This window comes from Pseudonocardia sp. TMWB2A, assembly GCF_017312135.1.
In genome coordinates this window covers 1,091,307-1,148,977 of record NZ_QKQY01000001.1, presented here as the reverse complement: position 1 = coordinate 1,148,977, position 57,671 = coordinate 1,091,307, and the positions used below count along the sequence as shown (strand labels likewise).

General features: G+C 58.3%; 52 protein-coding genes, 1 tRNA gene and 1 other RNA gene (2 of these 54 cut by a window edge). 26 read left to right on the top strand and 28 right to left on the bottom strand.

The genetic code is table 11. The features are described from left to right. The 3 genes in view from trpS to secB are tightly spaced (at most 43 nt apart) and all read right to left on the bottom strand, a layout consistent with a single transcriptional unit that may run on beyond the window. Positions 1-897, bottom strand: partial view of a tryptophan--tRNA ligase gene (gene trpS, locus DMP17_RS05320; protein ID WP_337828021.1) — the 5' portion only. The gene continues 111 nt to the left of window position 1, outside the view; 897 of the gene's 1,008 nt are visible here — the first part of the coding sequence; it begins with the start codon at positions 895-897; its stop codon lies beyond the left edge, outside the window. Between the two features lie 8 nt (positions 898-905). Beyond that, positions 906-2,534 (bottom strand): murein biosynthesis integral membrane protein MurJ, encoded by a 1,629-nt coding sequence (gene murJ, locus DMP17_RS05315; RefSeq protein ID WP_337828020.1) that lies wholly within the window; start codon positions 2,532-2,534, stop codon positions 906-908. A gap of 43 nt (positions 2,535-2,577) precedes the next feature. Further along, entirely contained in the window at positions 2,578-3,090 is a 513-nt protein-coding gene (gene secB / locus DMP17_RS05310; protein WP_337828019.1) for a protein-export chaperone SecB, read from the bottom strand. 399 nt (positions 3,091-3,489) lie between these two features. Here secB and DMP17_RS05305 point away from each other — a divergent pair, with 399 nt between their 5' ends. The 3 genes from DMP17_RS05305 (at position 3,490) to DMP17_RS05295 (ending at position 6,204) form a co-directional block, all read left to right on the top strand. After that, entirely contained in the window at positions 3,490-4,164 is a 675-nt protein-coding gene (locus DMP17_RS05305) for a Tim44/TimA family putative adaptor protein (RefSeq protein ID WP_337828018.1), read from the top strand. Between the two features lie 56 nt (positions 4,165-4,220). Further along, entirely contained in the window at positions 4,221-5,477 is a 1,257-nt protein-coding gene (gene mltA, locus DMP17_RS05300; protein ID WP_337828017.1) for a murein transglycosylase A, read from the top strand. A gap of 220 nt (positions 5,478-5,697) precedes the next feature. Then, positions 5,698-6,204: a Smr/MutS family protein gene (locus DMP17_RS05295; RefSeq protein ID WP_337828016.1), complete on the top strand. Its 507-nt coding sequence runs from the start codon at positions 5,698-5,700 to the stop codon at positions 6,202-6,204. Between the two features lie 7 nt (positions 6,205-6,211). On the opposite strand, the gene dapE is transcribed toward DMP17_RS05295, so the two are convergent. Together dapE and DMP17_RS05285 are read right to left on the bottom strand one after the other, a co-directional pair. Then, on the bottom strand, positions 6,212-7,363 hold the full coding sequence (gene dapE / locus DMP17_RS05290; RefSeq protein ID WP_337829760.1) for a succinyl-diaminopimelate desuccinylase: 1,152 nt from the start codon (positions 7,361-7,363) through the stop codon (positions 6,212-6,214). Positions 7,364-7,580: 217 nt separating this feature from the next. Then, a complete protein-coding gene (locus DMP17_RS05285; protein WP_337828015.1) occupies positions 7,581-8,246 on the bottom strand; it encodes a glutathione S-transferase family protein in 666 nt (221 codons plus the stop codon). A 71-nt stretch (positions 8,247-8,317) separates the two neighbouring features. On the opposite strand from DMP17_RS05285, the gene DMP17_RS05280 reads away from it, so the two are divergent. Then, positions 8,318-8,755: a hypothetical protein gene (locus DMP17_RS05280; RefSeq protein WP_337828014.1), complete on the top strand. Its 438-nt coding sequence runs from the start codon at positions 8,318-8,320 to the stop codon at positions 8,753-8,755. Between the two features lie 192 nt (positions 8,756-8,947). Here DMP17_RS05280 and yihA read toward each other — a convergent pair whose 3' ends face one another. The 7 genes from yihA to DMP17_RS05245 all read right to left on the bottom strand — a co-directional run bounded on the left by yihA (position 8,948) and on the right by DMP17_RS05245 (position 13,314). Next, the gene (gene yihA, locus DMP17_RS05275; RefSeq protein WP_337828013.1) at positions 8,948-9,598 is read right to left on the bottom strand and encodes a ribosome biogenesis GTP-binding protein YihA/YsxC; all 651 of its coding nucleotides are present in this window, start codon (positions 9,596-9,598) and stop codon (positions 8,948-8,950) included. Next, positions 9,595-11,367, bottom strand: a complete 1,773-nt coding sequence (gene yidC, locus DMP17_RS05270; protein ID WP_337828012.1) for a membrane protein insertase YidC — start codon at positions 11,365-11,367, stop codon at positions 9,595-9,597. Before yidC ends, yihA begins: the two co-directional genes overlap by 4 nt. A 92-nt stretch (positions 11,368-11,459) precedes the next feature. Further along, on the bottom strand, positions 11,460-11,654 hold the full coding sequence (yidD, locus tag DMP17_RS05265; protein WP_337829759.1) for a membrane protein insertion efficiency factor YidD: 195 nt from the start codon (positions 11,652-11,654) through the stop codon (positions 11,460-11,462). Between the two features lie 26 nt (positions 11,655-11,680). Then, a complete protein-coding gene (rnpA, locus tag DMP17_RS05260; RefSeq protein WP_337828011.1) occupies positions 11,681-12,094 on the bottom strand; it encodes a ribonuclease P protein component in 414 nt (137 codons plus the stop codon). A gap of 41 nt (positions 12,095-12,135) precedes the next feature. Further along, positions 12,136-12,270 (bottom strand): 50S ribosomal protein L34, encoded by a 135-nt coding sequence (gene rpmH, locus DMP17_RS05255; RefSeq protein WP_337828010.1) that lies wholly within the window; start codon positions 12,268-12,270, stop codon positions 12,136-12,138. Positions 12,271-12,536: 266 nt separating this feature from the next. Then, positions 12,537-12,902 carry an endonuclease domain-containing protein gene (locus tag DMP17_RS05250; RefSeq protein WP_337828009.1) on the bottom strand — a complete coding sequence of 122 codons (366 nt, stop codon included), beginning with the start codon at positions 12,900-12,902 and terminating at the stop codon, positions 12,537-12,539. A gap of 112 nt (positions 12,903-13,014) precedes the next feature. Then, positions 13,015-13,314, bottom strand: a complete 300-nt coding sequence (locus DMP17_RS05245; RefSeq protein WP_337828008.1) for a hypothetical protein — start codon at positions 13,312-13,314, stop codon at positions 13,015-13,017. Between the two features lie 133 nt (positions 13,315-13,447). Between DMP17_RS05245 and DMP17_RS05240 the strand changes: the two genes are divergently transcribed. Beyond that, a complete protein-coding gene (locus tag DMP17_RS05240) occupies positions 13,448-14,977 on the top strand; it encodes a YifB family Mg chelatase-like AAA ATPase (RefSeq protein WP_337828007.1) in 1,530 nt (509 codons plus the stop codon). 392 nt (positions 14,978-15,369) lie between these two features. Here DMP17_RS05240 and DMP17_RS05235 read toward each other — a convergent pair whose 3' ends face one another. Together DMP17_RS05235 and DMP17_RS05230 are read right to left on the bottom strand one after the other, a co-directional pair. Continuing rightward, entirely contained in the window at positions 15,370-15,753 is a 384-nt protein-coding gene (locus DMP17_RS05235) for a bactofilin family protein (RefSeq protein ID WP_337828006.1), read from the bottom strand. A gap of 1 nt (position 15,754) precedes the next feature. Continuing rightward, a complete protein-coding gene (locus DMP17_RS05230) occupies positions 15,755-16,924 on the bottom strand; it encodes a M23 family metallopeptidase (RefSeq protein WP_337828005.1) in 1,170 nt (389 codons plus the stop codon). Positions 16,925-17,173: 249 nt separating this feature from the next. Here DMP17_RS05230 and DMP17_RS05225 point away from each other — a divergent pair, with 249 nt between their 5' ends. Beyond that, positions 17,174-18,619: a methyltransferase family protein gene (locus tag DMP17_RS05225; protein ID WP_337828004.1), complete on the top strand. Its 1,446-nt coding sequence runs from the start codon at positions 17,174-17,176 to the stop codon at positions 18,617-18,619. Positions 18,620-18,815: 196 nt separating this feature from the next. On the opposite strand, the gene DMP17_RS05220 is transcribed toward DMP17_RS05225, so the two are convergent. The 5 genes from DMP17_RS05220 to DMP17_RS05200 all read right to left on the bottom strand — a co-directional run bounded on the left by DMP17_RS05220 (position 18,816) and on the right by DMP17_RS05200 (position 28,458). Further along, the gene (locus DMP17_RS05220) at positions 18,816-20,189 is read right to left on the bottom strand and encodes a glutamate--cysteine ligase (protein WP_337828003.1); all 1,374 of its coding nucleotides are present in this window, start codon (positions 20,187-20,189) and stop codon (positions 18,816-18,818) included. A 62-nt stretch (positions 20,190-20,251) separates the two neighbouring features. Continuing rightward, positions 20,252-21,202 carry a proprotein convertase P-domain-containing protein gene (locus DMP17_RS05215; RefSeq protein ID WP_337828002.1) on the bottom strand — a complete coding sequence of 317 codons (951 nt, stop codon included), beginning with the start codon at positions 21,200-21,202 and terminating at the stop codon, positions 20,252-20,254. Positions 21,203-21,292: 90 nt separating this feature from the next. Continuing rightward, positions 21,293-24,268, bottom strand: coding sequence for a prealbumin-like fold domain-containing protein (locus tag DMP17_RS05210; protein WP_337828001.1), 2,976 nt, complete (start codon positions 24,266-24,268; stop codon positions 21,293-21,295). Positions 24,269-24,500: 232 nt separating this feature from the next. Beyond that, positions 24,501-27,470, bottom strand: a complete 2,970-nt coding sequence (locus tag DMP17_RS05205; RefSeq protein WP_337828000.1) for a GEVED domain-containing protein — start codon at positions 27,468-27,470, stop codon at positions 24,501-24,503. A gap of 235 nt (positions 27,471-27,705) precedes the next feature. Continuing rightward, positions 27,706-28,458, bottom strand: coding sequence for a 16S rRNA (uracil(1498)-N(3))-methyltransferase (locus DMP17_RS05200; protein WP_337827999.1), 753 nt, complete (start codon positions 28,456-28,458; stop codon positions 27,706-27,708). Between the two features lie 12 nt (positions 28,459-28,470). On the opposite strand from DMP17_RS05200, the gene ubiA reads away from it, so the two are divergent. Further along, on the top strand, positions 28,471-29,418 hold the full coding sequence (gene ubiA / locus DMP17_RS05195; protein ID WP_337827998.1) for a 4-hydroxybenzoate octaprenyltransferase: 948 nt from the start codon (positions 28,471-28,473) through the stop codon (positions 29,416-29,418). Between the two features lie 261 nt (positions 29,419-29,679). Further along, the gene (gene yghU / locus DMP17_RS05190; protein WP_337827997.1) at positions 29,680-30,552 is read left to right on the top strand and encodes a glutathione-dependent disulfide-bond oxidoreductase; all 873 of its coding nucleotides are present in this window, start codon (positions 29,680-29,682) and stop codon (positions 30,550-30,552) included. Between the two features lie 42 nt (positions 30,553-30,594). Here yghU and DMP17_RS05185 read toward each other — a convergent pair whose 3' ends face one another. The 4 genes from DMP17_RS05185 to DMP17_RS05170 all read right to left on the bottom strand — a co-directional run bounded on the left by DMP17_RS05185 (position 30,595) and on the right by DMP17_RS05170 (position 34,986). Next, complete coding sequence (locus DMP17_RS05185; RefSeq protein WP_337827996.1) at positions 30,595-31,806, bottom strand: dihydroorotase; 1,212 nt, start codon at positions 31,804-31,806, stop codon at positions 30,595-30,597. Beyond that, the gene (locus DMP17_RS05180; RefSeq protein WP_443217872.1) at positions 31,803-32,798 is read right to left on the bottom strand and encodes an aspartate carbamoyltransferase catalytic subunit; all 996 of its coding nucleotides are present in this window, start codon (positions 32,796-32,798) and stop codon (positions 31,803-31,805) included. Before DMP17_RS05180 ends, DMP17_RS05185 begins: the two co-directional genes overlap by 4 nt. A 414-nt stretch (positions 32,799-33,212) precedes the next feature. Continuing rightward, entirely contained in the window at positions 33,213-33,677 is a 465-nt protein-coding gene (ruvX, locus tag DMP17_RS05175; RefSeq protein ID WP_337827994.1) for a Holliday junction resolvase RuvX, read from the bottom strand. Between the two features lie 13 nt (positions 33,678-33,690). Further along, the gene (locus DMP17_RS05170; protein WP_337827993.1) at positions 33,691-34,986 is read right to left on the bottom strand and encodes a DUF3089 domain-containing protein; all 1,296 of its coding nucleotides are present in this window, start codon (positions 34,984-34,986) and stop codon (positions 33,691-33,693) included. A gap of 119 nt (positions 34,987-35,105) precedes the next feature. Between DMP17_RS05170 and DMP17_RS05165 the strand changes: the two genes are divergently transcribed. The 5 genes from DMP17_RS05165 to gatB all read left to right on the top strand — a co-directional run bounded on the left by DMP17_RS05165 (position 35,106) and on the right by gatB (position 40,768). Next, a complete protein-coding gene (locus DMP17_RS05165) occupies positions 35,106-36,974 on the top strand; it encodes a DUF4153 domain-containing protein (RefSeq protein ID WP_337827992.1) in 1,869 nt (622 codons plus the stop codon). 112 nt (positions 36,975-37,086) lie between these two features. Further along, on the top strand, positions 37,087-37,389 hold the full coding sequence (gene gatC, locus DMP17_RS05160; protein ID WP_337827991.1) for an Asp-tRNA(Asn)/Glu-tRNA(Gln) amidotransferase subunit GatC: 303 nt from the start codon (positions 37,087-37,089) through the stop codon (positions 37,387-37,389). A 97-nt stretch (positions 37,390-37,486) separates the two neighbouring features. After that, on the top strand, positions 37,487-38,968 hold the full coding sequence (gene gatA, locus DMP17_RS05155; RefSeq protein ID WP_337827990.1) for an Asp-tRNA(Asn)/Glu-tRNA(Gln) amidotransferase subunit GatA: 1,482 nt from the start codon (positions 37,487-37,489) through the stop codon (positions 38,966-38,968). Further along, positions 38,965-39,117 (top strand): hypothetical protein, encoded by a 153-nt coding sequence (locus tag DMP17_RS05150; protein ID WP_337827989.1) that lies wholly within the window; start codon positions 38,965-38,967, stop codon positions 39,115-39,117. The genes gatA and DMP17_RS05150 overlap by 4 nt, the downstream gene beginning before the upstream one ends. A 178-nt stretch (positions 39,118-39,295) precedes the next feature. Continuing rightward, positions 39,296-40,768, top strand: coding sequence for an Asp-tRNA(Asn)/Glu-tRNA(Gln) amidotransferase subunit GatB (gatB, locus tag DMP17_RS05145; protein WP_337827988.1), 1,473 nt, complete (start codon positions 39,296-39,298; stop codon positions 40,766-40,768). Between the two features lie 83 nt (positions 40,769-40,851). On the opposite strand, the gene DMP17_RS05140 is transcribed toward gatB, so the two are convergent. Beyond that, positions 40,852-41,199 (bottom strand): DUF3060 domain-containing protein, encoded by a 348-nt coding sequence (locus tag DMP17_RS05140; RefSeq protein WP_337827987.1) that lies wholly within the window; start codon positions 41,197-41,199, stop codon positions 40,852-40,854. Positions 41,200-41,507: 308 nt separating this feature from the next. On the opposite strand from DMP17_RS05140, the gene DMP17_RS05135 reads away from it, so the two are divergent. Further along, complete coding sequence (locus DMP17_RS05135) at positions 41,508-41,948, top strand: hypothetical protein (protein WP_337827986.1); 441 nt, start codon at positions 41,508-41,510, stop codon at positions 41,946-41,948. Further along, positions 41,945-42,760 (top strand): hypothetical protein, encoded by an 816-nt coding sequence (locus tag DMP17_RS05130; protein WP_337827985.1) that lies wholly within the window; start codon positions 41,945-41,947, stop codon positions 42,758-42,760. Before DMP17_RS05135 ends, DMP17_RS05130 begins: the two co-directional genes overlap by 4 nt. A 186-nt stretch (positions 42,761-42,946) precedes the next feature. Here the strand turns inward: DMP17_RS05130 and DMP17_RS05125 are convergent, their stop codons facing one another. Continuing rightward, a complete protein-coding gene (locus DMP17_RS05125; RefSeq protein ID WP_337827984.1) occupies positions 42,947-43,141 on the bottom strand; it encodes a hypothetical protein in 195 nt (64 codons plus the stop codon). A gap of 208 nt (positions 43,142-43,349) precedes the next feature. On the opposite strand from DMP17_RS05125, the gene DMP17_RS05120 reads away from it, so the two are divergent. The 6 genes from DMP17_RS05120 (at position 43,350) to DMP17_RS05095 (ending at position 51,572) form a co-directional block, all read left to right on the top strand. Beyond that, a tRNA-Leu gene (locus tag DMP17_RS05120) sits at positions 43,350-43,434 on the top strand. A 34-nt stretch (positions 43,435-43,468) separates the two neighbouring features. Further along, positions 43,469-45,106, top strand: a complete 1,638-nt coding sequence (tig, locus tag DMP17_RS05115) for a trigger factor (protein ID WP_337827983.1) — start codon at positions 43,469-43,471, stop codon at positions 45,104-45,106. 283 nt (positions 45,107-45,389) lie between these two features. Beyond that, the gene (locus tag DMP17_RS05110) at positions 45,390-46,082 is read left to right on the top strand and encodes an ATP-dependent Clp protease proteolytic subunit (RefSeq protein WP_337827982.1); all 693 of its coding nucleotides are present in this window, start codon (positions 45,390-45,392) and stop codon (positions 46,080-46,082) included. Between the two features lie 45 nt (positions 46,083-46,127). After that, on the top strand, positions 46,128-46,457 hold the full coding sequence (locus DMP17_RS05105) for a ribosomal protein L7/L12 (RefSeq protein ID WP_337827981.1): 330 nt from the start codon (positions 46,128-46,130) through the stop codon (positions 46,455-46,457). A gap of 203 nt (positions 46,458-46,660) precedes the next feature. Then, positions 46,661-47,944, top strand: coding sequence for an ATP-dependent Clp protease ATP-binding subunit ClpX (gene clpX, locus DMP17_RS05100; protein WP_337827980.1), 1,284 nt, complete (start codon positions 46,661-46,663; stop codon positions 47,942-47,944). A 460-nt stretch (positions 47,945-48,404) separates the two neighbouring features. Next, positions 48,405-51,572, top strand: a complete 3,168-nt coding sequence (locus DMP17_RS05095) for a TonB-dependent receptor (RefSeq protein ID WP_337827979.1) — start codon at positions 48,405-48,407, stop codon at positions 51,570-51,572. A 269-nt stretch (positions 51,573-51,841) separates the two neighbouring features. Here DMP17_RS05095 and mtgA read toward each other — a convergent pair whose 3' ends face one another. From mtgA to DMP17_RS05080, 3 genes are all read right to left on the bottom strand, one after another. After that, complete coding sequence (gene mtgA, locus DMP17_RS05090; RefSeq protein WP_337829758.1) at positions 51,842-52,714, bottom strand: monofunctional biosynthetic peptidoglycan transglycosylase; 873 nt, start codon at positions 52,712-52,714, stop codon at positions 51,842-51,844. Positions 52,715-52,778: 64 nt separating this feature from the next. Then, entirely contained in the window at positions 52,779-53,702 is a 924-nt protein-coding gene (gene rpoH / locus DMP17_RS05085; RefSeq protein ID WP_337827978.1) for an RNA polymerase sigma factor RpoH, read from the bottom strand. 77 nt (positions 53,703-53,779) lie between these two features. Further along, complete coding sequence (locus DMP17_RS05080) at positions 53,780-54,736, bottom strand: RluA family pseudouridine synthase (RefSeq protein WP_337827977.1); 957 nt, start codon at positions 54,734-54,736, stop codon at positions 53,780-53,782. 10 nt (positions 54,737-54,746) lie between these two features. Here DMP17_RS05080 and DMP17_RS05075 point away from each other — a divergent pair, with 10 nt between their 5' ends. The 5 genes from DMP17_RS05075 to DMP17_RS05055 all read left to right on the top strand — a co-directional run. Then, on the top strand, positions 54,747-55,160 hold the full coding sequence (locus DMP17_RS05075; RefSeq protein ID WP_337827976.1) for a M67 family metallopeptidase: 414 nt from the start codon (positions 54,747-54,749) through the stop codon (positions 55,158-55,160). Positions 55,161-55,244: 84 nt separating this feature from the next. Next, a complete protein-coding gene (locus tag DMP17_RS05070) occupies positions 55,245-55,877 on the top strand; it encodes a histidine phosphotransferase family protein (protein WP_337827975.1) in 633 nt (210 codons plus the stop codon). 113 nt (positions 55,878-55,990) lie between these two features. After that, positions 55,991-56,680 carry an N-acetylmuramoyl-L-alanine amidase gene (locus tag DMP17_RS05065; RefSeq protein ID WP_337827974.1) on the top strand — a complete coding sequence of 230 codons (690 nt, stop codon included), beginning with the start codon at positions 55,991-55,993 and terminating at the stop codon, positions 56,678-56,680. A gap of 34 nt (positions 56,681-56,714) precedes the next feature. After that, an RNA gene (gene rnpB, locus DMP17_RS05060) (RNase P RNA component class A) lies at positions 56,715-57,134 on the top strand. Between the two features lie 139 nt (positions 57,135-57,273). Further along, positions 57,274-57,671 carry the 5' portion of a J domain-containing protein gene (locus DMP17_RS05055; RefSeq protein WP_337827973.1) on the top strand. The gene runs 181 nt beyond the window's last position, so 398 of the gene's 579 nt are visible here — the first part of the coding sequence; it begins with the start codon at positions 57,274-57,276; its stop codon lies beyond the right edge, outside the window.

Here is a 57,671-nt window from a genome sequence, read left to right as displayed (position 1 = left end):
ACGCAACGCATTGTAGCGGTCACGGATCGGGCGCAGGCTTTCGACCAGCACTTCGGCGAGCGCGGGCTTGAACGCGCCAAAGCCTTGGCCTGCAAAGCGCGCGCATACCGCATCGGGGTTTTCGTCGGTAAGGGCTGCATAAATGCCGACCAGATTGCGCGCTTCGGGACGTGCGGCCAGTTCCGCATAGGTGGCGGGCAGCAATTCGGCGTCGCTTTTCGCCTTCTTCACCTTTTGCGCAATTGTGTCATCATCGTCCGACAGGTTGATGCGCGCCATGTCGCTGGGGTCCGATTTGGACATTTTCGCGGTGCCATCGCGCAGCGACATAACCCGCGCGGCGGTCGCGCCGATTTTGGGTTCGGGCAAAGTGAACAGCTCGACGCCGAAATCCTGATTGAATTTGGCCGCAATATCGCGCGCCAGTTCCAGATGCTGTTTCTGGTCCTCGCCGACCGGCACATGGGTCGCATTATAGAGCAGCACGTCGGCGGCCATCAGCACCGGATAAGTATAAAGTCCGGCGGACGCGCCTTCGCGATTCTTGCCCGATTTTTCCTTGAACTGCGTCATGCGGTTGAGCCAGCCGATGCGCGCAACGCACATCAAAAGCCATGTCAGCTCGGTCGTTTCGGGAACGCGGGTCTGGTTGAACAGGATCGACTTGGCCGGATCAATCCCCGCCGCCATCAACGCAGCCGCCATGCCGCGCACATTGTCGCGCATTTCCTGCGGCGTCTGGAACAGGGTGATGGCGTGGAGGTCGGCCAGAAAAAACAGACATTCCGCGCCTTGGTCAGCGGCTTCGTTCTGCATCGCGACCCATTGCCGGATCGCACCCAGATAATTGCCGAGGTGGAGATTGCCGGTGGGTTGGATGCCGGAAACGATACGCATGGGAAATGTCAGCTTTCTGATGGGGTGGACGGGGTTTCAGCGGGGGCCGCTGCAACGGGCTTGCGCCTGAACGTGGCTTTAAGCTCGCCGGGCGTATAAGCGCGGAAAAGGAAAGTCGCTAGAGCATAAACCAGCGCCCCGCCGCCGCACAATAAGGCGAGGACCGCGACCCGCTGCATCAGGCTGCCGCTCACATAGGGAATGAACCACGGATTCATGAACCAAAGCGCCGCGCCCATCGCGGTGGCCGCGAGCAGAATGCGCCAGGCTTTGCCGGTAAAACGCGCGTCGAAGCGGAATTGCCCGCGCTTATGGAGGACCGCATAAAGCAGCAGCACATTGACCCAAGCAGCAATGGCGGTCGAAATCGCAATGCTGACCACGCCCTGCTCCAGATAGAGGATGAAGAACAGGTTGAGGCCAAGATTGACGAGCATCGAGGCGACCGCGAGCCGCACCGGCGTCTTGGTATCCTGCCGCGCATAAAAGCCCGGCGTCAGCACTTTTATCAGCACATAGGCCGGAACGCCGAACGAGAAAGCCGACAGCACTGCGGCGGTGCCTCTTGTGTCTTTCGCCAAAAATTCGCCATGTTCAAACACGCCGCGCACAATCGGGAAGGCCGAAATGACGAGCGCGACGGCGGCGGGCAGCGCGAGAAATAGCGCGAGTTCCATCGCGCGGTTTTGCGTGTGGGTGGCGACTTCTTCATTGCCCGACCCGATTTGCCGCGACAAAGTAGGAAGGATGGCGGTGCCGACACCGATTCCGATCAGCCCCAGCGGCAACTGGTTCAGCCGGTCGGCATAATAAAGATAGCTGATCGCGCCTTCCTGCAAATAGCGCGCGGCAAGCGCGGTCGAGATGAACAGGTTGAACTGGATCGCACCTTGGCCGACCGCTGCCGGGCCGATGAGCCATAACATCTGTTTGACCTTGGGCGTCAGGCGCGGCAACCGCAGGCGGATTTTGACCCCCGCCTTGCGGCACGACCACCACAGCCAAGCAAGCTGTAGCACGCCCGACACGGTAACGGCAATCGCTTGCGTGCGCGCGGTTTCGGCCTGGCTATCGCCCCGGAAAAAAACGAGTGCGATTATCATACAGATATTGAGCAGGATGGGCGCAGCGGCATTGACCCAGAAGCGGTTCAAACTGTTCAAAATCCCGCCCAGCAAACTCACCACCGATATGAGCGCGAGATAGGGGAAGGTAATCATCGTATATTGGGTCGCGAGCGCGAATTTTTCGGGGCCGCCATCGGGAAAGCCGCCGGTCATCGCCCACACAATCTGCCCTGCGAAAATAATCATGATCGCGGTGAACAGGATGAGGAAGGGGAGCAGCGCGGACAGGACTTGTCCGGCAAAGTCGATCGCTTTGGCAAGGCCGCTATCGGCCTCTTCGGCATCGCCTTCGCTGATCGTGCGGTTGAACATCGGCACGAACACGGCGGCAAATGCCCCTTCCGCGAACAGAGCGCGGAAGAGGTTGGGGAGGCGCCACGCAATCTGGAACGCATCGGACGCCATGCCTGCGCCGACATAGGTTGCCATCAACATATCGCGGGCAAGCCCCGCAAAGCGGCTGACCAAGGTCAGCCCGCCGATGGTTCCGGTTGCTTTGAGCAGATTCATGCGCGCCCCCGCTTAATTATAAAAGAGGGGGATGCGCCGCCAATCAGGCGTCGCCAGCCGGTGCTTCTTCACCCGCCGCTTGTCCTGCCTGCATCTGTTCCTGCTGCTGCACATACATGCTGGCAAAGTCGATGGGTTCAAGGAGCAAGGGCGCAAAGCCGCCATCACGCACGGCATCGGCAATCACGCGGCGCGCGAACGGGAAGAGGATGCGCGGCGCTTCGGCCAGCATGAACGCCTGGATCTGGTCTTCGGGCACATTGCGCACCGCGAACAGGCCCGCATAGGACAGGTCGACGATGAACGCTTTGCCTTCGTCATGCGACGAGCTGATGTCGATTTTGAGGATCGATTCATGCACATCTTCGCCGACTTGCTGCGTGCCGATGTTGAACTGGATGTCGATTTGCGGCTGGCTGGTCCATTGATAAGTGACCGGCGCGTTCGGATTTTCGAACGACAAATCCTTCACATATTGCGAAATCAGGCCGATTTGCGGCGCAGTATCTTCGCCATTAGCCAGCGGAGCGTTGGTGTCGGGGAGTTCGTCGGCCATGATGCTATAACGTCTTTCTTCATCAAAATGGGCAGGTCAGAGCAATAGATTGCGATAGACTGATGGGGCGATTATCAGGGGCAACCGGCTTGCACAATGAAAATGGCACCCGAACAGCGTAAAAAGAGATTATTAGCAGACCGAAGCGGCATGGTCACCTTTTGCCCGCTTGTGGCTTACTATACAGCCGGCCTGTGGCTTACTATCCACAAGGTAGAAAATATTCACCGCGCAACAGCCGCTTTATGCCGAACTCGGTTTGAAACATTGCAACGCTTATCCTATGTAGGCGTTTAGACCAAAGCTTATGGTGCGCGCCGCGCGGTGTTGCGCTATGATGCGAAAAGACCCCAAGCGGCACTTTCCTTTTGCCGCTGACGAACGGACATAGTGATGGAAATGAACGGGACGATCATCATCTTGGCAGCGATTGCCGCGTTTTTGGGCTTCCGCCTTTATACGCTGTTGGGCAAGCGCACCGGCCATGAGCAGGAGCCGATGATGCCGCGCAGCGAACCGCGCCCCGAAAGCCGGACGGTGCCGCCGGTGTTGCGCCCCAATATCGAAGAAGAACTGCAATCGCCCAATAGCGGCTATATTCCGGCGGAACTTCTGTTCGAACCGCGCGCCGAAAAGGGCTTGCGCGAAATCATGCTCGCCGACCGCGATTTCAATGTCGGGCCGTTTATCGACGGCGCGAAGGCGGCCTATCGCATGATTTTGGAAGCCTATTGGTCGGGCGACCGCGCGACGCTGCGCAGCCTTACCGATGACGATACTTATGCCGCCTTTGTCGAAGCGATTGAAGATCGCGAAGCGCGCGGCGAAACGCTCGACAACCGCTTGGTCACGATTGACCATGTGATTCTCAAGGATGCGGATTTGCATCGCGGCCTTGCGCGCCTCACTGTGCGGATTGATGCCGATATTGCTGCGGTGACGCGCGATGCGGACGGCAATGTGCTGGCCGGATCGCTCACCGATGCGGTGGAAACCCACGATGTGTGGACCTTCTCGCGCAATCTTTCGAGCCACGATCCCAACTGGAAGCTTGACGAAACCGACGAGGCCTGATTCAGATTGTCGCCGGGCCGGCTGTGCAAGCCGGACGCGATGGAAAGGCGACGATGATGAGCGACGGGCTTTGGGTAAAGGGCGGCAAGCAGCATAAAGTTGCGCGCGATTATCGTGCACGCATGGGCGCAGGGCTTGCGACCATTTTCCTGCTCGCTTCGTGTAGCACGGTCGTGCCGCCAGCAGGGCCGCAACAGCCCAAGCCGCCGACCGCTCCGCTCCCGCTCACCGCGCGCGATGCCGGGGTATTCCGTGCGCAAAGTTTTGACGATCTCGGCATTTCGGCGCCCAGCGCCAATGCCGCGCTCAAAGCCTTCATCACCAGCTGCCTCGCCTTGCTCAGCCGCACCGATACCAGCGGGTTGACCGTCCAGAGCGACTGGAGCGCTTCTTGCGCCGCCGCGCGCAGTTTCACCGGTTCCGACGCGCGCACCTTCTTCCGCGACCAGATGACGCCGGTGCGTATCGGCGACGGCAAGGCGTTCGCCACCGGCTATTATATCCCCGAAATCAAAGGCTCGCGCACGCGCCAGCCGGGCTATGAAACGCCCATCTATAAACTCCCGCCCGATCTTGTCCCCAAAGACACCGCCGCTGCGCGCGCGGAAGGCATTGACCTTACGCCATTCGGCTCGTCCGCGACCGGTACAAAATTGCGCGGGCGCTATGTCGATGGCCAATATCGGCCTTATTATACGCGCGGCGAAATTGTGAACGGGGCGCTGGCGAATAAGGGGCTGGAACTGGCTTGGGCCGCCGATCCGGTCGAGCTGTTTTTCCTCCATGTCCAAGGTTCCGGCAATCTGCGCCTGCCGGACGGGAGCGTGATGCGCATCGGCTATAATGGCGGCAACGGCCAACCTTATGTCGGCATCGGCAAGCTGCTCAAAGATCGCGGCGCATTGGGGCCGGGGCAGACGTCGATGCAGGGCATTATGGATTATCTGCGCGCCGACCCTGCGCGCGGCGCTGCGGTGATGGACGAAAATCCCAGCTATATTTTCTTCCGCGAATTGGCGGGCGGCGCGGTCGGTGCGATCAATACCGAAGTGATCGGACGGGTGACAGTTGCCGCCGACCCCAAATTCATTCCCTTGGGCGCGCCGGTATGGCTCGACCTTGACCGCAACGAAGCCGATGGCTTGTGGGTTGCGCAAGATACGGGCGGCGCGATCAAGGGCGCAAACCGCGTCGATACTTTCTGGGGCGCTGGCGAAGACGCGCGGCGGATTGCGGGCGGTATGTCGGGGCGCGGGTCGGGACTGATTTTGTTGCCCAAGCCGGTCGCCGCCCGGCTTATCGCGGGCCGGTAGGGCGCGAAGTTGCGCGTCGATGAAACCGCCCGCCAAGCCACCGTCCAAGTCCCCTATCACAGCGGGCCGCCGCCTCCAGCCTGACGAAAGGGCGTTGTGGAACCGCGTTGCGCAAACGGTGACGCCGCTCCCCAAGCGCGCGCCTACAGTCGGGGCAATCCAGCCCGCGCTCGCGCCGCCCCCTAAAGCCTCGCCGCTCCAGCCGCGCCGTATCGAGTCGATGACGCCGGAGGAATGGACGATTGGCAGCGCGCTAACGGGCGGCAAAAGCCGCAGTGCAAGCGGGCTGGTGTCGACCAGCCGAGCTCAAGCCCAGATCCAGGCCAACCGCTTGGCACCGGGAGGGGCCACACTGGATGGCGGCTGGGATAAAGGCTTCCGGCGCGGCGCAATCCGCCCGGACCGCAGCATCGACTTGCACGGCTATACGGTCGATCAGGCCCATGCGCTGCTCGAGCGCGCGATTGCCGCCGCCTTGGCCGATGATGTGCGCGTGCTGCTGGTGGTGACGGGCAAGGAGCCCAAAGGCCAGCCGCGCCACGATCCCGCCTATCATCAGCCCGCCTATCTTCCGGACGCGCCGCGCCGCCGCGGCATCATCCGCGCCTCGATCGCCGACTGGCTCGCCCATAGCCGACACGCGCCGATGATCGCCGCCGTCCGCAACGCACATCCCAGGGATGGCGGGGCAGGGGCGTTGTATGTGGTGCTGCGAAGGAAAAGGTGAGGGGAGATTACCCCAACGCCGCCACCACCACCCGCCGGTAAATCTCAACCAACTCATGCAAATCCGCGACCGCGACCGCTTCGTCGAGCTTGTGCATCGTGGCATTGATTAGCCCGAACTCCACCACCGGCACAATTTTGGTCAAAAAGCGCGCGTCGGATGTGCCGCCGCTGGTGGATAATTCCGGCTCTACGCCCGTCACTTCACGAATGGCGTCCGCGATCATCGCGGAAAAATCGCCGGGCGGGGTGAGGAAGGCTTCGCCCGAAATTTTGGCGATAATTTCGGCGCGCGGTTCTTCGTCATGGACGATGGCGGTCACCATCGCCGCCAACGCCTCGCCGGAATGGAGGTCGTTGAAGCGGATCGACAGCCGCGCCTGTGCCGACGAAGGGATCACATTGGTCGCCTGATTGCCGACTGCCATATCGGTGATTTCGATGTTCGACGGCTGGAACCAGTCGGTGCCTTCATCAAGGCAAATCCCGTCAATCCGCGCCAATATCCGCACCAATTTGGGGATCGGATTGTCGGCAAGATGCGGGTAGGCGACATGGCCTTGCACCCCCGGCACGGTGATCCAGATATTAACCGACCCGCGCCGTCCGATTTTCATCATATCGCCCAAGCGGTTGACCGAGGTGGGCTCGCCGACTAGGCAGAGGTCGGGTTTGATGCCCGCCTTTGCCATATGCTCCATGATCGCGACGGTACCGTGGACGGCGGGGCCTTCTTCGTCGCCGGTGATGATGAGGCTGAGCGTGCCTGCCTCGCGCGGAATATCGGCTATCGCGGCAACAAAAGCGGCAATCGCGCCCTTCATATCGACCGCGCCGCGTCCGTAGAGCAGGTCGCCCTTGCGCGTCGCGGTGAACGCATCTTGCGACCAGCCTTCGCCGGGCGGGACAACATCGAGATGACCTGCAAAGGCGAAATGGCGGCTGCCTTCGGGGCCGCGCCGTATGGCCAGCAGATTTTCGACCGGCCCGTCCGGTTCCTCCCCGTCAATGGTGCGCAGCACCTCGAACCCCATCGGGAGCAGCATATCTTCAAGCACATCAAACACGCCCCCGCGCGCAGGCGTCACGCTTTTCGCCTCGATAAGCGCGGCGGTGAGGGCGACAGGGTCAAGCGTGGCGGCGGCGTTGGGTGCGGTCATGGCGACGGGACTAAAGGCCGCGACGGAAATTGCAATGGGGATGGGGGGAGGGAAAGATTGCACCCCAAATCTCGTCATTCCCGCGAAAGCGGGAATCCATCTCCTGACCTCGAAATTATTATGCCTTCCGCGGCACCGTTTATCAAATGGCCAGGAGATGGATCCCCGGTCAAGCCGGGGATGACGAGACGGCAATGGCGGGCGTTATCCGCGCCCCTCACTCCGCCTGTTTTTCAAACTGTTCTATGACCCAATCTTCTTCCTGTGCGGCAGCAATCCAGTCCTGCATCCACGGATGCTGGACCACTGCCTGCATATAGGCCGCGGCAAAGGCCGGAACGGGGATCGAATAGGTGATGAAGCGGGTCACGACGGGGGCATACATGATGTCCACCGCGCCGAACGGGCCGAACAGATATTCGCCTTCGCCTTCGTGGCGCGCGCGGGCTTGCGCCCAAAGCTGGAGGATGCGGTTAATGTCCGCGACCACTTCGTCGCTGATCGGGGCAGGGGGATAAATCTGGCGGATATTCATGCCGCAATCGCGGCGCAGCGCGGCAAAGCCCGAATGCATTTCCGCCGCCATAGAACGCGCCATTGCGCGCGCTGGTCTCGCTTCGGGCCAGAATTTGTCCTCGCCCGATTTCTCGTCGAGATATTCGATGATCGCAAGGCTGTCCCACACAACCGTATCGTCGCCGTCCCACAGGATCGGCACCTTGCCGCGCGAGGGCGCAAATTCATCGCCTTCCCGCCGCTTTTCCCATTCCGCATCATAAAGCGGAACTACGACTTCCTCGAACGGAACGCCGGACAATTTACACGCAAGCCAACCGCGCAGCGACCAGCTTGAATAGGCTTTGTTGCCGATAAAAAGTTTCATGGTAGATATGTTTAGGAAAGGATGCGGCTAGGGTCACCCCCTTTTTGCCGCTTATTATGTAGTTTGTGTGATTGAATATTATGAAAAGATCAAAATCAGATAGGTCTGAACGCTTGTATGAGGCGGCAATTTTGACCCGCGAGCAAGTGGGTGGCGCACGGGGTTTTTGGCAACCTCTCATGCGGTCACTCGCGCTCCATGGTCATACCGATGCGATGATAGTAATAGCAGACTTGCTAACTGAAACAGGCTCGATTGTGCCGATGGAAGCCTTCGCCCTCTATTATCGCGCTTACAAAGCAGGGGATGGACGCGCCGCCTATAATCTAGCCATATCTTATTTTAATGTGAACGATCTTACACGCTATCGATATTGGTTAAAGCGTGCGAGCAACTTAGGATTTGAAGACGCTGCGTTGGAGTATAGCCTCTTTGAAACGAGGCTGCCGCATCCAACGGCGCGCAGAATTAGAAGACTCCGACCTTTAAGAAAATACGAAAAATATTGAAGCTTTTGTGAAGGATGTTGCTGGTGCAGATCGCCCTTCTGACCTTTGAAGAGTTCAACGAGCTGGATAGTTTTGTCGCGGAGGCATATTGAACCGCAAGCGCCGCTCTGGATTGCCGCGCCGCTTCGCGGCTCGCAATGACGGATGTGGTCAGCTTTTGGGAGGCATGGAGAGTCTAGCTCCAGCCTGACCTCAAACCTCCGCGGCTGCCAGCACCATCGCGCGCAGTTCGGCCATGCCATAGCCCGTCTCGCTTGAGGTCGCGAGGATGTCGGGATGCGCGGCGGGCCTTGTTTTGGCTTCGGCGGCGGTGCGTTCTAGGACGGCGGCGAGTTCGGTCGGCTTGATCTTGTCGGCCTTGGTCAGCACCAGATTATAGACGACGGCGGCTTCATCGAGCATCTTCATAATGTCGCGGTCAACATCCTTGATGCCGTGGCGGCTGTCGATGAGGACGAGGACGCGCTTTAATACCTGACGTCCGCGCAGATAATCATTGACCAGAAACCGCCATTTTTTGACCAGCTCCTTGGGCGCTTTGGCAAAGCCGTAACCCGGCATATCGCACAGCCGGAAAGCAGGCGGTTCGCCCACGTCAAAGAAATTCAACTCCTGCGTGCGGCCCGGCGTGTTTGATGTGCGCGCCAAGCCATTGCGGTTGGTGAGCGCGTTCAGCAAGGAGGACTTGCCAACATTGGAACGCCCCGCAAAGGCGACTTCCGGCACCGACGGGTCGGGCAGAAATTGCAGCGCAGGCGCGGATTTCAGAAAGGCGACCGGACCCGCAAACAGCTTGCGGGCCCGTTCGGCTGTTTCTGCATCCGGTTTCAAATCGTCACTCACTTCGCTTCCTTCGGCCCTTCATGGGTCACCAATTTGGTGAGCGGCTCTTTAAGCTGCGGATATTTATTATAGAGCAGCTTTTGCTGGGCGATGGTGAGGATGTTCGAGGTGATCCAGTAGAGCAGCAAGCCTGCCGCAAACGGGGCCATCACGAACATCATGATCCACGGCATGATCGAGAACATCTGTTGCTGGATCGGGTCCATCTGCTGCGGATTGAGGCGGAATTGGAGCCACATGGTAAAGCCGAGCAACAGCGCCAGCACACCGATGCCGAGGAAGGCAGGCGGGGTGAAATTGAGCAGGCCGAACAGGTTCAGGATATGCAACGGATCGGGCGCGGACAAATCCTTGATCCAGCCGATGAACGGTTGATGCCGCATCTCAATCGACAGCATCAACACCTTATAAAGCGCATAGAAAACCGGGATTTGCAAAAGGATGGGGAGACAGCCCGCAAGCGGATTAATCTTCTCTTCCTTATAAAGCTTCATCATCTCTTGCTGGAGACGCGGCTTGTCGTCCTTATATTTTTCCTGAAGCTGTTTCATCTTCGGCTGGACGATGCGCATATGCGCCATCGAGTGGAATTGCTTTTGCGCAATCGGGAACATCAACCCGCGCACTAAAAAGGTCAGCAAGATGATCGCCAGACCGAAATTGCCGACAAGGCCGACCAGCCAGATCAGCACCTTATAAATCGGCTTTTCAAAGAACCAGAACCAGCCCCAGGTGATCGAATAGTCGATCATCGGGATGAATTTGGAATAATTTTCGAGCGTGCGGGTTTCCTTGGCCCCGGCAAAAATCATGCTTTGCGAGGTCGCCATTTTGCCCGGCGCGATGATGGTATCATTGCCCGCGAAATTGGCTTGGTAGAGCTTCTTGCCGCCAAGGCCCTGGCTCGCACGGAATGCGCCGTTCACTTTGGCATTTTGCGCAGGAATAACGGCGGACAGCCAATATTTGTCGGTAAAGCCGAGCCAGCCGCCGGTCATGGTGCGGCCAATGCCGTTCGCGCCTGCCGCATCGACATCATCGAAATTGACGTCATAATCGGCGGCACGGTCAAACACGCCCATCGGACCGACATGGATGGTCCAGCTATCGGGATCCTTGGGGATGCCAAGGCGGTTTACATACGCATAAGGCGCAACCGACACCGCACCGGCGCCGCTGTTCGACACTTTCTGGTCAACGGTGAACAGATATTTGTCGTCAACCTTAAGGTCGATCTGGAACAATTGGCCCTCGCCATTATTCCACGACAGGGTGATGGGCGATGCGGGCGTCAATGTGGTACCGCTTGCGGTCCACACCGTATTGCTGTCGGGCAGCTTGATGCCCTGGCCGGTCCAGCCCAGCCCTGCAAAATGGGCATGGTCGGTGCCGCCCGGTGCAAACAGGCGCACATCGGGCGAATTTTTGTCGAGCGTTTCTTTATATTTGGTGAGGACCAGATCGTCGATGCGCGCGCCGGTGAGATTGAGCGAGCCTTTGAGCGTCGGCGTTTCGATGGCTACGCGCCCGCCCGGTGCGTCCGGCGTGGTGGCCAGCGCCTGCGCGAGCGGCACGGCTTTCTGCGCCGGTGCTTCTGCCGCTATGCCCGCGCCATTTTTGCCCGCGACGGTTTTGCCGTCCACCGTCTTGGTCGCGGCAGGCTTGGGCGCAAGTTGCGGAAAGAATCGCGGCGCGAGAAATTGCCAGCCGAGCAGAATCGCTGCGGTCAGCACCAGCGCGAGCATGAGATTATTCTTGTCGTCCTTCACCAGGATATATCCCTTGTTTTACGGCCCTTACAGTGCGGCCCCTATAGTCCGGCTCGCCTATAGGCAGCGGGTCGGTTGATTATCTAATCATGTCACGGGACCGGGTCATACCCGTGGCCCCCCCATGGATGGCAGCGCAATATCCGTTTTGTGCCCAACCAGCCACCCTTTAACGCCCCATATTTTTGCACCGCTTCGATCATATATTGCGAACAGCTTGGCGCATAACGGCAGGATGGTGGCAGGATACGCGACGGGCCCCATTGCCAGCCGCGCGCAACCAGCACAACAAGTAAGGCGAGCGGGTTACGGTTCAAGGTCGCGCCGCCCGTTTTAACGCATTTTTCAAATCCCGGCGCATCGCGTCAAAATCGCGCTCGACCGCGCTATGGCGGCCGATAAACACATGGTCGGCGCCCGCGATACCATAAACCGGCAGCAACTCGGCGGCGAGCGCGCGATAGCGGCGCTTCATCCGGTTGCGCACCACCGCATTGCCGATCTTCTTGGTAACGGTAAGCCCCAAGCCGATGGCGGCATCACCATCCTTGCGGTCATGGACAATCAGCAGCACCGAAGGGCAGGGAAAGCGCGCGCCTTTATTGGCGGCAAGAAATTCGCGCCGCGCACGCATCGTGCGAATCGGCAAAGCGGGACGTGCATCGGCAGGCCCCGCTTTGTCATATTGGGTGGAGTTCACTCCGCCGGAAAGGGCGGGCGCGGTCATGGATTGCTATCTACGACAGGCGTGAGCAATCGCGCGTAAAATTACGCGGACAGAACCTTGCGGCCACGGGCGCGGCGCGCGCGGATAACCTTGCGGCCACCGGGGGTTGCCATGCGGGTGCGGAAACCGTGACGGCGCGCACGCACGAGATTGCTGGGTTGGAAAGTGCGCTTCATCGCGATCGTCCTTAAATAATATCGTCAAAAAAGTGAAAGGCCGCGCACCCAACCGGGTCATGCGGCCGCCATGGGAGGCGCGATTAGGCAGATTCTTTGTAAAAGTCAACAGGGACTGGCGCAGAAAGGGCAGGAAAAGCGGCGGGGAAGGGGCGAGGCAAGAAGCCGACGAAGGGGAGGGCACGAAGTGGGGAAGGGCCGGGACACGAGGCGAGGATTCTTCTCCCTTGATGGGAGAAGGATGCGAAGACTTGGCAGCGTGCTGCCTAGTCGTAGCTGGATGAGGGTGACCTCTCCGCAATCGCACCGGCAAGTCGCTCCAGCACCGCCTCCCGATTATCCCGATAATCGTTATTCCAAAAGCGAATGATTTTATAGCCTTGCTGTTCAATGATTTGGCTTCTGTTCGCATCCACCGCTTGATTATGCTGACCACCATCCAGTTCGATAACCAGTTTCAGGCGATGCGATGCAAAATCTGCAATATAATGTGCGATAGGCACTTGTCGGCGGAACCGCATATCCGGCCAATATTCACGTAAATCTTTCCACAATTGTTGCTCCAATGGCGTTGCGTTTTTGCGTAATGAACGCGCTCTAGGAATAGATTTTGGCGGCGGTATATGCTTCATTTGCGGGATATTAGCGGAGAGAACACCCTCATCCAACTGCGTCTAGCCTCCTTCGTCGCCAAGACTTCATATCCTTCTCCCATCAAGGGAGAAGAAGGGTAACGCGCATTTCCTACCCTCCATCCTCTTGTTGTTTCGCTAACTCTGTCCGGCGTTTATAGCTTTCGCGGCGCAGGCCCCAGTCGGTCCATTCGCCATGTTTGGGCCAGCGGCGCTTGAACGCGACATAGCGTTTCTTGGCCCAGCGCGAATTCTGCAACACCAGCGCCAAGCCCAGCGCGAATACTACCAAGCCGCCGGGGCCGGGGATAACGCCGACCAGCGGCGCGGTGATAATCAGCAAAATACCGACGATAAACAGGCACAATCTTACCGTGCTGTTTTGCCGCCAGCGATGATAATGCGCCATCATGCTATCGAAAGTGGGACAGGCGGGGCGGCTTGACAAGAGAAAGGAGGTCACGCGCTTGAAATTTCATCTCGACTCCGGGGCGGACCGGCGTGTAGGAAGCGAGAACAAATAGGGAATGAGGATGCGCGGCGCCTTGGCCGCAAAGGGGGCTTGTCTGGTCGCACTGGTTCAAACCGTCGCTTATCTTGGCCTCGAGGCGCGCAGCGTAGAGGTGCAGTGCCAGCTTACGCCCGGTATGCCCTCGTTCAGCGTGGTCGGCCTTGGCGACAAAGCGGTGGGCGAAAGCCGCGAGCGGGTGCGCGGCGCGATTGCGGCGCTGGGTTTAAGCTTTCCGCCCAAACGGGTGACGGTCAACCTGTCGCCTGCGGACCTGCCCAAGGAAGGCTCGCATTATGACCTGCCGATTGCGCTCGCCTTGCTCGGCGCGATGGGGGTGATGGATGCAGAAGCGTTGCGCCATTATATTTTCGTCGGAGAATTGGGGCTGAACGGGCGGATTGCACCGTCGCCCGGGGTGCTGCTCGCTGCGCTCCATGCGGGCGCGCAGGAGATGGGGCTGGTCTGCCCGCTCGCCCAAGGCGCGGAAGCGGCATGGGCGGGCGAGGTCGAAGTGATTGCCGCGCCAGACCTGCTCGCGCTCCTCAACCATTTTCGTGGCACGACGCGCCTGCCTCCGCCCCAGCCGGGACAGATGGAAGAGCCGGTCCATGCGACCGACCTTGTGCAGGTCAAAGGCCAGGAGGTCGCCAAGCGCGCGCTCGAAATCGCGGCGGCGGGCGGGCATAATCTGCTGATGTGCGGGCCGCCGGGCGCGGGCAAAAGTTTGATGGCGTCCTGCCTTCCCGGCATACTCCCCGACCTGACACCCGCCGAGGCGCTCGAAGTGTCGATGGTCGCGAGTGTCGCCGGGACATTGGACGGCGGGCGGCTGGTGCGCACCCGTCCGTTCCGCAGCCCGCATCATAGCGCCTCGATGCCTGCGCTGGTCGGCGGCGGCTTGCGGGTGAAGCCGGGCGAGGTCAGTTTGGCGCATCTGGGTGTGTTATTCCTCGACGAATTGCCGGAATTCCAGCGCACCGTCCTCGACAGCCTGCGCCAACCGCTCGAAACCGGCGAGATAAGTGTGGCGCGCGCGAACAGCCACGTCACTTTCCCCGCGCGGGTGCAGCTTATTGCCGCGATGAACCCGTGCCGTTGCGGGCATTTGGGAGATCCGGCGCTCGGCTGTTCGCGCGCGCCGCGCTGTGCGGCGGATTATCAGGCCAAAGTATCGGGGCCGATGCTCGACCGGATTGACCTTCATGTCGAGGTCGAAGCCGTCACCGCTGCCGATCTGGTCATGCCGCCACCCGCCGAAGGGTCCGCCGAAGTGCGCGCCCGCGTGGTGGCCGCCCGCGCGCGGCAAACCGCCCGCTATGGCCCGGACGGCCCGCGCACCAATGCGGAATGTGACGGCAAATGGCTCGACACCCACGCCATGCCCGACGAGGCCGGACGCCAATTATTGGCCCAAGCCGCCGAAGCCATGCGCCTCTCCGCGCGCGGCTATACACGGATTTTGCGGGTATCCCGCACGATTGCGGACTTGGCAGGCGCGGATATAGTAAGCCGCGTCCATGTCGCCGAGGCGCTGAGTTACAGAAGGCAAGCGCCGCGGAATTGAAGGGGGGAAGGAGAGAAGGGAAAGCCGCGGAGCTTTACTCCTAATCTTCCCTGTATAGCGCGCCACCACCCCCCAACCGTTCGCCCTGAGTGGCAGCTTGGCCGCAGGACAAGCTGGTGTATCGAAGGGCCGGGGTGACGGAAACTATATTTGATTGCTGACAATGGGCGCTATTCGACCATCCTTCGATACGGCCCTTGCGGGCCTACTCAGGACGAACGGAGGAGGGAGAACATACCAAGCGTGATGAACGGACGGGGTAAATTTTGCGGCGGGCGAACGGCGGAGGGAGATTGTGGAGCGTCCCTCATGGAAAGGGTAAAGCGCGCGACCGTAAACCTTGGTGTAAGCAGCGCACACGTCAACCGCATGGCACGCGACGGTCCCCTCCATCACCCCGCGACGCTATGGTCCATATTATCCGTTACCAGATGCAGGTCCGTCGCTTTGTCGCGCTGGGTGAAGCGGCCATCGACTTGGGCTCCAGGTTCGATGGTGAGATTGTCATAGCTGACATCCCCCGTAATGCGTGCGCTGCGTTCGACGACCAGCAGCTTGGCGTTGATCGAGCCTTCGACCCGCCCCGCAAGTCGTGCGCTTTCGGCGGTAATCGCACCCGTGATGCGGCTGCCTTCGCCCTGCACCAGCGCGGCGCAGGTGAGGTCACCTTCGACCTGCCCGTCGACATGGAGGTCCACCGATGCGGCGATATTGCCGGTAATGACAACATCCGAACCGATGATCGAAAATGTGGTGTTGCGCCCCCCTGTGGCCATTCTAGAAGGGGGAGCCGTCTCTTCGTCTGTGAATTTGCCCCGCGAGAACATCCGTATCAGCCTCCAAAAATCTGCGAGGGTCCAGCGCCTCGCCGTTAAGACGGACTTCAAAATGGAGATGCGAGCCGGTCGACCGTCCGGTCGAGCCCATGCGCGCGATTTTCTGTCCGGCCGATACTTTCGCGCCCACGCGCGTGTCGAAACCGGAAAGGTGGGCATAGCGCGTCATAAAGCCGCTGCCATGATCGACCTCGACGACATTGCCATAACCCGACTTTTGCCCGACAAAGCTCACCACGCCGGGGGCCGAGGCCATGATCGGCGAACCGATGGGGCCGGGGAAATCGAGGCCGGAGTGCATCGCGCCTGCGCCGGTGAACGGGTCGCTGCGATAGCCATAGCTGGACGACGTCATCATGACGACCGAGGGCTGGCCCGAAGGAAGCGCCACCAACGCCTGTTCAAGCGATGCCATATGGTTGAACAGGCTGTTGAGCTTCAACATCACAGGATCTTTGATTTTTTTGATGAGGCGCGATTCCGGCAAAGGCAGGAACGGACCACCCATGCCTTGACGCGCATTGGCGGCAAGCACGGCGGGATTGATCCCAAGGTCGCGAATTGCCGCTTCGGCCCGCGCAGTGCGGTCGGTCGCAAGGCTCAACAATTGTGCCGCAAGCGCATCCTGTCGCACGCGGATGGCATCAAGCGCTGCGAGTTCTTTCGCGATGTCGGGCGTCCCGCCCTTAATCTGGTTGGCAGCAGCAGGTTTGATAGCAGGTGTTGCTTCGGGCGATGGCGGGGCATCGGGCGCAACATGGGTGCTCATCAACGCTTCGAGATATTTTTGGCGGGCTTCAAGCTCGGCGGCCGTGCTTTCCACACGGTCGCGATAGGCTTCCACTTTGCTTTCGGAGCGCGCAACGGCGACTTCCTTGGCCGCGAGTTCCGTGCGTTCATTTGCTGTCAAAACATGGCTGGTGAACATGAAGCCGGTGAAGCCGACCCATCCCACGACAAGCGCCGCAGCCGAGATGGCCGCGGTGCGCTGAGCTTTTGCAGTAATTTTCAGGAACTTCACATGGCCTTCTGTGCGAAGGAATAGTTCGCGATCCTGAAACAGGGAGGCAAGCCGCTGTTGCAGCGCTTCCCGTTTTCCTGAATTTTTCACGTGTTTACGACCCCGTGCTCTTATTGGCTCTGAAATTGATTGGGGGGCCTGTAACAGGAAGGGGACCGGAATCCGAATCATAGCCTCCGGACTCGTGACGAGTCGAAAGCGGTTTGCGGCCAGTCGAAGAAACTCATGCCTTTTGCGCATGAACCGAAAATGAACAAAATATCGTTCACGACATAATTACCATTTGCTGATACCATGATCTTTGCGGTGGAAATCAAATAAAATCAGGAAGTTAGCCTTATGGCGGTTACCGATTCGCAAAGTGATTCGCAGAACAGTAAATCTAATTTTACAAGTGAAAACACAGGTTTCCCACCGCAAAATGGTTCCAAAACCAGTGCCGGAACCGGTGCCGGAACCAGTGCGGAAACCGGTTCGGAAATCTCGCCGGTAAAGCCGCCGTCGGGCTGGAGTCCGGTGGTCGGCTGGCTGGGTGTTGCCGGTTTGCTGGTCTGGGTGACCATCGCGCGTCTCTATGGCATGGATGGCCGCTATTCGGCGCTGACCTGTGTGCTGGCGGCGGGGATACCGATGGTCGCCTGGTCGATCTTTGTCGACAAAGTCCACCGCAATCCGACCACCGGCATTGATTGGGACGGCCCGCCACGCGCCTTTGCCGACATTAAGAGCATCAGCTTTACCAAAATAGCGGGGCTATGGGCGACCTGGGCGATTATCGCCTTCGTTTATTGCATCGCGCGCTGGTATTGGCGCGGCGATTATGTGTTTGCGATGGATGTGCTGATGGGCTGGATGCCCTTTATCGCGCTTATCACCATCCCTTATGTAATCTGGCTCGACAGGCGGTTGCGCGAACCTAAGGACGGCGCTTATGCGTTCGGCGCATGGTTGCTCGGGCGCAAAGACGCCGATCGCGAAGAAATTTACCGCCACTGGCGCGCTTGGGGCGTCAAAGGCTTTTTCATCGCCTTCATGCTCTCGATTGTGCCGGGCAATTTTGCGGGCATCATCAATATGCCGCTCGATCAAATCGAAGGCGATCCGGTGCGGATCAGCATGGCGCTCATCAACCTTATGTTCCTGTTCGACGTGCATGTCGCGATGGTCGGCTATTTGCTGACGATGAAGCCGCTGGATTCCCACATCCGTTCGGCCAATCCCTTCCTTGCCGGATGGGTGGCCGCGTTAATCTGTTATCCGCCCTTTGTGATGATGGGCGAAGGCAGCATCCTTGATTATCGCCACGCCACCTATGGCGATGGCAGTTGGGCGCAATGGATGGCGGGCCAGCCGGTGCTGCTCGCTGTTTATGGCGGCATATTGATATTTTTGACCGCTATTTATGCGTGGGCGACGATTGCGTTCGGTTTGCGCTTTTCCAACCTCACCCATCGCGGGGTGCTGACCGACGGGCCTTATGCCTTTGTCCGGCATCCGGCCTATATTTCCAAGAATAGCTTCTGGTGGCTCGCGACCTTGCCCTTCTTTGTGACCAACGGGAATATGGTCGACATGGTGCGCAACACGGTGATGCTGGCGCTGGTGAGCGGCGTTTATTATTGGCGCGCCAAGACCGAAGAAAAGCATCTGCTCGCCGATCCTGCCTATGTGGCGTATTGGAACTGGGCGGAACGTTATGCGCCGGTGACCAAGACACTCAACCGCCTGTTCCGCAAGACGCCGAGGACCGCGGTGTTGCGGACGGACAGCCCGCCTGCGTTGTAGGTCGAGGCTGGCTTTAGATTTTTCAGGTCCGTAGTCCTGAGCTTGTCGAAGGACGGCGCGCAGTACTGACAAACGCCCTTCGACAAGCTCAGGGCTAACGGTTTTGGATAACAGCCCAAGGCTCAGGGCTAACGGTTTTGGATAACAGCCCAAGACCAACGGTTTTAGGGAAGGGCTAATAGGGTGTCGATTTCCCTCAAAACGCCATTTCGTCATAGACCGGGCTGACATCACCGTCCCATGCACCATGATAGAGGTCGAGCAATTTTTGCGCAGGGACTTTACCGGTGCGCACCGTATCGCGCAGCGGCTCCAGAAAGCCGCTTTCATTTTCGCCCATCGAATTGACCTCGCCGCGCGCGACAAGGCCTGTGGTGGAAATGTCCAGCACTTCGCCCGCTATATCGATCAACTTGCGGCCGCCGGGGATGGGGGCATCGAGGCCGAGTTTCGGCACGCTGTCGCGTAGCAACTGGCGTTCTTCCATCGTCCAGCCCTTGACCAGATCCCATGCCGCATCGAGAGCGCTCTGGTCATAGAGCAAACCGACCCAGAAAGCGGGGAGGGCGCAGATGCGTTTCCACGGGCCGCCATCCGCGCCGCGCATTTCGAGAAAGCTTTTGAGACGCACTTCGGGGAATGCGGTCGAAAGATGGTCGATCCAGTCGCTTTCGCGCGGCAATTCACCGGGCAAGACGGACAATTCGCCCTTCATAAAATCGCGGAAGCTCAAGCCCGCCGCATTGATATATTTGCCGTCGCGATAGACAAAATACATCGGCACATCGAGCATATAGTCGACATAGCGTTCATAGCCGAACCCGTCTTCGAACACGAAGGGCAGCATCCCCGTGCGGTGCGGATCGGTGTCGGTCCAGATATGGCTGCGATAGGATAGATAGCCATTGGGCTTGCCCTCGGTGAAGGGCGAATTGGCGAACAGCGCGGTCGCAAGCGGTTGCAGCGCAAGCCCGACGCGGAATTTTTCGGCCATATCGGCTTCACTCGAATAATCGAGATTGACCTGGATGGTGCAGGTTCTCAGCATCATGTCGAGCCCCATGCTGCCCACTTTGGGCATATGGTCGAGCATGATTGCATAGCGGCCCTTGGGCATGATCGGGAGGTCGGCGCGGGTCTTGTCCGGCCACATGCCAAGGCCCAAAAAGCCCTTGCCCAGTTCGCCGCCCACTTCCTTGACCTGTTTCAAATGCCGTCCGGTTTCGGCGCAGGTCTGGTGGAGATTTTCAAGCGGTGCGCCGGAAAGTTCGAGCTGCCCCGCCGGTTCAAGGCTCACCGCGCCATCACGGCCCGACAGTGCGATGATATTGCCGCCCTCGACGATCGGCTCCCAGTCATAACGTTCCAGCGCCACGAGTAGGTCGCGGATGCCGCCCTTTTCGTCATAAGCGGGCGCATGATGGTCGCGCACATCGAACACAAATTTTTCATGTTCGGTGCCGATCCGCCAGCGTTCCTTGGGCTTTTCGCCCTTCTGCATGGGCAAGATGAGTTGGTCCCGGTGTTCGATGACCGGGTCCGCTTTGGCGGTGTCGGTGCGTGTGCTCATGGCCTTTCCCTAATGCCAAGTTCGGGGCCGGGCAAAACAATTTATCCTTGGGCCGACTAGGCTTAATTTATCCGCGCGCGAAAGGTTATGATGAAGCGCGATGCGGTGCCCCCATTTTGCGGGTTTTGTACGCCTTTGGGGTTGATGCAGATAAAGCGCACGCGCGGATCATAGCCACTGACTGGCTTATAAGTGCATTGCGACAGGCCGGTCGGCGCACTCAGACCATCGGAAAAACGGACATCGCGATTATAGTCAAAGGATAATCCCGACCTTGTGCCGCTGAATAGGACAGGGTGGATACGCGGACCATTGCCATCGGCATCCCCATGAAAATAGGTGAGGCGGTAGGGGACTTTATCGATCAGAAAAACACTATCATTGTCCGGGCTGCCAGCGCCATGGTTCGATACGGTGATGGTATAGAGTATATCATTGCCGGGGATCATGAAGTCGCCCAAAAATTGTCCGGTTACAGGCGCAACGCTTTTGTTCATCGACATATCCGGCGTCTGTGCGACGGTCACATAAAGGTCGGCACCGCGGAAGGTTGATGTTCCGCGCGATGTAGAATCGCACAAGCTCAAAGACCATTGGCCCTGCGCATTTTGTCCGTTGAAGGAGGCTAGCGGGGAAGCGGGACGATAATTGGCGGCATAAGGCGGCGCACTTAAAGAGCCTTCATGCATTATGTAGGCCGACACAGGTTGTGCCGCAGAATCATCCAGCAGCGCATTGAAATTATCTTCATTCTGGCCGACGCCCGAAACCAATTGCACTGTGGTCCCTGCAGGCGACTTCAGCGTGACTGTCATATCCTGCCGGAAATTGGTTTCAATGAGGAGGCCGATATTAATATCGCTGACGGTTCCACTCGCCGTTACGGAAAAGGTGCGAATTAAAGGCGCAGCCGGACAATTTTGGTTAAAGCCACCCGCGCTTATATTGGGATAGCTTTGGGTCTGCGCGTGCGCGGCGGACGATAGCGCCGGGCCGAATGCACATAATATCACTGCTGTTATGGTTAGAATTCGCAGGGGTAACAGAAACTGGAGACATGACGTCATCAGTTCCTGCTACCGTAAACATCAATGATAATCCACTTATTTGATCAATGTTCGCAATAGGATGCTGAACTGGCTGTTGGGGTTCATCGCGCCTTTGGGGTTCACGCGCACATGGCGGATAGCGGGGTCGGTGCCGTCAGCGCCTGCTACCGGCACATAATTCCAGTTGGTGCCATCCGTTGAAAAGGAGACATCGTCGGTGGTGCCAGCAAGGCTGGTATAGGTATAGGTCAAGCCGGACGTGCCGACAGTCCATCTTACCGGCAAGGTGCATTGACCCACGGCCGCCACGCACAAATTAATCTGGGACGGCAAAGCATCGGTAACGATGACGCTGTTGGAATCCGCCGTCGTCGCAGGGCTCTTCACATCGATGGTATAATCGACATATGAGCCGGGGATCATTTTTGGGTTGGTCGTCAGATTGGCCGGATCCCACACCGGTGCCGATGTTTTGGTGACCGTCAACGGGCCGACAAAGAGATTGGTATAGGTGCAGGTCGTGGGCGTGTTGCTCGCCTGAATGGTGATGGAGCGTCCCGGTGCACCGCTCGCCAAGGGGGTACCGCCGGTACAGGAAACGGTCGTATTATAGAGCGCCGCCGTTGCTCCGCCGCCATAGGTTTCCGCCGGAAGCGTGATGGTTTCACCTTTATAAAGGTTCACATAGCTGCCCGTGGTCGCCGTTGGCGCGGTCGAGGTGAAGGTCGGATTATTATTAATCGCGCCGATTGTGGTCGCACTCGCTTGATGGCCCGCCGTGCCGCCTGTCCAGTTTTTGGCAAGTTGCACCTGCTGCGTTTCGCAATTCGCCGTATAGATGCGGAAATCGTCCCACCCGGCAATGGATTTCCCGCCGGTTCCCGTCGCATTATAAAGCAAGACACGAAAATAGTAGGTCGTATTGGGTTGCAGCAACACGCGCGATGACGGGTTTATCATCAGATAATAATATTGATAACCGCCACTCGTCGCGAAGGTCGTGGTCACATCCTGCAGAGCGGTTTGAGCGGTTGCAAAGGTCGAGCTGGTCGACACGAGCACCGAAAACTGGAAATTATAATAGTCACTATAAGAGCCACTATTGTGGATGCCCCACGCGAGCGCTTGCAACGCGCGGTCGCCCGGATTTGCGCCGGTGGTGACCTTATAGTCGAGATAATCGCCAGCGCTAAAAGCTTGGGCGGCGGAGGTCGTATCGACCATGCGCGTGACGCCAATTGTATTGAAAGGAATCAAGGAAACGCCCGGACCCGCGACAATCTGATTACTTGACGGGAAGTCCGCGCCAAATTCATCCTGATTGATCGTATTGGCAGGCGTATTATGCGTCCAGCCAGCATTAAGTGTTCCCAGTGCATTCGTCATCGGATTAGCCGACGGGCAGGTCTTTGCGCCCGTCCACACCGGCGGTAATAGCGGCGGGGGGAAGGGGATGCTGTTGGTAAAAATACAGGTGACAGCACCCGATGGCATCGTCATCGTGCGCGACGTGCCGCTGCCCCCGGTTGCGACATTGCTCCCGTCACTATCGCGGGTGCAGGCAAAGTTCGTCGTATAGCTTGCGGCGTTACCGGTCGTAAAATTTTCCTGAAGCGTAATCGTACTGCCTTGCCGCCCGGTTGCAGTCGCATTGGTATCAGTTGCGGTGCCTGCTTGGGAGGTGCCGCCCGTCGCTCCCGTGCCGCCGCTAATGGTCAGATTGACCGCATTATTGCGGAGGGGGTTCGACCATCTTTTCATGAGTGTAATGCCATATTGCGGGATCGGGGCATTGGTAATGCGACAGCTAATCTGGGTGCCGCCCGGAATTGTCCCCAGCGTCACGGTTTGACCATTGATTGTTGCCGTAACACCATTGGTACAAGACACGCTGTTAAGCTCAAGCGCCGCATTGCTGGAACTTGTTTCCTGTATCGTCACCGGTGCAGAACTCATTGTAAGCGCCGGCTGCGCGCCAGTGGTGCCCGTGTCGGTATCGCGTCCGACGGCTGTTCCTGCTGTCACCGTTGTGATCGAGAAGGTCGATTGGTCTCCCGCAGTTACAAGATTATTGTCGAGGCCGGTCGTTGTAAAGCCGAACGTGCCGACGCCGCCGTTTGAGACTTTGTCGAGACAGACAGAGCGCGACTGCAACGAGACATTGCGGACATACACATCGTCGGTTTCGCCAGCAGGCATTCCATTTCCGACACGTTGGACGCCAATTGTGAATGTTCCGTTGGGATTCGAGATATCGTCCGGCAATTGAATTCTAACGGTAGCCCAGTTGAATACCGCGGTGCCGGTCACGTTGGACGGATTCGGCGCTGTGCCAGAGAGGATCGTCGCCCCGTTTTCCGCGACCAATTGCACATCACCCCGTGGTCCTGGGGCCGAAGAAGTGGACAGCCCCTGATAGGAAGATGTGTAGAGTGAGGCATAAATCACGCCATCATATTGCACCACCAACCGCGCTCGGTTGCCGTCCCAAGGTGTTGTGCTCCCGCTGTTACGCTGGGCATTATTCCAAGCCATATCAAGCTGGACCACGGAGCCGCCCGAAACGCGGGTAATATTCTGCGAAATCGTGTCAAAGCTGGTGGGAACGGTGACAGTGGCGGTGCCTTGGTTGGCCCAATGCTGCGCGCTTGGGCTGCCGAGCGAGTTGGTTGTCCAAGCGCCTGATGTCGGAGAAAGAGTCCATCCGGTAAAGCTGTTCGCCAACGCTCCATTGGTAATGCGTTGCGGAATAGCGGTGCAGCTTTGCGCATAGGCTTGAGATGAACCCAAAGCATAAGCGCTCAACAGGAACAGGCCGAATAAAATGCGTGCGAAGCGGGGGAATTTTGTTCCGGTCGGGTGCACATCTGAGCTGCGCTTTTTATGCGCAGACAAGCCCGAATAGGTGCCCAAAGTGAGTAGGGCAGCGCCAAGCCGTGACAAGATGCATGTGCCGCCGATTTGGACTTGTTGAACACGCTCCTCCACTTGCGCGGAGGCGGAATTTGCGGAAATCATTACCCGTTCCATAAACATAATCAGAAAATTACCGCTTTTCTTGTCGAAAAAGGGTTAATATCCAATAACCGGTAATCAAAAACACGCACAATGCTAAACAATTTTACATTTGCAAGGCTGTGCTTGTCACATCTTAAAGGGGGATAATCAGGACGATAGAGCAGCCTCCGCACCGCCCTTGCTGCAATTTTCGCCGGTTTTGAGCCTCTTCCCTCCAACTCTAAGCGCTTAAGGGAAGGCCTCTTTATTTGATCAATGTTCGCAATAGGATGCTGAACTGGCTGTTGGGGTTCATCGCGCCTTTGGGGTTCACACGAACATGGCGGATGGCGGGGTCGGTGCCCTCAGCGCCTGCTACCGGCACATAATTCCAGTTGGTGCCATCGGTTGAAAAGGAGACATCGTCGGTGGTGCTGGCAAGACTGGTATAGGTACAGGTCAAGCCGGACGTGCCGACAGTCCATCTTACCGGCAAGGTGCATTGACCCACGGCCGCGACGCACAAATTAATCTGGGACGGCAAAGCATCGGTAACGATGACGCTGTTGGAATCGGCCGTCGTCGCGGGACTCTTCACATCGATAGTATAATCGATATATGCGCCGGGGATCATTTTTGGGTTGGTCGTCAGATTGGCCGGATCCCACACCGGTGCCGATGTTTTGGTGACCGTCAACGGGCCGACAAAGGCATTATTATAGGTACAGGTTGTCGCGGTATTATTATTGGGGATCGTTATCGAACGCCCCGTCGCCCCGCTGGCAAGCGTTGCGCCGCCGGTACAGGCGACAGTTGTATTATAAAGCGCCGCAGTTGCCCCGCCGCTATAGCTTTCCGCCGGAAGGGTGATGGTTTCGCCCTGATAGACGGTTACAGCCGTTCCGGTGGTCGCGGTAGGGGCCGTCGAAGTGAAGGTCGCATTATTATTAATCGCGCCGGTTGTGGTCGCACTCGCTTGATGGCCCGCTGTGCCGTTCGTCCAGCTTTTGGCAAGTCGCACCGTGGAGGTCAGGCAATCGGCGGTGGTAATCGCAAAATCATCCCAGATTGCGGTGTCATAATCGGTGGGTTTGGCATTGGTCGCATAGAGCAAGACACGGAAATAATAGCTTGTGTTGTTTTGCAACAAGAAGCGCGACGAGGCGGGAACGTTGAGGGTATAAGGCTGATACACACCGGACGTATTGAACGGCGTGGTTTGGTCCGCAAGGATTGTCTGTGCTGTCGCGAAGGTCGGGTCGGTCGAGATCAATATAGTGAAAGTGAACGGATAGCCGTTGACCCACTGCGTCTCATTGTTCACGCCATAGCGGATCTGATACAGTGCTTTATTTACAGGCGCGGTGCCGGTTCTTACCATATAGTCCACATAATCGCCCGCGCCCAAGGCGGCGGCGGCATTTTGTGTATCCACCAAGCGCGCAACCCCTGCGGTGTTGGAAGGAATATAGGTGATACCAGGGCCGGGCAAAGCCGAGCTATAGGTTATAAAGTCGGTCTTCGCGCCTTCATCCGCATTCATATTGTTCGGTGGCCAGTTATGGTTCCAACCAGCCTGCAATGTCTGGTTCGTGTTCATCAGGTTTGCGGCAGGGCAGGTTTTGACGCCTGTTAAGGAGCCCGGTGTTCTGGGCGCAGGTGCGGGCCCGGTATTGGTGAAGGTACACGTAACCGCCGAATTTGGCATCGTCATCGTGCGCGAAAGCCCATTGCCGCTTGTCGAAACTGTCGATCCGTCACTGTCGCGTTTACAGTCGAATGTGGTGGTATAATTGACTGCCGAACCGACGATGAAGTTTTCCGAGAGCGTGATTGTGGTTCCTGCGGTTCCCGACGCAGTAGCTTTTACCGCATATTCGTCGGGAGCGCCGGCTTGGGACGTTGCTGAAGTTGCACTAGTGCCGCCAGTTATGGTCAAGTTCACCCTATTATTGGGCGTCGCATTCATCCACCTTTTTATCAAGGTTATGCCCGATTGCGGCATTGGGTTGAGCGTAACGGCATAATCTTCGACTTCGCCGCTGTCGGCAAGACCCGTCGGGGATTGGACTTGCGCCGCAGTATAACCCAAGCGAAAGCGTGCAAAGCTTGCCCCTGCAACATAATTTGCGCCTGTCGGAATGGTCCAGGTCAAGTTGGCGCTGGTGGCACCACTTGCCGGAGATGCGCAAGCGCGCTCGTTCACATTGTCAAATGTTCCGCCGCGGTTGAAATCAATCCAGCCGCACAATGTCGCATTTTTGCTAAGACCTGAAACGGGAACGGTAATGGTCAATGGTCCCGAGCCTGGATTGACTGCCGGAAGAGAAGTGAACGCATTATCCGTATCGCCCGTTGCCGACGTACCGGCTTTCGGGCTTGAGGCAGGAGCGGCTGTGATAAAGCTGGTGGTCAGATCGGCCGTGACTGCACCGCCAGTGCCCAGCGCCAAATCGCTCAGCACATGGCCAGCCGCGGAGCCTTGGTCATAGCCGGACGGGGCGTCACCAAAATCCTGATCCACGGAAATTTGGAAACGATAACCGTCATTTAAATATCTTGGCGCGTAACGGGTCCCACTAGAAGCGTCGTATCGCATATTAAGTCTGATTGCATAAGTCTTTAGCGTGGCATTGGTTGTCACAGAGCCACATGCTGCCGGAGGCGATGTTGACCCGCAATTTGACGAGGCGCCGCTGTTACTGGCGCGCGCGAGTTCGCCTGAGACGAGCGCCAAATTGACCGACGAACCGGTGATGCCGTTAAATCCCGAAAAAGTGTGGCTTGCAGACGCGTACCAGCCATCAGCGACGCCACCCAAACCCGAAAAATGGAAGGTCGGATTGCGCACGGGATGATTGAAGTCCACCGTGATCGTACCACATGGGCGGATTTGATTGGCGGACGTTGTGCTGGTTACACCACAGGTTCCGTTAGGATATCCGGCTGCTGGCAATGTATTGGTCGCGCCGCCGAGCCCGTTGGTGCTTACCGCCAGCGCGCCGATTGTTATGGGGAAATTGGTGCCCGGACCATGCATGGCTGGAGTAGATCCGGTTTCGGAAAGCGACTTGGTTGGTGATCGCGGCTGGAATTCTGGCGGACCCGATAAGGTTACGGTGATCTGAACCCCGGACGGTGTTGTATTAGTGGCGGTTTGCGTGTCAGGTTGCGTCCAAGCGGAGTTTGTTGTTTCACTTGCATGAAGCGGTGCTGTGCCGACCAAGCTTGCCACACCGGCTGCCAAGAATATGTAAAGTTTATGGTAGCGAGGGAAAGACATTCTTAAAAAAAACTCAACATTACCTAGGCCGAAAGGCAAGGCCTTTCTTCAACACCCGAGGTTTCCAAAAAACTGGCTTGAAATATATGCTATTCCATTAATGGTTTAGGGTTAAAGAAGGATAAATATAGCGATAAACCCGATGTGAGCGGGGTTGAGTTTACAAAATTTTTCCTCGATGTGGTTTTTATGAGTGCGCTATCGCCATCCATACCGCCGTCGCGGCAATCGCGGCGGTTTCGGCGCGCAGGATGAATTGGCCGAGGGAGACCGGCACGGTTTGCGGGAGCGCGCGGATGAGGTCGCGCTCTTCTTCTGTAAAGCCGCCCTCCGGCCCGATCAGGAACGCGCCGGGACCGCTATGGCTCGTGACCGCTTCCGCGACAGGCGCCCCGCCTTCTGCCCGCGCATTTTCGTCGGCGAAAAACAGATGGCGCCCTTCGGGGAAATTCTGCAAAAAGGCTTTAAGTTGCTGTATTTCCTGAAATATAGGAAGGCTGTTGCGTCCGCATTGTTCGGCGGCCTCGACCATATGCGCGGTCATCCGGTCGGGGTTGACCTTGTCCACCACCGACCGCCTTGTCAGCAGCGGGTGGATTTCCCCCACTCCCAATTCGGTCGCTTTTTCCACCAGCCATTCCATCCGCGCTTTTTTGATGGGCGCAACGCACAACCAAAAATCGGGCACGCGATCCGGCGCTGCCGACCGGCGCTCCACCAAAAGCAAAGCGTCGCGTTTCCGCGCTTCTTCGACCCTTGCCAGCCATTCGCCGCTGGTCCCGTCGAACAATAAAACCGCGTCACCGGCCTTCAACCGCATAACGTGCAGCAGATAATGGGCGGCATTGCCGTCAACCGGCACCGCCGCGCCTTCGGACAAAGGCGTCGATACATAAAGGCGCGGTGCGCTTTCGGGTGGCCATGCGGGCGTTGCGGGCATAATAGAGGCGCTATGACTGATCGCGCCGCCTCTGAAAAGAGCCCAAATATCGACGCCGCCAATATCACCCCCGACACCGAAATGCGCGGGGTTATGGGGATGCTGCCCTCCGGCTTGCGCCCCTATGCGGCGCTTGCCCGTTTTGACCGCCCGATTGGCTGGTGGCTCCTTTATTGGCCGTGCGTGTGGGGATTGGCGCTGGCGGGCGGATTGCCGGAGCATTGGCCGCTTCTCTTATGGTTCCTGCTCGGCGCGATCGCGATGCGCAGCGCGGGCTGTGTCTATAATGACATTGTCGACCGCGATTTGGACGCAAAAGTCGAACGCACCCGCAGCCGCCCTTTGGCAAGCGGCGCGGTGTCGTTGAAAGCGGCATGGGGCTGGTTGCTCTTGCTGTGCGTGGTGGGGCTCATCGTGTGGTTCCAGATCAATATGACCGCCAAGCTGGTGGCGCTGGGGAGCCTCGCGCTGGTGGCTGCCTATCCCTTCATGAAGCGCATCACCTGGTGGCCGCAAGCTTGGCTCGGCCTTGTGTTCAGTTGGGGTGCGCTGGTCGGCTGGGCCGCGATTGAAGCGCGGGTGCCGGTTGCGGGTTTGCTGCTTTATGCAGGCGCGATCTTCTGGGTCATCGGCTATGATACGATTTACGCGTTGCAAGACCGGGAAGATGACGCATTGGTCGGCATCAAATCAAGTGCGCTCAGGATGGGCAATCATGTGCGCGGCGGGGTGGCCTTGCTCTATGCAATAGCCTTGGCGCTATGGTGCGCGGCGATCTGGCAGGTGCGCCCGCAGCCCGCCGCTTTGCTCGCATTGCTACCGATGGCGCTGCATCTTCTATGGCAAGTTGCGACCCTCAAGCCCGACAATGGCGACGATGCCCTCGCCAAATTCCGCTCCAACCGCTTCGCCGGATTGCTGGCGGCGGCGGGGTTCTTTGTGGTGGGGGCCGCCGGATAGGGTTAACCCGCCAATAAGCCACTCTAGTGCTCCCGCGCAGGCGGGCGCCTAGGGCGGTGTAGTGTGCGGCTTACGATAACGACGCATCGTGCGCGCCCGCTCTGGACCCCCGCCTGCGCGGGGGCACAGGTTGAGGACAGGCGTGCTAATTTTGCATTGGTTAGCCGCAAGAAATGCTTTGCCGCCTTTTCCTGCACCCGGCACTGGCAATCGCGCGCCGCCGCCCTATCTCCACTTTACCCCCAACGCAGGAGAGCCACCATGTCGAACCCCGATGACTATACACCGCCTAAAGTCTGGGCGTGGCACAAAGCGAGCGGCGGTACTTTTGCCAATATCAACCGCCCGATTGCAGGGCCGACCCATGCAAAGGAACTGCCCGTGGGCAAGCATCCCTTGCAGCTATATTCGCAAGGCACCCCCAACGGGCAGAAGGTCACCATCCTGCTCGAAGAATTGCTCGCCAGCGGCCATAAAGGCGCAGAATATGATGCGTGGCTCATCAATATCAGCGACGGCGACCAGTTCGGCAGCGGCTTTGTTGACGTCAACCCGAACAGCAAAATCCCCGCTTTGCTGGACCGCAGTGGTGCAGAACCTGTCCGTCTGTTTGAATCCGGCTCTATCCTCCTCTACCTCGCCGAAAAATTCGGCGCGTTCCTGCCGACCGAACTCCCGGCGCGTACCGAAGTGATGAACTGGCTCTTCTGGCAAATGGGCTCGGCTCCGATGCTCGGCGGCGGTTTCGGCCATTTCTTCGCCTATGCGCCGTGGAAAATGGAATATCCGATCAACCGCTATGCGATGGAGGTAAAGCGCCAATTGGACGTTCTCGACCGCAATCTGGCGGAGCGCCGCTATGTTGCGGGCGATGATTATAGCATTGCCGATATGGCGATCTGGCCTTGGTATGGCGCGCTGGTTGTGGGCGACAGCTATGAAAATGCCGCCGAATTCCTCGATGTGGCAAGCTATACCAATGTCCGGCGTTGGCAAAAAGACATCGCCGCCCGCCCCGCCGTCCAGCGCGGCCGCATCGTCAACCGCACGCGCGGGGATTTGTCAGAACAACTCCACGAACGCCATGACGCCAACGATTTCGACCTGCGCACGGCCGATAAGGCGGCGAATTAAACCTTAAAGCGGGCAGGGATTTTGGTCTAGCGACGCTGTCAATCAACGCACCCGCTGCCCGCCCTTCCACATGGCGGTGACGCGGCCTTGGACGGGGAGGCCGTCGAAGGGGGTGTTGCCGGCGGTCGCCGCCATTTTGTCGCTATCGACTTTCCAGGGGGCGCCATCATCGACGAGGATGAGGTCGGCCTCTTGGCCCACTTGCAACGTACCCGCCTCGACCCCCAAAATCCGCGCCGGATTGGCGGCGAGCAGGGCGAACAGCCGTTGATGGTCGATATGGCCATCGCGCACGAGGTTGAGGCTTAGGGCCAGCAACGTCTCTGCGCCCGCCATGCCGGGCGCGGCATCGGCGAAGGGGAGGCGCTTATCCTCCGGCCCGCGCGGATCATGGCCCGACGCGATCACGTCAATCGTCCCGTCGGCAATCGCGGCGAGGCAGGCTTGGCGGTCCTGTTCATGGCGCAAGGGCGGTTGCAGCCGCGCAAAGGTGCGGAAATCGGTGACTTCGCGGTCGGACAGGAAAAGATGCGCAGGCGTAATGCCGCACGTCACCGGAAGGCCGCGCGCTTTGGCGGCGCGGATAAGGTTCAATGCCTTGGCCGTCGTCACCTGCCGGAAATGGAGCGGCGCACCGCTTTCTTCGACAAGCGCGAGGTCGCGCGCAACCGCCATCGCTTCGGCAATGGCAGGCGCGGAGGCGAGGCCCAGCCGCGTCGCCGTTTCGCCATCGGTTGCGACCGCATTATGGGTGAGGCCTTCATCTTCGGCATGGGTGATGACGGTGAGGCTCAATGCCTTGGCATAGGTCAACACGCGCAGCATCGTGCCGCTGTCGGCAATGCGGCTGCGGCCCGTCGCGATCGCGCGCGCGCCTGATGCCTGCATCCGCCCGACTTCGGCCAATTCCTTGCCTTCCAGCCCGCGTGTAGCGGCGGCGAGGGGGTGGACCCATAAGTCAGGCTTGCCCGCTTTGGCGGCGCGTTCGATGAGGCCCGGATCGTCGAGCGGGCGCGACTGGTCGGGCATGAGTGCGGCGCGCGTGATGCCGCCGAAATGGAAGGCGGGCTTGTCGGTGGCGAACACGCCAAGGTCGATAATGCCCGGCGCAAGCCACTGGCCGCGCCCGTCGATGCTTTCAACCTCGCCATCGGGGCGGGTGGCTGTCAAACGGCCATTGACCGCATAAATTTCGGCAGGTTCACCGTCTATGCGGCGGATATTGGTGAAGTGGAGCGGAACTGTCTGTCTCATTGCCAGCCCTCCACGCCGCGCCGTTTGCGGGTTAGCACATCAAGGCAAGCCATGCGGACAGCGACCCCCATTTCAACCTGTTCCGTGACAGCGGAGCGCTCCGGATCATCGGCGATGCTGCTCACGATTTCGACGCCGCGGTTCATCGGGCCGGGGTGCATGACCAGCGCGTCAGGCTTGGCCTTTTCGAGCCGCTGCGGGGTCAGGCCATAGAGCATATGATATTCGCGCGGGGAGGGGATGAACGCCCCGTCCATCCGCTCATTCTGGAGTCGCAGCATCATCACCACATCGGCATCCTTTATCCCCGCATCCATATCGGTAAAGGGCGTCGCGCCCATCAATTCAATATCCTTGGGGATCAGCGTCGGTGGCCCGACCACGCGGACCTGCGCGCCCAAAGTCGAGAGCGCGATGATGTTCGACCGTGCGACGCGGCTGTGCAAAATATCCCCGCAAATCGCAACAATCTGCCCTTCAATATGGCCCTTGCGGCGGCGGATGGTGAGCGCGTCGAGCAGCGCCTGTGTCGGATGCTCGTGCCGCCCGTCGCCTGCGTTGAGAACCGGACAATCGACCTTGTCCGCGATAAGCTGCACCGCGCCGGAACTGGCATGGCGGATCACAATCGCGTCGGCGCGCATCGCGTTCAAGGTCATCGCGGTGTCGATTAACGTCTCGCCCTTTTTGACGCTTGATTGCGCGGCGTGCATATTGACGACATCCGCGCCGAGCCGCTTGCCTGCAATTTCAAACGACAAGAGCGTGCGCGTCGAATTTTCGAAAAACGCATTGATGATGGTGAGGCCATGCAGCCGGTCATCGCGCTTTTCGATCTGCTTGCGGTTCATTTCGACCCAATGTTCGGCTTCATCGAGCAGGAAACGTATCTCCCACGGCTGCAATTTGGCCATGCCGGTCAAATGGCGATGCGGAAAAGCCGCCGACCCTTCGGGGTAGGGGCTGGACGAGGGAGAATTTGGCGATGTCATTAAAGGGCAGCGTTTAGGCGCGTCGGCGAGTCTACTCAAGGTGAATCTGTGGGGGGGTGCGTGACGCCCCATCACGTCATTGCGAGCGGCACCGCCGCGCGGCAATCCGGTGTTGCGCAGTGCGTCTCTGGATTGCTTCGTCACTTCGTTTTTCGCGTTGACGGGGTAGTGGGATTGGCAGCGTTTATGAGGAGCGGCGGGTATATTCAAGGGGCGTCTGTTGGGATAAAGATCCTCCCCGAGCTTGCTCGGGGAGGGGGACCGTTCGCCGAAGGCGAATGGTGGAGGGGTGCGCGCAGCGCGCTCCATGTTGTAAGAATAGCGCATCCGCTCGCTGGCGCTCGCAACCCCTCCGTCATTTGCTGGCGCAAATGCCACCTCCCCAAGACGAGCTTGGGGAGGAGCTTTTCGCCTTCAAACATTCACCAACGCATCAATCGCGGCTTGCAAAATATGGGCAGCCGCCAGTGCATCGACCCGTTCGGCGCGTTTGGCGCGGCTTAGGTCGGCTTCGACCATCAGCCGTTCGACTGCGACCGTGGAGAGGCGTTCGTCCCATAGGAGAATAGGGAGGCCGGTGTCGGCCATGTTGCGGGCGAAGGCGCGGGTTGATTGGGTACGCGGGCTGTCGCTGCCGTCCATATTGAGCGGCAGACCGATGACAAGGCCCTTGACCGATTGCGCGGCAATCATGTCGGTTAGCGCCGCCTTATCCACGCTGAATTTCTTGCGTGCGATGGTGTGGGCGGGCGAGGCAAAGCTCCACCCCGCATCGCACAGCGCGGTGCCGATGGTCTTGGTGCCAACGTCTAAGCCGAGCAAGCGCCCGCCATCGGGGAGCGCCGCGCGGAAGGCGGCTGCGTCCGCTACAGAGCCCATAAATCCGGCTCCATCAGTCCGCGACCGGCAGCGCCGGATTGCGGCGCTGTTTAGCGGGCGGCGGCGCGGCTTTGCCGTCAAAGGCCGACAGGCGGCGCAGTACATCTTCGCGCGCAGCAATCCAGAAGAGCGGATAATCATAGACATGGTAATTATTGCCCGGCAGCACATACGGCCCCATTTTCGGCGGATCGCCGATAAGGAGGATGCCGCGCTCGTCACAGCGCGCCGGAACCGCGCCGGGGCGGATGCTGCCATCAAGGAAATCGGCGGTCGGCACCAACGTGCCGGGATTTTGCGCCGCCGTGCTACTGCTATTGGGCGTGCCATTGACCGGATTGATGCACAGCATCGGGCTGGTGCCGCGCGGGGTGCCATTGAGGCCGAGCGACTTGGCATAGACGTCCAGCACCATGCCGGGGTCGGCAGGCTCGGCATAGCTTGACCAACTGACGATACAGTTGCTCGCTTCCGCCGTGCCACAGGCGGGGAGGCCCATCATTGGCAAATCATGTTCCAGCGAAATCGGCCAGCCGACAATATAGGCCGCGGCAATGCGCTTGGCGATGGGGCGGCCCGCGACCTTCTCTTTGAGAAGGCGCAGCAGATGGAGCGAGCCTTGGCTGTGGCCGGCAAGGATGATCGGGCTATTGTCGGGGACTTCACTCAAAAACTGGTCGAACGCGGTTGCGACATCCTGATAGGCGGCATCAATCGCCTTGGTCGCATCCTCGCTGTCGGTCAGAAACGCGCCAATCGCGGCTTGGCGATAGCGCGGTGCCCAGATTTTGCCCGCCATGTTGAACACGCTCGCTTCGCCGCGCACAAAGATACGCGCGCGTTCATTGGTGGTCTGGTCATCAAGCGAAGCGTTCCAGCCATCCTTGGTGATGAGGCTGGTCGGGTGGACAAAGAAGATCGACGCATTGCCGCGCATCGTCGCTTCGTCCGCCGCGCTGCCGGGGGCAGGGGGCTGGGCGGCTTCGGCGCTGTCATCGGTCGCGGGGGGTGTCGCTGCATTGGCCGCAGCCTCGCCCGGCACGCTGCCTGCCGCCGGAGCCGCGGGCGTTGCGGTTAATGGAGCGGGCCGCCACAAGGCAGGGTCATTCTTCCCCTCCATTTTGGGGTGCGCGATCCACATATCGAGATTGGCATAGCTGTTCGCCGGAACCGGCGCTTGCGCTACAAAAGGTTCGGTCGGCACAAAAGCGGTGCGCATGAACCAGTCTGTCTTGAGTTGGAATGCAATCACCACGCCAAGCACGGCAAAGATGATGAAGGCGACAAGATAAAGAAATTTGCGAGCCAAGGGCGGTGGGTTCCCGTGCATATGAATTTATGGTGCAGACCGCTTCTTACCCTTGCACCGGCTTCGGGTGCAATGCACAATAGTTTGAGCAAATTCAAAAGCGCATCAGGGCGCTATGGATGAGCGCACTTTTGATGAAGATTATGGCGAGGGGTGAAGAGATGGCCGAAAGCGGTAGGACGGCGGCAACCATGCGCTTTGATGCGGACGACCGGCCTTGGCCGTTGCGCCCGTGGATCATGGCGGCCATTTGTGCGGTTGCCGCGCTTTTATTCCATTATCTCGTCGATTTTGACCGTAGCTACGTGAATGGCGAATGGATCGCGCCCCCGCAATGGGGCGTGGCCAATGGCGACCTTACCCCTTTCCGTCAGGCGCTGGCCGTGTTTGTCGGCGTTGCGACCTTGGCCTTTGTGCTGACGGTCGAATTGCGTCGCTGGTGGTGGAGCCTTGTTTTCGCGCTCGGATGGGCGCTGGTGATTGCCTGTGTCGGCTATTATACTGCGGGCTATAATCTCGGCGGAGAGATTGTCGAATTTCCGTTTATGAGCGGCGTATTTGCGATTCTGCTGGCCGCGCCCCTGTTCCAGGCCGCGCGCGATATGGGGGCGCGCACATTCCCTTATGCGCGCACCCACAACCATATCTGGAATGATGCGGTAATCGGTGCAGCGTCGCTCGCCTTTACCGGCCTTTCTTTCCTGCTGGTCAATTTGCTCGCCGAACTGTTCGCGCTGGTCGGCATGGATTTCCTGCGCAACCTGTTGAACGATGAATGGTTCGGCTGGATGATTGCAGGGCTTGCGTTCGGGGCCGCCGTGGGCGTGCTACGTGAACGCGATGCGCTGGTGTCCACGATGCAGCGGCTGGTGATGGTCATCCTGTCGGTATTGGCCCCTGTTCTGGCGGTCGGGCTGGTCTTGTTCCTTGTGTCACTGCCCTTCACAGGTTTACAAAAATTATGGGACACAACCGGCGCGACAACCCCGATTTTGCTCGGCTGTGCGGCGGGCGCGTTCATCCTTGCCAATGCCGTGATCGGCAACGGGCGGGAAGAGCGCGCGACCAATAAGCTGCTGCAATGGGCGGCGCTTGCGCTCGCTGTCTGCATCCTGCCGCTCGCGATTATCGCGGCGATTTCGATGGGGTTGCGCATCGAACAATATGGCTGGACGCCTTCGCGCATCTGGGGGATGCTCGTCGTAGGAATTGCGGTCGGCTATGGTCTATCTTATCTGTGGGCGGTCATTAAGGGCCGCAAGGATTGGGACGATCTTGCGCGCATGTGGAATTTGCGCGGCGCGATTGCGCTGGTCGGGATTGCCGTGTTCTTGGCGCTACCGATCCTCGATTTCGGCAGCATTTCGGCCAAGGACCAGATGGCGCGGTTCAAGAAGGGTATCACGTCTGCGCATAAATTCGACTATCAGGCAATGGCGTTCGATTTTGGTCCCAAGGGGCGCGAAATGCTCGCAACGCTTGCCAAATCGGACAAGCCCGACATTGCCCGCAATGCAGACGAGGCTTTGAAGGCGGAGGATCGTTGGTCACTCCGCGATCTTTCCGGCATTAACGAGCGCGACGATAAGGCGCTGGAAGAGCGGTTGGTGATTGAAGACCCTGCGTTCCTTGCCGCTGACAAGGCAGCGGTGCTGGCGCGCTTGCGTGGCACGCACACCTGTCGCGTCGGGCCTTGCACCATCAAACCGCTCGGCAAGAATAGCTGGGTGATTTTCGGAAAAGTAGAAAAACAAAAGCCGTTGCGGCTTTCGCTTCTGCAAAAAAGGCAGGGCAAGGATGAGGTCATTTGGGACATAGAGTCGATATCGCTGCCAATTAACGAGGCGTCCTCGGCCGATGATGTAGTAAAGGCGTTTAATCCCTTGACGGTCAAACCTGACAGCAAGGTGGAGCTTGTTCCCGTCGAGCGTTACCGTGTTGTCGTCGATGGGATGCAAACCGAAACCTATGTCGACCCGCAACAATGATGGGCTGCCTGATGGCCTTATGCTTGAAACATGGCGGGGTGACTGCTAGCGGCGACAATTCAAATTCATATGGTCAACCGATAAGCGATTATCACGGGACAACAGGAAAAATATGTCGGTAGATAGAGACACCGTCGTCAAAATTGCGAAACTCGCGCGCATTGCCGCGAGTGATGCCGAAATTGACGCGCTGGTACCCGAACTTAACAATATCCTCGGCTGGGTCGAGCAATTGGGCGAGGTCGATGTCACCGGCGTCGAGCCGATGACGGCGGTTATCCCCAACCAATTGCGTCTGCGCGACGATATAGTGAATGCCGACCCGCTCACCGGCGGCGATATTCGCGACAAGGTTCTGGCCAATGCCCCCGCGCCGGAACATGGTTTCTTTGGCGTGCCCAAGGTGATTGAGTGATCACGGGTTACTATAAACCGCTAGCCCTGAGCTTGTCGAAGGGCGTGTATGACCGAAAAATGTGCTTCGACAGGCTCAGCACTACGGAAGAAAAAATATGACCAACCTCACTGACTTAGGCGTAGCCGCCATCCGCGACGGGGTCGCCAAGGGCGATTTTTCGGCGCGCGAAGTGGCCGAAGCCTTTAACGCTGCCGTCGCCAGTGCCGACGCGCTTAACGCCTTCATCGTCAAGACGCCTGAAAAGGCTTTGGAAGCCGCCGACGCCATCGACGCCAAGCGCGCGCGGGGCGAGGCGCTTGGCACATTGGGCGGCGTGCCGATTGGCATGAAGGATTTGTTCGCGACCAATGGCACCCAAACCACTGCCGCAAGCCATATCCTCGAAGGCTTTATCCCGCCTTATGAATCGACCGTCAGCCAGAAATTATGGGATGCGGGCGCGGGGATGCTGGGCAAATTGAACCTTGACCAGTTCGCGATGGGATCGGCCAATGAGACCAGCTATTTCGGCAATGTGATTTCGCCTTGGCGGCGTCCCGATGACACAGCACCTCTCGCGCCGGGTGGCTCGTCGGGTGGTAGCTCGGCAGCGATTGCCGCGCGGCTTTGTCCGGCGGCAACCGGCACCGATACCGGTGGCTCGATCCGCCAGCCTGCGGCCTTCACCGGCATTAGCGGCATCAAGCCGACCTATGGCCGCTGCTCGCGCTGGGGCGTGGTGGCGTTCGCTTCCAGCCTTGACCAAGCAGGGCCGATGGCGCGCGATGTGCGCGACTGCGCGATCATGCTCGAAGCGATGGCCGGATTTGACGCCAAGGACGCAACCAGCCTCGACCTCGATGTGCCCGCATGGGAAAAGTCGCTGTCGGCGGATTTGAAGGGCAAGCGCATCGGCATCCCGCGCGAATATCGCGTCGATGGCATGGATGACGATGTCGTGCGCGTTTATGAAGCGGGCATCCAGTGGCTCAAGGATGCCGGCGCGGAAATCGTCGATATTTCGCTGCCGCACAGCCAATATGCGCTGCCTGCTTATTATATCATCGCTCCCGCCGAAGCTTCGTCCAACCTCGCGCGCTATGACGGCGTGCGCTATGGCCTGCGCGATTTGCCGCAAGGCGCGAATTTGCAGGAAATGTATGCCGCGACCCGCGCCGAAGGGTTCGGGCCGGAAGTCAAACGCCGCATCATGATCGGCACCTATGTGCTGTCGGCGGGTTTCTATGACGCTTATTATACGCAGGCGCAAAAGGTCCGCACGCTGATTGCGCGCGATTTTGAAGAGGCGTTCCAAAAATGCGATGTGATCCTCGCGCCGACCGCACCGAGCGCCGCTTTCGGCCTTGGCGAAAAAAGCGCGGACCCGCTGGCCATGTATCTGAACGATGTGTTCGCGGTGCCCGCCAGCCTTGCAGGCCTCCCCGCCATGTCGGTGCCGGGCGGTTTGAACAAGGATGGCCTCCCGCTAGGCTTGCAAATCATCGGCCCTGCATTGGATGAACAAGCCGTGCTGAACGCAGGCCTCGCCATCGAAGAGCGCGCAGGCTTTACCGCGCGTCCGGAGAAATGGTGGTGAGTTTAGACCTGATCATCCTTGCCGGATCGGCCCTCATGGCCATCGGTATTGCGGTGATCAACGCCTATGGCAAAAAACATCATATCGGCGAAGCGCGCTTTGATGGCGAGACGGGCAAGCAGATAGTGGATGAGGAAGACGGGCGCTAACAACAAGGCGCTAAAAAGATAAAGCAAGGTGCTCCCGCGCAGGCGGGGGCCCAGAGCAGGGCAAGCGCACCCGCGCACTGGGTCCCCGTCTTCACGGGGACACGCAAGGAAATGACGAATGGCCGCGCAGCCGCGCACTGGGTCCCCGTCTACACGGGGACACATAAGGGAATGAAGAATGACTGACACAGCGTATCGCGTAAAAGGAAAAACCGGGGATTGGGAGGTTGTGATCGGCCTTGAGGTCCATGCGCAGATTACCACCAATGCCAAGCTGTTTTCGGGCGCGGCGACCGCGTTCGGTGCGGAACCTAATACGCAGGTGAGCCTTATTGATGCCGCGATGCCGGGGATGCTCCCTGTGCCGAACAAGGAGTGTATCCGCCAAGCGGTGCGCACGGGTATGGCTTTGGGCGCGCAGATTAACGCTTGGTCGCGCTTTGACCGCAAAAATTATTTCTACGCCGATTTGCCGCAAGGCTACCAGATTTCGCAGCTATATCACCCGCTGGTAGGGGAGGGCGTTCTCACCATTGATGCGGACGAGAAGGCCGGACTCCCTGCGGCGAAAGACATTGGCATCGAGCGTATCCATGTCGAGCAGGATGCAGGCAAGCTCATGCACGACCAGCATCCGACCATGTCCTATGTCGATTTGAACCGCTCCGGCGTTGCGCTGATGGAGATTGTGTCCAAGCCCGATATGCGCTCGCCCGCCGAAGCGGGGGCTTATCTCGCCAAGCTGCGCTCGATCCTGCGCTATGTCGGCTCGTGCGATGGCAATATGGATCAAGGGTCGATGCGCGCTGACGTCAATGTTTCGGTGCGCAAGCCCGGCGACGAATTTGGCACCCGCACCGAAACCAAGAATGTGAACTCGATCCGTTTCGTCATGCAGGCGATCGAAAGCGAAGTGAAGCGCCAGATCGAGGTCATCGAAGAGGGCGGCGCGATTGTGCAGGAAACGCGCCTGTTCAATCCCGACACCGGCAAAACCCGCGCGATGCGGTCGAAGGAAGACGCACATGATTATCGCTACTTTCCCGACCCCGACCTGTTGCCGCTAGAGTTGGACGATGCGTTTCTTACCGAATGTCAGGCGAGCCTCCCCGAACTTCCCGACGCCAAGCGCGCGCGTTATGAAGCCTTGGGCATTAGTGCTTACAACGCCAATGTGTTGACCGCAGAGGTGGAAAGCGCGCTGTGGTTCGACAATCTGCTGGATAAGGGCGTCAAGGCTCCGGCGGCGGCCAATTGGGTGACGTCCGAACTGTTCGGCGCGCTCAACAAACGCGGTGAAGGTTTTGAAAATTCGCCGGTGTCATCCGATCAGGCCGCAGAATTGCTCGCACTGGTCGACGATGGCACAATTTCGGGCAGCATCGCCAAGAAAGTGTTCGAGATCATGCTCGAAACCGGCGATGGCGCCGGTGCGATTGTCGAGCGCGAGGGCCTCAAACAAACTTCCGACACCGGCGCGATCGAAGCGGTCATCACCCAAATCCTCGCGGATAATGCGGACAAGGTTGAACAATATAATGGCGGCAAGGAAGCCCTGTTCGGCTTCTTTGTGGGGCAAACGATGAAAGCTATGCAAGGCAAGGCCAACCCGCAAGTGGTCAATGAATTGCTCAAGAAAGCGTTGGGGTAAAGCAAAAGGCATCACCGGCTTTCTGTGTGAAGCCGGTGATTACTCGCCTAACCGCTTACCGTTTCAGCGCCGGTTAAAGCCGTTTATTGCGCGCGGCGGACCTGATTATCGACGCCTTGGACATTGCGGCGGATGGTCGCTTTGCCGGGCGCGGTCCATTGCACATCATTGTCGGTGCCCGAAACGCTGACGATGCCATTGGCGGCCATCGCGACATGGATTTTATTGTCGACGCCATTCACCGTGAGACGGCTGCAATTGCCGGTGATGCGGACATCATTGCCCGTCCCGCTGACCCGCGCTTCGCCGCCCTTGCAGTCGAGCTGCGCGCTCTGGTCAACACCGTTCACGCTCGCGCCTTGTTGTGCAAGCGCAGGGGTAGCGACCAAGGCTAAAGCGGCGGCAAGCGGCAGGCTGGCATATTTCAACATCTTAGTCTCCAATATCCGGAAAAATTAGCCCCCGCCGCCCACTATCGCTACCGGGCGCGGATGACCGTTTGATGAACGGATTAATACTCCGGAACGGAGCGAACATATCCTGTTGGCAACAGGACTAATATCCAACGCTATAGGGAGAGCAAAATAAGCCCTGTCCGGACATTTTTAACGGCCAGCGGGAGAAGCGGATACAGCGCAAGCGTAGCCCGCGCAGGAACCGTTAATCTGGATCAATAAGGCCCTTGCGCAGGCATCCGAATCGCATTAGCAATCGCATGTAATTGGAGGGGGGATTTTCCATGAAGCTTATGCTGAAAGCGGCATTTCTGGCCGCTATTCTTACGTCGCCCGCTATGGCTGCGGATGACAAAGACAAAGATGATTCAAGCAAATTTTTTATGTTCTATGGTGAAGGCCAGCCCGAACAAGTGGTGCGTGCCGATTTGGCCTATTGCATGGCGTTATCGGGCAGGACCGGTCCCGCTCCACGCGGCACAAGATATTCTGTTGCCATGGGCGGCGGTTTGATCGGCGGTATCATGGACGCAATCGCAATGAGCGTAGAACAACGTCGCCGCCGCGATTCATCCATGCGTACCTGCATGGGGCTTTACGGCTATTCGCGCTACTATCTTGCCGAAGAACAATGGAAACCCATGGTCAGCGGCGAGGGCGCGTTTGACCGGATGGTTGCTTATATGACCGGCCCGACGCCGACGACGGAAAGGTTGCCGCAATGAACAAATTATATACCACAGCCGCAGCGTTATTTTTATGCGCTTCGTCCAGCGGTGCCTTTGCCGCGCAGCAGGTCAATCACAAAAAGCCGGTCGTGGTCGATCCGGGCAAAGGCTATGTGCTGGCGCGGGTCGGCCCTTCCGAAAATAAGGGGCAAGCCGCAACTATTGTGCTTTTCCGGATTGATCCCGAAACAAACCGGCTGCGCACGCGCGATAAAAAATCAATCAATCCGGTCGTAAAAGGTGAAGACAGCACCGCGCTGATCGGGGGCAACCGGTCTTTCGGACAAACTCCGCTCACCAGCGGTCAGGCAAGCGTTTTCCTGACATCGCTTACCCCTGGGGAATGGGTGATTGTCGGAACGCAATCCACCTGCGCCTGTATGGGCAGTTACCGCTTTACTGTCCGTGCCGGTGAAATAACCGATATCGGCACCATCATTACAGGCGTCAGTGACCCCGATTCCGCCTTTGCCGAATTCAGGGGCGCAGCGGTATCGCCGGACCTTCTGGAAAAGCCTTATACTGTGCCAGAAGCGATGTTCGCGCGCGCGGCAACAGAAAGCGATACCGTACCTGCATCCTTGGAAAAATTTCCGCGGACCCGTGCGACGCTGACTTTGACCCGCTTTGATAATGCTGGGGGCTGGATGATTAACCGCATGTCGGGACTTCCCCCGCTTGAGCATGAAACCGCGGGGTCGGCGGACGCAGTAACGGACCCGCGCTATGCACCGGGCACCGCGAATAACCGGTGGCCCGATGTTAACGAGAACAGCACCAAAAAAGAGGCCCCAGCAAAGCCAAAATAATGTAAAGCCCTATAATATTGGGCTGCCCCGTCACCGGAAAAATATATCATCCTCTATGATGATGTTGCTCTCCTGTGGCGGGTCGGTGGTGCATTGGCTTGCGGGCAGGGTGGACCGGAGCGACGCTTTGACGGGACGGGCGTGTTAGTTACTCCACTGGCGTATAGTTACTCCACTGGCGTATAGTTACTCCACTGGCGTAGTGATCTCGTCAGGCCCGCGCCCGGGATTATCGACATCACCCTGATCGGGTTCGACTTCTGGCGGCTGGTCTTCCAGCGGGGCCTCGCGCGGCGATTCTTTGGGTGGGCTTTCGGGCGGCGATTGCGGGTTGATTTTGTCCGGCTTGGGCGCGGGTTGTTCTTTGGGTGTGTCGGCCATGATATACTCTCCTTTAACGGACTTTACGCACGGGTGAGGGGGAGGGTTCCGCCGCTTTTGCGCCGCTGTCTGTCGACACGGGCCAGAGCCTCCGGTCGACCCGTCGTCCCAGCTATATGGGAAAGCCGCTTTTTGCTGGACCCACAGGACTTTCCTGATATAGAGCGCGCTCGCGATTCCGCGCTCCTCGGCCTGTGCGTGATCTGATGCGGGCGTGGCGAAATTGGTAGACGCGCCAGATTTAGGTTCTGGTATCGAAAGATGTGGGGGTTCAAGTCCCTTCGCCCGCACCAACCGTCACAAGCCTGCCGATCTCTTCGGCGCCGGGTGCTGCATGATCTGGAAAATAATGTCGAAGTTGATGAAAGCGTAAGTGAAGCGATGAAAATTGTTGAGACGTTGAACGAAGGGCTGAAGCGCGGCTACACCCTCACCATTACCGCCAAGGACATCGACGCTGAAGTCGACAAGGAATTGAAGCGTATCGCGCCGCAAGTGCGGATGCCCGGCTTCCGTCCCGGCAAGGTGCCCGCCAACCTCGTTCGCAAAATGCACGGTGAAGCGCTCCAGCAGGATGCGCTCAACAAGGCGGTGCAGGATGGCGTCCAGAAACTTCTCGTCGATCATAAGCTGCGCCCCGCAATGCAGCCCGGCGTTGAACTGGGTGAAGGCTATGAACCCGGCAAGGATGCCGAACTCAAGATCGAAATGGAAGTGCTGCCGGTCATCGAAACGCCGAGCATCGAAGGGTTGAAGCTGGAGCGCCTGACCGCGCCGGTCGACGACAAGGCGATTGATGCCGCGGTCCAGACCATTGCGGATTCGCAGAAAAGCTATGAAAGCGCCGCCAAGACCTACAAGGCCGCAGAAGGCGATCAGGTTGTGATCGACTTTGAAGGCAAGGTGGATGGTGTCGCGTTTGAAGGCGGCAAGGGCGAAGGCATGGCCGTTGTCATCGGTTCGGGCCAGCTTATCCCCGGTTTCGAAGACCAGTTGGTCGGCGTTAAAGCCAATGACGAAAAAGTGCTGAACGTGACCTTCCCCGCCGATTATGGCGCGGAGCATCTTGCGGGTAAGCCTGCAACCTTCGACATTGTCGTTGCCGAAGTGAAGAAGCCCGTCGACAGCAAGGCGGACGACGCTTTTGCCAAGTCGCTCGGCCTTGAAGGCATCGACCAGTTGCGCGAACTCGTTAAGGGGCAGGTTGAGCAGGAACATAATGGCCTGACGCGCACCTTCATGAAGCGCAAGCTGCTTGACCAGCTTGCCGACGCGCATGATTTCGACGTGCCACCCTCGATGGTGGAAGCTGAATTCAATCAGATCTGGCAACAGCTTGAGCATGAAGCGAGTCATGAAGCCGATCCGGAAGCGGCGCGCGCCGAAATGGAAAAGGACAAGGATGACTACCGCAATATCGCGGTGCGCCGGGTCCGTTTGGGCCTGCTCCTGTCGGAAATCGGTCAGGCCAATGGCGTTGAAGTGAGCCAGCAGGAAATGTCGCGCCTCATCATGCAGGCGGCACAGCAATATGGCCCGCAGGACCGCGAACGCTTCATCCAATATGTGCAGCAGGACCCGATGGCCGCTGCCCAGCTGCGCGCTCCGCTCTATGAAGACAAGGTCGTTGATTTCCTCTTTGAAAAGGCGGAAATTTCGGACCGCGAAGTAAGCCGTGAAGATCTGGAAGCGGCAATCGAGAGCGAAGACAGCCACGTCCACGGCCCCGATTGCGGCCACGACCATGGCGATGCGAAAGCAAAAAAGGCTCCCGAGAAAAAGGCCGCTGCCAAGAAGGCTGACGATAAGCCTGCCAAGGAAGCCAAGCCCGCGGCTGCGAAGCCTGCTACTGTCAAGGCGGAAAAAGCCGAAAAGGCTCCAGCCAAGAAGGCGGCTGCTCCCAAGGCTGAAAAGGCGGACGCTCCCAAGAAAGCGCCTGCCAAAAAGGCACCGGCGAAGAAGTAAGCGCGGCCTGAATCTCCCGCTCCGTTCGTCCTGAGTGCCGCCTTGAAAAGGCGGTGTATCGAAGGACATCGGGGCGCGGGAGTTGGACCTTCGCTACGTCTCTTCACGTGGCTTGCGAACCCGCCCGCCACGAACGGTTCTGGTAAAAATATATATAAAGGCGGGGGCGTTCATGACGCCTTCGCCTTTTTCTTTTGGGTGCGCTGTGCAACAAGCCCTTGACCATGCGCATCCGCCACCCAATGTAGGCGCTGGGCTAAGAAACAAACTCAGCAGGAAATTTATGACCAACTCGATCTACAATCCGCATAACTATGATGACCGTATTCATGACCCCATGAGCGCGCTGGTTCCGATTGTTATCGAGCAATCGACGCGCGGCGAGCGCAGCTTCGATATTTTCTCGCGCCTGCTGCGTGAACGCATCGTGTTCGTGAACGGGCCGGTCGAAGATAATATGGCTGCGCTCATCGTCGCGCAGCTTTTGTTCCTCGAATCGGAAAATCCGAAGAAGGACATCTATATGTATATCAACTCGCCGGGCGGGGTCGTCACGGCGGGCATGGCGATCCATGATACGATGCAATATATCCGCCCGCGCGTCGGAACGGTATGTATCGGGCAGGCCGCCTCGATGGGCAGCTTCCTCCTTGCAGCGGGCGAACCGGGGATGCGCGTTGCGCTCACCAATGCGCGCATCATGGTCCACCAGCCTTCGGGCGGCGCGCAGGGCAAGGCTTCGGATATCGAAATCCAGGCCAAGGAAATCCTGCGTATCCGTGCGCGGATGAACGCGCTTTATCAAAAATATACCGGCCAGCCGCTGGAAGCGATTGAAAAGGCGATGGACCGCGATACCTTCCTCGAAGCCGAAGAAGCCAAGGCATTCGGCCTTGTCGATCAGGTGTTCGACACGCGCCCCAAGGCGTCGGAAGACACGACTTCGGACCAGACTGCGGAAAAGCCCAAGGAATAAGCCGGGCCATCCGGTCGATATTCCGGTCTATAAACGGGAAGCGCCATGTATATTCCTCTACCTTTATTGATTATTGGCGGGGTGATTATATTGGCGCTGCTGCTATGGGCGTTGAAGCGCGGCGGAGACGGAAACGAACTTTCCGTAAAACAGGCGGACATCAGGCCGCGCGAACGGTTCCGGACGCCGGTGGTGCCTGTAACCCTCGACCGCGTCAGCAAAGAGGATATTCCCGACGATCTGCGCGCGGAATTGCTGCACTTGCTGCAACGGCGCAGTAAAATCCCCGCAATCAAGCTTGTGCGCGAGCATACCGGACTGGGATTGAAAGAGGCCAAGGATTATATCGACGCGCTTTCCGACGGCCATATGTGAAGGCCCGCCTGCAAAGGAATCTATGCGCCTGACTTCCTGCGCATGACCGCACGGGAAAGTCCTGCAAAGCTTGCGCGTAAAAAAGATCGTTAATCGGGATGAAACAGGGCTTAGCGGTGAAAAGGCCGCTTGAATTATGACAATAGCCCGATAGGATAAGGAATTGGTCGGCGCGCGCGATGCGGCCGACATTAAGGAACTATATGACGAAGTTGAGCGGTTCGGACTCGAAAAGCACTTTATATTGCTCGTTCTGCGGTAAGTCGCAGCATGAAGTCCGCAAGCTGATTGCCGGGCCGACCGTGTTCATCTGTGATGAATGTGTCGAGCTGTGCAATGACATTATCCGGGAAGAAGTGAAGGGCGGCCTTGCCTCCAAGAAGGATGGCGGTGTGCCCACGCCCCAGGAAATTTGCGATGTGCTTGACGATTATGTGATCGGTCAGGCGCGCGCCAAGCGCGTGCTGTCGGTTGCCGTCCATAACCATTATAAGCGTTTGAACCACGGTGCCAAGGGCGACGAGGTCGAGCTTGCCAAGTCGAACATCCTGCTCGTCGGGCCGACAGGGTCGGGTAAGACCTTGCTCGCGCAAACGCTCGCCAAGACGTTCGATGTGCCGTTCACCATGGCCGACGCGACCACGCTCACCGAAGCGGGCTATGTCGGCGAAGATGTCGAAAATATCATTTTGAAGCTGTTGCAGGCGTCCGACTATAATGTCGAAAAGGCGCAGCGCGGCATCGTCTATATCGACGAAATCGACAAGATCAGTCGCAAGGCGGAAAATCCCTCCATCACCCGCGATGTGTCGGGCGAAGGCGTGCAGCAGGCGCTGTTGAAGCTGATGGAAGGCACCACCGCCAGCGTTCCGCCGCAGGGCGGGCGCAAGCATCCGCAACAGGAATTTTTGCAGGTCGATACGACCAACATATTGTTCATCTGCGGCGGCGCTTTTGCGGGGCTTGAAAAGATTATCGGCGACCGTTTGCAGGGCAAGTCGATCGGCTTTGGCGCGCATGTCGCCGCCCCCGACGAACGCCGCACCGGCGCGATTTTGCAGCAGGGCGAACCGGAAGATTTGCTCAAATTCGGGCTTATTCCGGAATTTGTCGGTCGTTTGCCGGTGATTGCGACGCTGGAAGATCTTGACGTTGACGCACTCGTCAAGATTTTGGCCGAGCCCAAAAACGCGCTGGTCAAGCAATATCGCAAACTGTTCGAACTGGAAGAGGTCGCGCTGACCTTTACCGACGATGCGCTGGTGGCGATTGCGACCAAGGCAATTGCGCGCAAAACCGGCGCGCGCGGTCTGCGTTCCATCCTTGAAGGCATTTTGCTCGACACGATGTTCGACCTGCCGACGCTTGACGGCGTCAGCGAAGTCGTGATCGACAAGGATGTGGTCGAAGGCCGCAAGGATCCGATCAAGGTGTTCGCAGAAACACCCAACAAGAAGAAGGCCGCCGCGGCAGACGACGCGGCGTGATCGGACCGGCACCCATAGCGTTACAATTTTTTAAAAAATGTGACAATTATATCACGCGGATTGAAATAATTACAATCGCTGCGCTTGGATTCCATTGAATCCTGTCATTTTTTGCTGTGCCCATAAGAGCGAGACTAGACTCTTGCGCTCTCCTGACTATGGGCAACTTCATTCATAGTCGGAACGGATGGCATCATTTTGATGGCGTCAAAAAACTGTAACCAAGATGCGCCATTAGCGCATGGAAGGTCCGGGAGCCAATAACCCGGCAACATTGGGAGCGGTACGTCGATGCTTCTTTGAAAGGACGGGATGTGTCGACCTTTCATATTGGGCAAGGCTTTACCAACCGGGACAAACCGGGGCGGTCATGGTCTGAACAATTTTTAAAATCGGGGATTTTACAATGACAATGCGTAGATTTTTGAGTGGTTCCGCAGCCGCGTTCACCGTTGCGACTGTGCTTGTGGCACCGGCGTATGCACAGGAAACATCGTCTTCCGTGCGCGGTGAAGTCACCGCATCCAGCGGTCCGGTCGCGGGTGCCGACGTGGTCGTGACCCATGTAAGCTCAGGTACGGTTGCGCGCAGCACGACCGGTGCTGATGGCTTGTTCAACGCCAACGGTCTGCGCGTTGGTGGTCCGTACGAAGTGACGGTGACGGCGCCGGGCTTCCAAGAGGCGAGGATCACAGATCTTTATCTGTCCGCCGGTCAGCCGTTCCGTCTTCCCATTACCTTGCAGGAAGAAGATGCGATCATTGTTACCGCCGGTTCGATCAGCCGCGCTACCGAGACCAGCAATGGCCCGATTACCGCTTTAACGCGCGAAGACATTGAAAATGCCGCATCCATCAACCGGGACATTCGCGACCTTGCACGCCGCGATCCGCTTGTTTCGCTTGACCTTACGAATTCCCGCGCGATCGAAGTTGCAGGCAATAATGGCCGTCTGAACCGCTTTTCGGTGGACGGCGTCCAAATGTCGGACGATTTCGGTCTCAACAACGGCGGTATGCCGACCTCGCGTGGTCCCGTTCCTTTTGATGCGATTGAGCAATTTTCGGTAAAAGTTGCGCCGTTCGATATTGCGGAAGGCGATTTTCAAGGCGGCGCGATCAACGTAGTTTTGCGTTCTGGGACCAATAAATTCCGCGGCTCCGGCTTCTTTTCGTACACCTCTGACAAGCTGACAGGCAGCAAGTCGCGCGGTCGCGAAATGAATCTTGACTTTGACAGTAAGCAATATGGCGGTTTCGTTTCTGGTCCCATCGTCAAGGACAAGCTGTTCTTTATGCTTGCCTATGAAAAAACCAAAGAGACTGATCCTTTCGATGACGGCTTTGGTGAAGGCTTTGCGAACCAAGTGCCCGGCGTGACGCAGGCGCTTTTGGACCGTGTTACCAATGTTGCAAAATCGCGCTATAATTATGACACGCTTGGCCTCTCGGCCAATGCTGCCGAAGAAGATGAAAAGATCATCGGCAAGCTCGACTGGAATATCAATGACGACCATCGTGCGTCGTTGACCTACATCCGCAACGTCGGCACGCAGCAATATCAGCAAAACACCTTCATGACCCAGCCTTATGCTCTGGGCTTCAAGTCGAACGGTTATGAACTGACCGAAGAAATTAACTCGGGTGTATTCGAATTGAACTCGAATTGGTCGAACAGTTTCTCGACCACCGTTCGGGCGTCCTATCGTGACTATAATCGCGGCCAGAACCCCTTTGGCGCGAAAACCATCGGACAAGTTGGAGTTTGTACCGACCTGACCTCGGTTAATTCGGGGACGAGCTGTGACGGCACGCGCCTGTTCTTTGGCCCCGATGTCAGCCGTCATTCCAACAAGCTTAATACTGAAAATCTTTCGATTGACTTCACTGCGCGTTTGAATGTGGGTGACCATGCGCTGCGTTTGCTGACCGGCTATACCGACATCAACACCTATAACCTGTTCTTGCAGAACTCGCTCGGTAACCTTTACTTCGATTCGTTGGCAGATTTTGAAGCCGGGCGTGCAAACCGGTTCATTCTTGCCGGCGCAGTCCCCAGCCTTGACGTGAACGATGCGGCTGCAGAGTTCCGGACCCGCAACTGGACGTTCGGTTTGCAGGATGATTGGTCGGTAACGCGCGACCTTACACTTTCGCTTGGTCTGCGTTACGATTTGTTCGACAATAATGTCCGTCCGCCGCTCAACGCTAACTTCACCAACCGGTACGGTTTTTCGAACCGCTCGACCTTCAGCGGTCGTGGCGTGTTCCAGCCGCGCTTCGGCTTTAACTGGCAGCCGACTGACCGCTTGGTCGTTCGTGGCGGCGTCGGCATCTTCGCCGGTGGCACGCCGGATGTGTATCTGTCGAACGCATTTTCGAACACCGGCCAACTGACCAACTCGATAGCGATTGACCGTAATAGCTCGGCTGCAGGATGTAATATTCCGGCTTCGGTGCCCAATGCAGCCGCCATCTGTAACGCTGCTCTCAACAATGTAACGGGTGGCCAGATTTCGTCGCTAGTAACGGATTATCTGACGACCAACGTGGCTTCGCTGGCATCCGCTCCGACCGATGCTATCGATCCCAACCTCAAAATTGCCCGCAAGTGGAAAGCGTCGCTTCAAGCCGATTATGAAGTGGGTGACGGCTGGATGTTCGGCGCGCAGTTCCTGTACGACAAAAACATCTATGGCTATCAATGGACGGACCTTCGCTCGGTCCAGATCGGCACCCTGCCCGATGGTCGTCCGCGTTATGGTGCGTTCGGCGGGGCATCAACCACAAACCGAGATCTTTTGCTGACTAACAGCACACAAGGCCGCGCCTGGTTTGCGACGGCACGTTTTGCCAAGGATTTTGACTTTGGCCTGTCGGTTGATGGCAGCTATACCCGTGCGAACGTGAAGGATGTTTCGGCGCTGACCTCGTCAACGTCCAGCTCCAACTATGGCAACAACGCATTTGTCGATCCGAATTGGGCCGCTTATGGCCGGTCGATCTACGAATATCGTGACCAGTATAAGTTCAGCCTGAACTATCGTCATGAATTCATCGCCAATGCAAAAACGACCTTTGGTCTGTTTGGCGAATATCGTTCGGGCCGTCCGTACAGCCTCACCATGTTTGACAATTCGGGTGGTCGTGGCAACGTGTTTGGCACGGTTGGCAATCTTGGTAATATGTTGCTTTACGTGCCGACCGGCATGACCGATCCGTTGGTGGGTTATGACAACGCAACGACAGCTCAGGCGCTGGATAAGTTCATCACGGACAACGGGCTGGATGGCTACCGGGGCAAGATCATCAAGAAGAACAGCGAAACCTCGCCTGACTTCTTCAAGGTCGACCTCCACTTCGGTCAGGAAATTCCTGTCTATGGCGGTGCGAAGATCGAATTGTTTGCGGACGTCGAGAATGTGCTCAACCTGATTGACAGCGATTGGGGTTCGCTCCGTCAGGTGCAATTCCCGTATAATGCATCGGTTGTGCGCGTGGCTTGTGCCCAGATGACGGGCAACAACTGCACCAAATATACGTACAGCAACTTTGCTGCCCCGAATAAGGTCTTGCAGACTCGCCAATCGCTTTACGGCGTGCGCGTCGGGGTTAAGGTCAAGTTCTAATCCGAACGTGACAGGATAAATAAGAAAAAGGGCGCCGGGGATTGAATCTGGCGCCCTTTTTCTATGCCGGTTGGAATGGCTGAAACGCGAACCAGTGACATAAGCGGAGCCGGATTTGAGAGGCACGCGCTCAATATAGACTATGACAGAAATGGCACTCGTGAATGTAAGGAGGAAGATCGGGCGGACGTTCAGGACATCGTCCCTACCGCAACGGAAATATTATCTTCAAGCGGTGCCTCACACGATCACGCGCCTCATTCCCCGCCTTACTTCACACAGGCGTCCAGTCCGTCGCGTTGCACCACACGCATCCGTGCGGCGATGACATTGCCATAGCGGCGGGTGTATCCCGACGGGGCGACCGCTTCGCGTTCCTTGGGAAGCGGCAGGATAGCGGCGATGCGGGCCGCTTCATTGGGCGAAAGATTGGCCGCGCCTTTGCCAAAATAGCGTTCTGCGCCTGCGGTCACGCCATAGGTGCCGATGCCGGTTTCTGCGACGTTGAGGTAAACCTCCATGATACGGCGCTTGCCCCAGATTTGCTCGATGAGCAAAGTGAACCAAGCTTCGGGGATTTTGCGTAATGTGCGGCTGATCTTGCCCGAGCCTTGCCACAAAAACACATTTTTCGCGGTCTGCTGGCTGATGGTCGAGCCGCCGCGTAATTTTTTGCCGCCCGCAAGGTTCGAACGGATCGCTTTTTCCAGCGCGGTCGTATCAAAGCCCGAATGGCTGCAAAATTTGCCATCCTCGGCAGCAATGACCGCGCGCGGCATGTCGGCGTCAATGCGCGACAAAGGCTCCCAATTTTTGGTGAGGCCGCGCCCGGCCACCACATCGGCCATCATCGTCCAGGTGACCGGCACCGGTACCCATTTATAAACCAGCACCCACGCTATCGAGCCGACGAGAAAATAGATGATGATCCGGCCAATCCACCAGCCGATGCGATAGCCCGTCTTGTCGGGCGCGCTGTTGCGGTTGGGCGAGGAGGGGCGGGTGAGCGCGCGAAGCCGGGAGGAAAATGCCATAGGCACCAACCCTATCAAGCCCGTCACATGCTGAAAAGACCCGCCGTGCAGGGCAAGTGCGGGACACAGTTTGTCGCGCGACTTTCTCTCAAACGAGAAAACCCCCATCGCCACGGACAGGGGTTTCCCGGGAGTAACCTCAAATCGTTGAGGTTAGCTGTTTAACCTTGCGTCAGGCCGCCGCAGGGATCAGGCGCTTTTCGCCCGCAATCCGCAGCATCGCCTTTTGCAGTTTTTCAAACGCGCGCACTTCAATCTGGCGCACACGCTCGCGGCTGACACCATATTGCTGCGACAAATCTTCAAGCGTTTGCGGCTCGTCGATTAGGCGGCGCTGGGTCAGGATATGCTGCTCGCGCTCATTGAGATGCTCCATCGCCTCGTTGAGCAAGGCATGGCGCACATTGCGTTCTTCGGCATCGGCAACGCGCTCGTCCTGCAGCGGCTCGTCATCGACCAGCCAGTCCTGCCATTGCCCGTCGCCATCTTCGCGCATTGGCACGTTCAAAGAGGTATCACCGCCCATCGCCATGCGACGGTTCATGCTCACCACATCATCTTCGCTAACGCCGAGGTCGGTCGCGATTTTCTGCACATCTTCGGGGCGCAGGTCGCCATCTTCAAACGCTTCAAGATTATTTTTCATCCGGCGCAGGTTGAAAAACAGCTTCTTTTGCGCTGCCGTGGTACCCATTTTAACGAGGCTCCATGAGCGCAGGATGAATTCCTGAATCGACGCGCGAATCCACCACATCGCATAGGTTGCGAGGCGGAAACCGCGATCGGGTTCGAATTTCTTGACGCCTTGCATCAGGCCGATATTGCCTTCGGAAATCAGCTCCGAAACCGGAAGGCCATAACCGCGATAGCCCATCGCGATTTTGGCGACGAGTCGTAGATGCGAGGTCACAAGCTGCGCGGCAGCTTCAGGATCCTGATGTTCCTGATAGCGTTTGGCGAGCATATATTCCTGTTCGGGCGTCAGCAGCGGAAATTTGCGGATTTCCGACAAATAGCGGTTGAGGCTCGCTTCACCGCTCAGTGCGGGAACCGTGGGAACATTGCTTTTGCTCGAACTGGTTTTGGCCTTGGCCATTGTCTTGGACTTATCCTTCCTGAACCCAATAGGGCCTGTTTATCCATACAGGTTTTCGGGTGCTTTTGTGTAGAAATTTATACGCGCAGACGGCTTAACAGTTCCTGCATATCTTGAGGAATAGAACTGGTCAGACTAATCGTTTCACCCGATTTTGGATGGATGAAACCTAACACAGCGGCATGAAGGGCTTGTCGTTCAAATTGCAGCGATTTTAACAGGTCGGATACCGGCTTGCGCGCCCGCCCATAGGCCGGATCGCCGAGCAAGGGGTGACCGATATGGGTCATATGGACACGCACCTGGTGGGTGCGTCCGGTTTCCAGCCGACATTCGATGAGGCTCGCATCTTTGAGCGTCTCAAGCACCTTATAATGGGTGACAGCATGTTTGCCTTTGCCGGCCGGGACAACTGCCATTTTCTTGCGGTTGGCGGAAGCGCGCGCAATCGACGCATCGACCTTGCCCGCCATCGGGCGCGGGTGGCCGGTCACAATCGCCTGATAACGGCGGATGATGCTGTGATCGGCAAATTGTTTGGCGAGCCCTTCATGCGCGACGTCATTTTTCGCCGCGATGATAAGGCCGGACGTGCCTTTGTCGATGCGGTGGACAATGCCGGGCCGCGCGACACCGCCAATGCCCGAAAGCTGGCCTGCACAATGATGGAGCAGCGCGTTAACCAGCGTGCCGTCCGCATTGCCTGCCGCCGGATGCACGACAAGGCCCGCCGGTTTGTCGACGACAATTACATCATCATCTTCATAAGCGATGACCAGCGCCAGATCCTGCGCTTGATTGCTGCTTGCGGTGGCGGGGGGGAGGGCGATGGTCGCAACCAGCGGGGCAGCGAGCTTAAGCGACGGATCATCAAGCAAGGCGTCGCTATCGTCGCGGACGAAACCTGCGAGCATCAACGCCTTGATGCGTTCGCGAGACAGGTCCGGCACCGCTGCGGTCAGCGCGCGGTCCAGCCGCATCCCGACATCCGCGTCGGTCAGCCTGACTAAAATCTTGGTTTCCCCGGCGCCCACGTTTAGGAATATGGGCATGGCCGTCACAATATCAAGCCGCCTTGCCGACAAAATCCTTGCCGACATTGAAAGCGACCCCGCGCATGAACGGTGTGGGCTTTTGATCGGTAACCGTCGCGCGATTACCGCCATCCGTCCGGCGGCGAATATCCATCCTGATCCGGCCCGTTTCTTTGAAGCCGACCCGCATATTCTCATCGCCACCCAGCGCGCCTTGCGCGGTACGGAAGCGAAAATGCTCGGCCATTATCACAGCCACCCGACCGGCGACGCCATGCCGTCACACTGGGATGCCAAAATGGCCGCTGCAGATGGCCGCTATTGGCTCATCATCGGCAAGGACCGCAGCATGACTTTGTGGCAGAGCATCGCGTCCGGCGCGCTCTACGGACGCTTTAACCAATTAATACTGGATATATTGTAAGAGGCTTGCCACTAGAGCGCGGTCAGCTCCGCATTAACCTTAATAGCTGCACGCGATGCAGGACCAGAAAGTAGCTTGTTTACCATGCCGTCAGACCAGATTAATTTTGCCAGCCTTTTATGTTCGCGCCTGTGCCATGACCTGCTCAGTCCGGTAGGCGCGCTCAATAACGGCCTTGAACTGATGGCCGACGAAAAAGACCCGGCAATGCGCGAACGCTGCTTTGATCTTTTGGAACAAAGCGCGCGGGCATCGGCCGGAAAGCTTAAATTTTTCCGATTGGCTTTTGGTTCGGCGGGCGGTTTTGGCGAACAGATTTCTGCCGAGGAAATCCGCGCGGCGATTGATGGCATCATCAATGACCGCACGACTTTGGGCTGGATGGTCGGTGATGCGAGCTTGCCCAAAGCAGCGGCGAAAATCCTGCTCAACCTTGCCTTGGTCGCGGTCGATGCGATGGTGCGCGGCGGCCAACTCGACATTGGCGCAGAAGCGCGCGGCGAGGGCATTGAAATTGTCGTGCGCGGGACCGGCGAGCGGTTGACGCTTGACTCCGAAATCCGCCGCGCGCTTCAAGGCAAGCTGGGCGAAGGCGAGGTCACTTCGCGCACCGCTGCGGCGTGGATGACGCACAGCCTTGCCCAAGCGGGCGGCGGCGCGGTGCTGGTCGAAAGCGGCGAAGGCATGGTGGTGCTGGGCGCAACCTTGGTGGCCTAAGCTGGCGCGCGGATTTGGACCCGAAACAATAGCGTCATAATTGCCTTGCCAAGTCGGGCCGAGTTGCGGCACGACCCGCAAGATTATTATATGACCGGAGTGTTGCCCCGCCCATGACCGCGTTTATCGATCATCCTTCGCCGAATTTCGATGAGCGGGCTTTGCCGGTCACGATGATTGTGCTGCATTATACCGGGATGCAGGATGGCCCGTCCGCCTTGCGCGCGCTGTCGGTGCCGGAATCCAAGGTTTCTTCGCACTATATGGTCGAAGAGGACGGGCGCGTGTTCCGCCTTGTCGATGAATCGAAACGCGCCTGGCACGCGGGCAAATCGCACTGGCGCGGCGTCACCGACATTAATTCGGCAAGCGTCGGCATCGAAATTGTCAATCCGGGGCATGAATGGGGCTATCGGCCATTCCCGCAGGCGCAAATGGATGCGGTCATCAGCTTGGTCGGCGAAATCAAGGGCCGCTATGCTATTACGCGCGGCAATATCGTCGGACATAGCGATATAGCGCCGACCCGCAAACAAGACCCCGGCGAGCTTTTCCCGTGGGGGGAATTGGCCAAGAGCCGCCTCGCTTTGCCGCGCCCGACGCGCAAGCTGATGGACCCGATGTGGTCCGATGCGGGCTTTCTTCTGGCGCTTGAACGCTTCGGCTATGATGTGACCGACGGCTTTGCCGCGACCGTCGCATTCCAGCGCCGCTTCCGCCCCGAATTGATCGACGGCACGATTGATGGCGAATGTCGCGCGATTTTGCTCGCGCTTCTCCTCCCCCAGCCCGAAGGCGATTGAAAAAGCAGCCGCAAGCCTCTATCTGTCGCACTTGCCAGAGGGCCGGGCGGCCGCCGCTGCATTTATACGCATTGTATTTATGCAGGGGAGGAAAGTCCGGGCTCCACAAAGCAACGGTGCCGGATAGCGTCCGGCGGGCAGGCTTTCATCCGGGAGCCGGTTCAGGGAAAGTGCCACAGAAAGCAGGTCGCCCACGGTTTCGGCCCGGTGACAGTGAAAGGGTGCGGTAAGAGCGCACCGCGTCATGCTGGCAACAGCAGCGGCAAGGTAAACCCCACCGGGAGCAAGACCGAATAGGGATGGCGCGCGGGTCGCTTCGGCGTCCGCAGGGCTGCTTTGGCCCGACCGTCCGGGTTGGTTGCTTGAGCCGTGTCGCAAGACCCGGCCTAGAGGAATGGTCGCCCAGTGCGCGCAAGTGCATGGACAGAACCCGGCTTACAGGCCCTCTGGCAGATGGATTTAAGGCAGGGACGCTGGATTTTGCGGCCCCGCCGCGATAGATATGGAATGTTACCGGTCGTTACAGAGCGGCACAGGATGGATGAATTCGGGTTCTAACGTGCGGGTTTAAGGACGCGGAATTTAGGGAAGCGATGGCCAAGGCGACACGATCCAATGATTGGGGCTTTCCCCGCTGGCGCAGCTATGGCAGCTCGCGCGAGGCAAAGCCGGTGCGCCTGTGCGACCGCGACGGGTGCGACGAACCGGGCGACCGCCCCGCGCCCAAAGCCCCCAACTCCCCCGACCGCTGGTATTTTTGCGAAGCCCATGCGGCGGAATATAATCGCAACTGGGATTATTTTGCAGGGCTGACCGCCGAAGAAGCGGCCGCGCGCGAAGCCCAAGAACAGCGCGACAATAAAGGCTATAAGGAAGCGCAGCATTATGGCTGGGGCGGGGCGGGCGATGGCCGGTTCAGCCGCGACGAATTAAATGCGCTCAAAGCCTTGGAACTTGACGATGATGCCGATTTCGAAGCGGTCAAAAGCGC

What these genes read in the sequence shown, in the direction of transcription:
- yghU (WP_337827997.1), top strand. Translation starts at nt 29,680, where the DNA reads ATGTCGAACCCCGATGACTATACACCGCCTAAAGTCTGGGCGTGGCAC.
- DMP17_RS05065 (WP_337827974.1), top strand. Translation starts at nt 55,991, where the DNA reads ATGACCGCGTTTATCGATCATCCTTCGCCGAATTTCGATGAGCGGGCT.
- DMP17_RS05200 (WP_337827999.1), bottom strand. Translation starts at nt 28,458, where the DNA reads ATGCCCGCAACGCCCGCATGGCCACCCGAAAGCGCACCGCGCCTTTAT.
- DMP17_RS05075 (WP_337827976.1), top strand. Translation starts at nt 54,747, where the DNA reads ATGGGCATGGCCGTCACAATATCAAGCCGCCTTGCCGACAAAATCCTT.
- rpoH (WP_337827978.1), bottom strand. Translation starts at nt 53,702, where the DNA reads ATGGCCAAGGCCAAAACCAGTTCGAGCAAAAGCAATGTTCCCACGGTT.
- DMP17_RS05130 (WP_337827985.1), top strand. Translation starts at nt 41,945, where the DNA reads ATGAACAAATTATATACCACAGCCGCAGCGTTATTTTTATGCGCTTCG.
- DMP17_RS05225 (WP_337828004.1), top strand. Translation starts at nt 17,174, where the DNA reads ATGGCGGTTACCGATTCGCAAAGTGATTCGCAGAACAGTAAATCTAAT.
- DMP17_RS05220 (WP_337828003.1), bottom strand. Translation starts at nt 20,189, where the DNA reads ATGAGCACACGCACCGACACCGCCAAAGCGGACCCGGTCATCGAACAC.
- DMP17_RS05285 (WP_337828015.1), bottom strand. Translation starts at nt 8,246, where the DNA reads ATGAAACTTTTTATCGGCAACAAAGCCTATTCAAGCTGGTCGCTGCGC.
- mltA (WP_337828017.1), top strand. Translation starts at nt 4,221, where the DNA reads ATGAGCGACGGGCTTTGGGTAAAGGGCGGCAAGCAGCATAAAGTTGCG.
- rnpA (WP_337828011.1), bottom strand. Translation starts at nt 12,094, where the DNA reads ATGACCGCGCCCGCCCTTTCCGGCGGAGTGAACTCCACCCAATATGAC.
- DMP17_RS05245 (WP_337828008.1), bottom strand. Translation starts at nt 13,314, where the DNA reads ATGATGGCGCATTATCATCGCTGGCGGCAAAACAGCACGGTAAGATTG.
- DMP17_RS05105 (WP_337827981.1), top strand. Translation starts at nt 46,128, where the DNA reads ATGTATATTCCTCTACCTTTATTGATTATTGGCGGGGTGATTATATTG.
- DMP17_RS05235 (WP_337828006.1), bottom strand. Translation starts at nt 15,753, where the DNA reads ATGGCCACAGGGGGGCGCAACACCACATTTTCGATCATCGGTTCGGAT.
- DMP17_RS05185 (WP_337827996.1), bottom strand. Translation starts at nt 31,806, where the DNA reads ATGAGACAGACAGTTCCGCTCCACTTCACCAATATCCGCCGCATAGAC.
- DMP17_RS05305 (WP_337828018.1), top strand. Translation starts at nt 3,490, where the DNA reads ATGAACGGGACGATCATCATCTTGGCAGCGATTGCCGCGTTTTTGGGC.
- DMP17_RS05110 (WP_337827982.1), top strand. Translation starts at nt 45,390, where the DNA reads ATGACCAACTCGATCTACAATCCGCATAACTATGATGACCGTATTCAT.
- DMP17_RS05135 (WP_337827986.1), top strand. Translation starts at nt 41,508, where the DNA reads ATGAAGCTTATGCTGAAAGCGGCATTTCTGGCCGCTATTCTTACGTCG.
- DMP17_RS05210 (WP_337828001.1), bottom strand. Translation starts at nt 24,268, where the DNA reads ATGGAACGGGTAATGATTTCCGCAAATTCCGCCTCCGCGCAAGTGGAG.
- clpX (WP_337827980.1), top strand. Translation starts at nt 46,661, where the DNA reads ATGACGAAGTTGAGCGGTTCGGACTCGAAAAGCACTTTATATTGCTCG.
- DMP17_RS05180 (WP_443217872.1), bottom strand. Translation starts at nt 32,798, where the DNA reads ATGACATCGCCAAATTCTCCCTCGTCCAGCCCCTACCCCGAAGGGTCG.
- mtgA (WP_337829758.1), bottom strand. Translation starts at nt 52,714, where the DNA reads ATGGGGGTTTTCTCGTTTGAGAGAAAGTCGCGCGACAAACTGTGTCCC.
- dapE (WP_337829760.1), bottom strand. Translation starts at nt 7,363, where the DNA reads ATGACCGCACCCAACGCCGCCGCCACGCTTGACCCTGTCGCCCTCACC.
- DMP17_RS05125 (WP_337827984.1), bottom strand. Translation starts at nt 43,141, where the DNA reads ATGGCCGACACACCCAAAGAACAACCCGCGCCCAAGCCGGACAAAATC.
- murJ (WP_337828020.1), bottom strand. Translation starts at nt 2,534, where the DNA reads ATGAATCTGCTCAAAGCAACCGGAACCATCGGCGGGCTGACCTTGGTC.
- gatC (WP_337827991.1), top strand. Translation starts at nt 37,087, where the DNA reads ATGTCGGTAGATAGAGACACCGTCGTCAAAATTGCGAAACTCGCGCGC.
- ruvX (WP_337827994.1), bottom strand. Translation starts at nt 33,677, where the DNA reads ATGGGCTCTGTAGCGGACGCAGCCGCCTTCCGCGCGGCGCTCCCCGAT.
- rpmH (WP_337828010.1), bottom strand. Translation starts at nt 12,270, where the DNA reads ATGAAGCGCACTTTCCAACCCAGCAATCTCGTGCGTGCGCGCCGTCAC.
- gatA (WP_337827990.1), top strand. Translation starts at nt 37,487, where the DNA reads ATGACCAACCTCACTGACTTAGGCGTAGCCGCCATCCGCGACGGGGTC.
- ubiA (WP_337827998.1), top strand. Translation starts at nt 28,471, where the DNA reads ATGACTGATCGCGCCGCCTCTGAAAAGAGCCCAAATATCGACGCCGCC.
- DMP17_RS05140 (WP_337827987.1), bottom strand. Translation starts at nt 41,199, where the DNA reads ATGTTGAAATATGCCAGCCTGCCGCTTGCCGCCGCTTTAGCCTTGGTC.
- DMP17_RS05295 (WP_337828016.1), top strand. Translation starts at nt 5,698, where the DNA reads ATGACGCCGGAGGAATGGACGATTGGCAGCGCGCTAACGGGCGGCAAA.
- DMP17_RS05070 (WP_337827975.1), top strand. Translation starts at nt 55,245, where the DNA reads ATGCCGTCAGACCAGATTAATTTTGCCAGCCTTTTATGTTCGCGCCTG.
- DMP17_RS05250 (WP_337828009.1), bottom strand. Translation starts at nt 12,902, where the DNA reads ATGAAGCATATACCGCCGCCAAAATCTATTCCTAGAGCGCGTTCATTA.
- secB (WP_337828019.1), bottom strand. Translation starts at nt 3,090, where the DNA reads ATGGCCGACGAACTCCCCGACACCAACGCTCCGCTGGCTAATGGCGAA.
- gatB (WP_337827988.1), top strand. Translation starts at nt 39,296, where the DNA reads ATGACTGACACAGCGTATCGCGTAAAAGGAAAAACCGGGGATTGGGAG.
- DMP17_RS05165 (WP_337827992.1), top strand. Translation starts at nt 35,106, where the DNA reads ATGAGCGCACTTTTGATGAAGATTATGGCGAGGGGTGAAGAGATGGCC.